Source organism: Streptomyces sp. NBC_00989, from assembly GCF_045162655.1.
Lineage (GTDB): Bacteria > Actinomycetota > Actinomycetes > Streptomycetales > Streptomycetaceae > Streptomyces.
In genome coordinates, this window is record NZ_CP108728.1 from 230,687 (window position 1) to 286,945 (window position 56,259).

Consider the following 56,259-nt stretch of genomic DNA (forward strand, 5'->3'; position numbering starts at 1 on the left):
GTCGACTCCTCCCACGTCCGGGCGTTAAAAGGGGGCAGCACACGGGCCCGTCGCCGGTCGACCGGGGCCGGCCCGGCTCGAAACACCATCTGATCACCGACGGCCACGGCACTCCGCTCGCGGTCCTGCTGACAGGTGGCAACCGCAACGACGTCACCCAGCTGCTTCCCCTGCTCGACGCGATCCCGCCGGTCCGCGGCCGGGTCGGCCGGCCCCGCCGCAAACCTGACTCGCTCTTCGCCGACCGGGGCTACGACCACGACATCTACCGTGACCAGGTCCGCGCCCGCGGCATCGTGCCGGCCATCGCCAGACGTGGCACCCGGCACGGCACCGGACTGGGCACCTACCGCTGGGTGGTGGAGCGGAGTTTTGCGTGGTTGCACGGCTTCCACCGCCTGCGCATCCGCTGGGAACGCAGAGCCGACATCCACGAAGCATTCCTCAAACTCGCCTGCTGTCTCATCACCCACCGACAACTCAAGTCCCTGTGTTGATCCCGGGAGGCAACAGCTGGTGACCGTCGCCTTGACGTCCGAGGCGCGTGCCATGATCCGGCTTCATGAGTAGACCTTCACTGTCACCTGCCTGGCTGGCCTCGTGGATCAGCAGGGTCTCAGGCCCTCTGCAGACCATGACAGCCGAGTTCGAGCGCCGGCACGGGTATCCCCCGGGCACCAATCAGGTCCGGTCGGCCGACCCCGACGATCAGACGGCGGCCCGCACTCTGGCCGAACTGGATCTCGCCTCCGCCGACCTGGTCACCCTCTACGACAGCATCGGCGACATCGCCTGGGCGGACGTCGGCAACGGCTACTTCGTCGACCCAGTACCTGACGTCCTTCTGCGGCTCAAGGAGTACGGCGCTGTTGGCGATGGCACGGGTGAAGAGGCTCGTGGCCTGGTCATCGGCTCGAACGGTGGCGGACTGTATTACGTCACCAGCCCCAGCGGGGTGGTCTACCGGACGCGCACAGCATCACTGGACGAACCCGAACTCGACAGGGTGGCTGATGATCTGCGGCAGTTTCTGGAGCTGCTGGAGCGATCCCTGACACGATTCGTGGCCAACGGCGAGCCGGGATACCTATAGGTACGGTTCCCGGCTCGTCTTTGTGTTAGCCGTTGTAACTCCCTGACTCGACGACGCGGGCTGGAGAGACACCGCGGACGGAACGCCAACGCGCCATGCGGGTCGTCACCTGGCCAGAAGTCAGTGCCTGCGGCACCGGGCCATCTACCCCACCATGGCTGTTGTTCCCGCCCGGCCCGAGTCGTCGTCCTGCCGCCTGTGCGCCTTCGAGTCCGTCTCTCAGGCGGCGGCGGTGATGGTGACCTTGACGTGTTTCATCAGTGGCTGGTCGCTCTGGGTGCTGTAGTCGCCGATCGCGCACAGGACGTTCATCTCCGGCATGTAGCCGGCCGCGCAGCCGCGGGGGATGTCGTAGGGAATGGCCAGGTAGCCGTTGATGTGACGGTGGCTGCCGTCCTTGGCGGTGCTGGTGATGTCGACCGGGTCGAGTTCGGACAGGCTCCGTTCCCGCATGTCGTCCTGGTTCATGAAGACGAGTGTGCGCAGGTTCTTGATGCCCCGGTAGCGGTCGTTGTCGGAGTAGATCGTCGTGTTCCACTGGTCGTGGGAACGCATGGTGCCCAGCGCCAGGGTGCCCGGGGCGGGGACCACGTCGGGCAGAGTGGCGGTGGAGAACTCGGCGCGTCCCGTCGGGGTGAGGAAGACCAGTTCGCGGGCGGGCTGCTTGATGCGGAAACCGAGCGGCAGGCGCACCCGGCGGTTGCAGTCCTCGAAGCCGTCGAGGGCCTGGGCCATGGTGTCGCGGATGCGGTCGTAGTCCTCGATGTACCACTCCCAGGGCGTGTTGCTGTCCGGGAGGGCGGCGCGGGCCAGGCCGGCGATGATGGCGGGCTCGGAGAGCAGGTGCGGCGACGCGGGGCGCTTCATGCCGACGGAGAGGTGCACCATGCTCATCGAGTCCTCGACCGAGGTGCTCTGGATGCCGCCTCGCTGGTGGTCCTTCTCGGTCCGGCCCAGGCACGGCAGGATGAGCGCTCGCCGGCCGTGGACGAGGTGACTGCGGTTCAGCTTGGTGCTCACCTGGACCGTGAGGTCGCACATGCGCAGTGCCTCGTAGGTGTACACGGTGTCAGGTGCGGCGAGGGCGAAGTTGCCGCCCATGCCGACGAACACCTTCACCTCGCCGCGGTGCATCGCCTGGATGGTGGCGACAGTGTCCAGGCCGTGCTCGCGAGGCGGGTCGATCTTGCAGACCTCGGCCAGCCGGTCCAGGAACTCCTCGGTGGGCCGGTGGTCGATGCCGCACGTCCGGTTGCCCTGGACATTGCTGTGCCCTCGCACCGGTGACGGTCCGGCTCCCTCCCGGCCCAGATTCCCGCGCAGGAGAAGGAGGTTGACGATCTCCCGGACGGTGTCGACACCGTGTTCGTGCTGGCTGACGCCCAGGCACCAGCTGACGATGCTGCGGTCGGCGTCGCGGTACACCCGGGCCGCCTTGAGGATGTCGTCCCGACCGACACCGGACTGATGCTCGATCTCCTCCCAGGACGTGGCCTCGCACACCGCCCGGTACTCGTCGAAGTACGCCGTATGCCGGTCGATGAACTCCTGGTCCACGGCCTTGGGATCGGTTCCGGCCCACTCCAGGACCGCCTTGGCCATGCCGCGCAGGAGCGCCATGTCGCCGCCGATGCGGGGCTGAAGGTTCAGAGTGCTGGTGCGGGTCGCCTTGAAGAGGGCCATGTCCGTGAAGTCGTGCGGCACGATGGTGCGGGTGGCAGCTGCTTCGACCAGCGGGTTGACGTGCACGATCTGGGCGCCACGACGGTATGCCTCGGCGAGGGCGGTGAGCATCCTGGGCGCGTTCGAGGCGGCGTTGACGCCCATGATGAACAGGGCGTCGGTAGCTTCCCAGTCCTTCAGGTCGACGGTCCCCTTGCCGGTGCCCAAGGACGCCTGCATGGCGCGACCGCTCGCCTCGTGGCACATGTTCGAGCAGTCGGGCAGGTTGTTCGTGCCCAGTTCACGGGCCATCAACTGGTACAGGAAGGTGGCCTCGTTCCCGAGGCGGCCGGACGTGTAGAACGACGCCTGGTTCGGATCGTCCAGCTCACGCAGAGCGCGGCCGGCCAGCTCGAACGCGTCGTGCCAGCTGATGGGGACGTAGTGGTCCGACTCCGGGTCGTAGGCCATCGGTTCGGTCAGCCGGCCCTGGTCCTCCAGGTCGAAGTCGCTCCAGCCGGACAGCTCGCTCACCGAGTGGACGGCGAAGAACTCGCGGCCGACCCGTTTGCGGGTCATCTCCCAGGTGACGTGCTTGATGCCGTTCTCGCAGATGTCCAGGTGAAGGCCCTTGGTGTCATCCGGCCAGGCGCATCCGGGGCAGTCGAAGCCCTTGTTCTCGTGGTTCATCCGCATGATCGCCCGTGGCCCGTCCACCAGCGCGCCCTCGCTCACCAGCACCCGGGTCACGCTCTTGGCGGCCCCCCAGCCCGCCGCGGGGTGGTGGTAGGGGCTGAATTGCGGTTTCTCCGCGGGAACAGGCCCTACACGGGGTTCCGGCTGTTGCTGGTCGTCATCGGAGGCGTTCAAAGGTCTCACCCCTTCGCGACCCGGGCGTGGGCCGATGGCCGTCACTGTTTTTCAGGCTATGCCGGTGGATCAAGCGATGCATGCGGTGGACCGGCCGTGGCGGCGGACCGCTTCGAGTTCGGGAGGGTGCCTCGGGCGGACTGCCGTGGGAGACGGGTGCCGCGCCGTCCTGTCTCCGCGGCGAGGCCCTGGGGCGGGCTGTTTCGGCAACCGGTTCGGGCCACCGGCCTGTGAAGAGTTCGTCCGTTATGGAACCTGCCTCGTGAAACGATCAGAGGTGGATCCTGTCCTTGATCTTTTCCAACCGCTCGTGGAACTCCTCGCGGTGTTCGGCGTGCTTCTCAGCACGGAGTTTGTCGGCCGCGGCGGCCTGGGCCTCCTTGGCCGCCGCGCCGGCGGCCTCGTACTCGTCCAGGACCTCGTGAGCCGGGCGCCGGACCACCGTGCCGCCTTCCGCGGCGACATCGGTGTCGATGACGCTCTCCCGCACCTCGGTGACATCGGCAATCAAAGCGTTCCGCCCCGGCAGAACGGTCCTGGCCAACTCGCTGATGGCGGCGTCGGTTTCGGATGCCTTGTGCGCATCGATGACACCACCGACCAGGGCGCCCGCGCCCCAGCCCAGCAGGACTCCGAACGGCCCGCCCAGAAGGCCCACGAGCAGGCCGATGAGGCTGCCCTTGGTCACACCCGCCGCCGTCACCTGGCCGGTTCCGTCCATGATCTCAAGGGTGCCGTCCGCCCTCCGTTCGATCACGACGGCGGCGTGGACGTCGACGAGACCATCGGTATCGGCGTTCTTCAGCAGCGCCAGTGCACGGTATGTCTTGTCGTCATCGTCGAACCGAATCGCGATCACGTTCCGGGATTTCTTTTCACTCATGATTTCTCCATGGATTCCGGGGGTGCAGAAACGTGAAATCTGTCGGCCGACTGCACAGAAGCTAGGGCATGCCATCCCTGATTTGTTCATGACGGTGCCAGGTTTGGTCAGTGCGACAACATCCTTTGTGGTGCATGCCAGAGTTGGCGCGACAAGGTGTCAGGAGTGACACCCGGCGATAGCGTGGCCGCATCGTTTCCGTCGGGCGGGGAGCGCGGCTGAAAGGAGCCCGACATGACCGATGAGGAGCTTCAGTTCGCGACAGCCGGTGGCTGCGCCAGGGGATACGCCGACGCCAGCGATGGCAGGTCACCGGTGGTGCAGGCACGAGCCCGAATGCAGGAGCTGGCCGTGCAACTGCGCGACGACGCCGCGTGGTTGGCCGATCCCCGCGCGCAGGCGCTGTTCAGCACAACCGCGAATCTGCTCGTGGAACTGGACCGGGCGTTCGCCGAGGTCGACGCCCGGGCCGCCGAGTCCGCACGGTCCGGCTGAGACCGGACCGCTTGAGTGGGGTGCCGCATTTGTGCTGCATCACTCCCCCCCGTCTCACGTGGAATTGTGATTGTTGCGTACCGGATCGGACATCCCGCAGGAAGTCCATAGGAATCCATGGCCGACCCGCATTCTGCACCAGGAGTTGCTCATGTCGATGTCGTCATTCGGTTTCAGCCCGTCCGATCCCTTCAGCGAATTGTTGAACCGGTTCTTCGGTATGTCGCCCGCGTCATCGCCGCCCGCGGTGCAGCGCGTGCCGATCGGGCGGCTGTTGAGCGAGCCGTCCCAGGAGCTGATCAATCTGGCGGCCCAGCGGGCGCTGGAGGACGGAACGTCGGACCTGGACACGGAGCATTTGCTGTGGGCGGCCACGAAGGTCGACCCCGCACGAACGCTCCTCGCGCAGGCCGGCGTGGATCCCGACGCGCTCGCGTCGCAGCTCGCCGAGATCCTTCCCCACGAGTCCAGCGAGCCGTCCTCGGAGCCGGGCCTCACCCCGGCCGCCAAGCGCACCCTGGCCACCGCGTACGCGCGCTCGCAGCGGGCCGGTGCGTCCTACATCGGCCCGGAGCACATCCTCGGAGCCCTCCTCGACGGCACCGACACCGGCGCTGCACGGCTGATACGCGGCGACGACGTGGACCTGCGCAGGCTGCGCGGTCTCACCGACCGGGCAGCCCAGACAGATGGCGCCCCGGCGGCCGGCAAGGAGCCGTCGACGACGTTGGACGAGTTCGGGCGGGATCTGACGGAGGAGGCGAAGGCCGGCAGGCTCGACCCCGTGGTGGGACGGGCCGAGGAGATCGAGCAGACGGTCGAGATCCTCTCGCGGCGTTCCAAGAACAACCCCGTGCTCATCGGTGAGCCCGGTGTGGGCAAGACCGCGATCGTGGAGGGGCTGGCCCAGCGGATCGTGGCCGGCGAGGTCCCCCACACTCTCAAGGACAAGCGGGTCGTCGCCCTGGACCTGTCGGGCCTGGTCGCCGGCGCGCAGTACCGGGGACAGTTCGAGGAACGGCTGAAGAAGGTCATCGAGGACGTCCAGGCGGCCGGCGGCGACATCATCCTGTTCATCGACGAACTCCACACGGTCGTCGGCGCGGGAGCGACGGGCGAGGGCTCGATGGACGCGGGCAACATGCTCAAACCCGCGCTCGCCCGCGGTGAACTCCACGTGGTCGGCGCGACAACCATCGACGAGTACCGCAAGTACGTCGAGAAGGACGCCGCGCTCGAACGCCGCTTCCAGCCGGTGCTGGTTCCGGAACCGACGGTCGAGGAGACGGTCCAGATCCTTGAGGGGCTGCGCGACGCGTATGAGGCCCACCATCAGGTCCGTTTCGCCGACGGCGCCCTGACGGCCGCGGCGGAACTGTCCGACCGGTACATCAGCGACCGCTTCCTGCCGGACAAGGCGATCGACGTGATGGACCAGGCGGGTGCCCGGGTGCGCCTGCGCAGCGCCGGCCGCTCCACCGAAGTGGTCGGCCGCGAGGACCGCATCGCCAAGTTGCGCCGTGAACGGGACCAGGCCGTCGCCGCGGAGGACTTCGAGAAAGCCGCGCAGCTCAAGCACGAGATCGCCGAGGCGGAGGGCGAACTCGCGGGCATCGAGGAGCGGCGCGAGGGGGTCGTCTCCGTCACCGCCGCCGACATCGCGGATGTGGTCTCCCGCCGCACGGGGATCCCGGTCTCCCAGCTCACCGCCGGCGAGAAGGAGAAACTGCTCAAGCTGGAGGAGGACATGCACGCCCGGATCGTCGGCCAGGACGAGGCGGTGACCGCCGTCTCGCAGGCCGTGCGCCGCAACCGGGCCGGCATGGGCGACCCGAACCGCCCCGTGGGCTCCTTCCTCTTCCTCGGCCCCACCGGCGTGGGCAAGACCGAACTCGCCAAGACCCTCGCCGAGTTGCTGTTCGGCGACGAGAACCGCATGATCCGCTTTGACATGAGCGAGTTCCAGGAGAAGCACACCGTCGCCCGTCTGGTCGGCGCGCCTCCCGGATACGTCGGGTACGAAGAAGCGGGCCAGCTCACCGAGAAGGTCCGCCGCCAGCCCTACAGCGTGGTCCTGTTCGACGAGGTGGAGAAGGCACACCCCGACATCTTCAACACGCTGCTGCAGATCCTCGACGACGGACGCCTCACCGACGCGCAGGGCCGCACCGTCGCCTTCCGGCACTGTGTCGTCATCATGACGTCCAACATCGGAGCCCACCGCATCGTCAACCACGAGGGAGACGTATCGGAGCTCAGGGACGAGCTGATGGACGATCTGCAGGCACGGTTCCTCCCCGAGTTCCTCAACCGCATCGACGACATCATCATCTTCCACAGCCTCACCGAGGACGATCTCGCACAGATCGTGGACCATCTCCTGGACCGGAGCGAGCACCGGGTGCACGCAAAGGGCCTGAAGCTGGAAGTGACGGAGGCCGCGAAGAAGCTCCTGGTCGCCCACGGCTATCAACCCGCTTTCGGTGCCCGCCCGTTGAGGCGCACCATCCAGACGGAACTCGACAACCGCATCGCCGAACTCCTGCTCAGCGGTGACGCCGACCCTGGCGACACCCTCATCGCCGACATCGACCACGACACCCTCCACGTCACGATCGGCAAGGGCACTGCCAACGACAACCCGGCCACGGAGCAGAAGAGCAGGAAGTCGCCCCACGACGACACAGAGACCAGGAAGACAGACGCGAAGAAAGTGTCCTGACAAGACATATTCGTGCCCACACGCTCGGATACTCACTGGAGGAGGCCCCGGATGGCACACCATCACAAGTCGAACCAAGCTGTCGAAGGCGACCCGGACTCCGGACACGGCAGGGGCCTGCCCCGACGGCCTGACGAGGAAGAGCTCGCGGAGCGGACCGTGCAGGACCGACTGAACGCAGGGCTGCGCGGCGGCCCCTCCCCCACTTCCGAAGCCGAGTACGGGCAAGGACAGGTGGAGATCGATGCCGAAGTGGAGGCAGGCCCGGGTGTGTCCGTACACCAGCCACACCATGCGCATGGTTCGGCAGGTGGTTCCACAGGCGGGAGTGGATAATCGGCGCGGCTTGTCACGGGCACCGGCATCACCGTCTTGGCCGCGCTGATGCCGGTGGCGATCGGTGGGCTGATACTCAGCACGGGCCTGTCCCGTGGCATGGACTGACCGACAATCGCCGTGGCGAAGTCCGCGCCGCCATCGGAGAGTTGAGGGCGTGAGGCCACCACCGCGGTCGGCGGCGATGGTGGCCGTCGAAGCGGGAATCGGCGTTTTCGCCGCACGCGTTCTTGCGAGAAGTGCGGCCCAGGCGATCGAGCCACGACCTCCCGGACTGCCTTACGGGCCCCCTCTGTTGCCGGCCGGACGCGACACGGACCGCCGGCGCGGCCGGGCAGGTCGCCAGCAACGCAGTCTGCCAGCGCCGTCGCCGCCACGATCCGCTTGCCTGCGCCACCCCTCGAAGCAGGCTGCCGGGGTGATCTCCAAAACGTGTTGAGCCACGAACTCGCGGATCCGATACGGCACGCCGTCACACACCGCCAGGTGCCCCACACCGCGCTCTCCGTCGAGCCCCCGCCCAAACGTCAGCAGGAGAAGGCCAGAGGCGTGTCGCACGGCATCGGTCACACGGGACCGCACACCACCAGAGCCATCGTCCGCCCAGATACCGGCAGTCCGTGCTCCACCCCGCCGACCGGGTCCGACGAACGCACCAGAGAGGGGGAACGCGCACTCAGCCACTACGGTCGGGCGACTCTCCCAGAGACACCACCACCGCGGTCGCCTGCCCCTCGGGGGCGTCGTAGCTGACCGTGTCCCCGGCACCGCGGCCGAGGAGGGCGCGTCCGAGGGGGCTGTCGGCCGTGACCAGCCTCTGGTCACGCGCCACGGCTGTCTCGCCGATGTGGACGGTCTCCACGGCGCCATCAGTGAACCGCACGGTGACGGTGCTGCCCACGCCGACAAGGCTGGTGGAAGGCGGGCCTGCCGCATCCGCCTCACGCAGCCGTGCAGTGACCTCCGAAATGCGCTCATCGAGGTGCCTGAGCTCGTTGGCACGTTGCAACTCATCGGCTTCGTCGGCTCGGTCGCCGACCACGGAGTCAGAGTCCTGCAGTGTCGCTGCGACCGTCCCGCGTTCACTGTGAAGGTCGGCAAGCTCTTGCCGGAGGGCGTGACGGGCAGTGTTGCTGATCGGCGCTGGTTCGCTGGGCATGCCTGCTCCTCGGGGACGCAGGAAGGCGGAAGCAAAAAGCGGATAATCCGCAGCTTATCAGCACCTTTGGGTGCTGTGTCGGGTCGCTGCGTGCCGTACAGAGGCGTGGGTGGCCCGTTTCCAGGATGGTGTCATTCCAACCGGGCGCCCAGGGCTCGCTCGGGGGCGGGCTCAGTCGCCGGAATCGGGCGGGATCCGAACCCGGGATTGCCGAACGCATCGGTCAGTGTTCCCGGGACCTTCGGGGTGCCGCAACCGACCTCCTCCCGGTTTCAAAACCTCCCATCTGCCCGCCGGTCATGACCTACGAGCGCTGAGGCGAACCGCCTGCTCCGCCGTCGCCAACTCGGCGAGTGCCAGGGGGTCGTTCAGAGACCTGCCCGTCAGCTCGCGTAGCCGGTTCAACCGGTACCGGACGGTGTTGGCGTGGCAGTGCAGGACCCGCGCGGCCCGGTCCGCCGATCCGCCGTGGTGCAGGTACGCGTGAAGAGTGTCCAGAAGCGCGTCGCGGTCTTCCGGCGGCAGATCGAGCACCGCGCCGAGCACCTCCGTCGCCAGCCGCCGCCCCTCGTCCGGGTCGTAGGCGATCAGCGCGGAGAGCGGGCTGGTACTGAACATGCGTACGTCGGTCTTGCCGGCCGGGATCTCGGCGAGAGAGGTCCGGGCCAGATGCAGGGCACGCGGCGTCTCGGTGAGCGACACGTAAGGAGGGCTCATCCCCGTGCGCGCGCCGGCCGCCGCACGCAGGATCGCCAGCACCGTGGTGCTCTGCTCGTCGCGCATCGCCACCACACCGGCCTGCAGGGTGGAAGTGAGCTGCCACGCTGACACAATGCCGCGCTCAGCGAGCCTCCGCTCCACCCCGACCAGGCTCTCCTCTGCCAGGCCGCAGGTCTCCGCGGCCACCACCACCAGCTTTGTGTCCAGTGGCAGACCCAGCAGCTTGCCCACTTCCCACGGGCCGGCGTCACTCAGCAGCTGACCGGTGAACAATGCCTCCACCAACGCTGAGCGCCGCCGTATCTGGACGGCCATCAGCTCCGCAGTCGCCGCCCGGTACGCCTCGGTGAGGAGCAGCGCATGCGCGTCAGCGAGCCGCCACATCAGGCTCGAAGCCTCCAGCAGCGCGTCCATGACGCCCGGCTGGTCGTTGCGGCGGGCGTGCCCCACGAGGGCGTCGAAAAGCATGGAGCAGCCGATGCGGTAGACCTGCAACACCTCAGGCAGCGGCGCCCCCTGATGGGCCCGGCGTCGGCCGGTCTCGGACGGTGCGGCCCGGTCGGGCGTGACCCCAGGATCACCGAGCCCGCTGACCATGAATCCCAGATTGAGCTCGACCGAACGATGCAGGTCATCGCGCGGTACGACATCGCCCTCGCGGTACAGGCCGATGCGTTCGCACACGGTTGCGCACACATCGTCGATCAACTTGGGCAGCTGCAGCCCGACCCACGCCACCAGTTCGGCAAGTGCGGCACCGCACGCCGGGTCCACTCCGTCTGCAGTGATTCGATCAGCCATCAACGCTCCCCGTCCGGCCCTTGACATCGTAGCCGCGGCGCGGAGGGACGCCTCCACGGGCAGAGGAGAGCGGGGGTGGAAGACGGCACCGCGTGGCATCGAGCCGGGCGCGTCGGCGTCGGTGGCAGATCGGCGTCGCCGACGACGGCCGTCTGCCGGGTACCGTCAAGCACTCACGATTCCCACCACGAGGTTGATGGCCGTGGCGAGAATGCTCGTGCCGAAGACGTAGGACATCAGCGAGTGCCGCAGCACGATCGCGCGGATCGTGGAACTTGAGACATCCGTGTCGGACACCTGATAGGTCATGCCGAGGTTGTAGCTGAAGTAGAAGAAGTCCCGGTACGCCGGCGGATCGTCCGAATTGAAGTCGATGCCGCCCGAGGACTCGTAGTACACGAAGGCGTAGCGGGTGGCGTACATCAGGTGCAGCGCGGCCCAGGCAGTGAAGACCCCACACAGGGCGGTCGCGGCGTGGCCCGTGTCGGACCCGCCGCCGTGCACGAGAAGCAGCACGATGGCGACCAGTCCGCACAGAGCCACCGACACCACCACGATTTCCTCGGTGACGGGACGGAAGTCCTCACGTCGCGCATTGCGGTGAGTGGCTGCAGCATCCATCGGCCACAGCACCGCCCATCCCGCCAGCACGAAGAACAGTTCCATCGCGGCGATTCCGGACAGCACACCCAGTGCTGCGTCGGTCGGCGGTCCGACCGCCACGCCGACCACGGCTCCGAGGACCACCGCGCAGGCCAGGCGAGGCACGGCGCCCACGGGCAACCAGGTCCTCATGCACTACCACCGCAATCCCGTTGTCGCCTCAGCCCGGAGCCGTCCAACGCCGCCGAAACGGCGTCGGCCCTGCGAGTGAGCGTCAACCCGACAGGAACACGGGGTATGTACCCAACATGCCGATCCGGCATCGCCTCGTTCTTTCAAAAACCCGGAACGGCCGACGACGATCACTCGCCGACGCGACGTGGGTGCTGAATGCCGTGCGTGTGCATGACAGCCGTGCTGAGGTAGTGCGTGACCGCGACGCCGGGCAGGGTGGACGGCGCCTGCTACACCCAGGTTCAGGGGCGCGGCGCCCCCGTAGCCGCCGAGAGCAGTGGAAACAGCACGCAGGGTCAGTCAGGCGGCCTTGCCGTCACGGTGCATGCCCTCGCAGCGATCGCGTCGTGCACATCAAACCCAACGCGGCACCCAAGCAGGCCATCAACAAGGCCGCTACCGGGGTCACGGCGCCGACATGCCGACAGGCCGGGCCGCCGTGACAGGTAGACAGTGCGCCGGATCGCGTGCCCGGCCTTTGCCGACCCGTACGTGGGTTCGATCAGTCGTCGCAGCGTGTGATCCGGCGAGCGGCGTCGCCACCTTCGTGCGGGTGACGCGTTGGAATGCCGTGGCGCCACAGAAGTGACGGTTCTGCACTTGGGGCTGCCGCCCCGGACCGCGGTGCCACCGCTTGCGGTATCCGATGAGTACGGAAGGTCATGAACGTGTGGAAGTCTGTCGGCAACCCTGTGGCGCCGACCGTGTATGACGGCGGGTCGGACGAAGGTTTGATCGGCCGGGAGCGAGAAGCCGCCATCCTGCGGGAGTTGTTGACGGGGCACCACCTGGTGACGGTGACCGGCCAGCCCGGAATGGGCAAGAGCCGGCTGGCAGTTGAGGCGGCGGCGAGGCCGGACGGGCCGTGGCGCCGCGTGGTCCACGTGCGTTGGCAAGGATCCGGACCCGGAGGTCCCGGGGCACTGACCGCAGCCGTGTGCCAGGCCCTGACCGGCCGACGGCCGCATCGCCGGGAATCGGACTTCGCCGCGGTGCTGCGTCATCTTCCGGCCACAGGCATCCTGCTGTTCCTCGACGACGTCGACCCGGTCCACCGGGAATGCACCGGCCTGGTGCAACGCCTCCTCATGGCCCTGCCGGCGCTGCGGGTGCTGGTGACGTCACGTCGAGTGCTGGGGCTCGGAGAGGAACAGGTACTGATGCTGCCGCCGCTGGCCACAAGGAGCCCGGACACCTCACCCGACAGGGCGCCGGCCGTGGAGCTGTTCCTCCGCCGAGCGCGAGCCGTGACGGACGTGTCTCTCCCCGACAAGGCAGATCTGCCGACGAACGCATCGGAACTGCTGGCCGTGGAGGCGATCTGCCGCTCGTTGGAAGGCGTTCCGCACGCCATCGAATTGGCCGCCGAGCAGGTGGCGCACCAGCCGGTGGGCGAGCTGGCGGACCTGCTGGAGAGTCACCAGTGCTGGCTGTCCAGCGACCAGCCCGTTCTGCGTCGGCACCGCTCACTGCGAGACACCATCGGAGCGAGCTACGCGCTGTTCGAGCGCGAGGCCAGGATCGTGTGGGGCAGGGCCAGCGCCTTCGCCGGAGACTTTGACGAGTCGACGGCCGTGTTCCTGTGCGCCGGCGGAGGCGTGACGCCACACCAGGTGCCCTCCTTGCTGGTCCAGCTGGCGGCCGTGAACGTGCTGGAGGCGGTGCGTGACCCGGGCGGGCCTCGCCAACCCCGCTACCGGATGACCCGGGCCGCACGCGACTTCGGTGCCGAACGGCTGCGGGAAGCCGGCGAGTGGGAGGTGGCCCTGGAACGCCGGGCCGCGCACTGCCGTCAAGTCGCGGCGGTCGCAGAGAACCTGTGGGCCTCGGGCTACCAGGACCGGGCCGTACGCCTCGTCCAGGAGGAGCAGGCCGAACTGACGACCATGCTGCGCCAGGCTCTTTGCCGCCCTGACCAGGCCGAGACCGCCCTGCAGACGGTCGTGAGCCTGTGGTTCTGGTGGGCGGTGTTCGACCACGGCGAGGAAGGGCGCGGCCATCTGCTGCGGCTGCTGCCGCTCTGCCCCGCGGACAGCCATGCGGGGATGCGCGGCAGCTGGCTCGCTGCCTGGCTCGACGCGGGCTGTGATCCTCAGAATGCCCGTGCCCTGCTGGGCCGGGCCTGGCCGACGGCCGTCATGGCAGGCGACGATGCCACCGTCGGCCACATCGCCCACGTCCAAGGGGTGATCGCCCTACGCGAGGGGGATCACCGGGCGGCCGCCGAGCACTTCGAGGCAGCCGCCCGCACCATCCCGGACCATGCCGGCGGCGGTCCCTCACCGGTCGTGAGCCTGGCCGCCCAGGCCATCGCCCAGACAGCCTTCGCTCCAGATACCGCGCACCGCACCGCACGGCGAGCACTGACCCGGCAAAACTTCCGCGACGACACGTGGGCCGCTCTCGAAGCCCGTTACGCCCAGGCGTTCGTCGACCATCATCAGGGCCGCAGCGGCCGGGCACGGCGGCGCGCGCAGCGCGCGCTTTCCGCGCTGGACCCGACCCTTCCCGCGCCGCGATGCCATGAAGCGCTGCGCACACTGATCACCGACACCGAGGCCGGCGCTCCCGGCCGCCTGCCACTGCCCCGAGCGCTGCCCAACACGGCATTGCCTCACCAGGTCCGGGCCGAAAGGGCGGCCAACGCCATTACCGGCTAGTGGAATGCGCCGCCGAAGGTCTGCGGGCGGGTGTGGGCGGACGTCACTTCGGTGATGACCAGAACCGCAGGCCGACGGCACAACAGGACTGACACCCCATCAGAACGAGCGTCAAATGAGCGTCATTTCAGCGTCAAGATATCGCCCGTAACGCCCACACTGCACATAATGCGCACACACAAAACCGCAGGTCAGGACACCTTGGCCACCGGTTCAAGGATCGCAACGCACTCCACATGGTGGGTCCAAGAAAACCGCAGGTCAGAGCGCCTTTGAAGCCGGTTCGAGAATCGCCACACACTCCACATGATGGGTCATCGGAAAGATGTTGGCCTGAGCGGGTCCCGGAAAAGACCAGGTCAGGAGCTATTTCTCGGCTCACGACCCCGCGTGCGGGCGCCCAGAGCGTCAAACGAGCGTCATGACCGACAAGTCTTTCCCTCCCGCTCCGGGCAGGACACGCTGCCGGTACCAGCTCGCCCCGCACGGGTCCGCGCCCTCCCTCCGGACGCTGGCTCGCACATCACGACCCGCACGACGTCACGGCCGCCACAATGACGACACACCCTCCAGTTCGGAGCACCCCGCACCCGCGCCGAGGAACCTCTCGGGCGCGGAAGCCGAAGATCTCGCGCTGTGCCGGGAGAAGTTCCGGCGGCGTCTGCCGGAGTCACTGGAGGAGTTGCACGGCCCGATCCAAGGAGTCGTGGAGTTGCCGCTGCACATGACCTGGTCCGGGATGACCTCGTACGACATAGGCAATCCTCGCCAGCACACCCAGGCAGCCGCGAACCTGGCCCATGTCCGCTCACGAGGCACCCTCTCTGGCCTTTCCGGTGGTGATCATGACCGGGCCGGCCTCGTGAGGCGCGGGTCGAGGCCATACTGCTCGTGGGCGCCGAGGTTCTCGCGCAGGGTGGGGCCTTCGTAGTCGTCGTGGAACAGGCCGCGTTCTTGCAGGATCGGGACGACCTGGTCGACGAAGGCGTCGAAGCCGTCGTGGTAGCTGTCGATGGCGATCGAGAAGCCGTCACAGGCGCCCGCCTCGAACCACTGCTGCATATGGTCGGCCGCGTCGGCGGCGGTGCCGGCGACCACCGGGTGGTAGTCGATGACGCCGTGGGCGAGCACATCGCGCAGACTCCAGCCCTCCCGGGCCACTTCGAGGGCGCGGGCGGATCGCGGGTCTTGCGGGCTGGGTATGGCGTCGGCGAGTTGATCCGCGGTCAGCGGCTCGTCGAGCTGGCCGGGGCCGAGCGGGAGGCCGATCATGGCGCCGAGGTAGCGGACGCGTTGGTTCAGGTCGACGACCTCGTCCAGGAAATGGCGTCGTTTCAGGGCGGCCTGGCGGGAGGGGGCGATGGTCGGCATGAAGCCGGCGAGCATCTTCACCTCGTCCGGGTCGCGTCCGGCGTGCTTGGCGGCGTCCCGCAGGGCCTGGCGCTGGGCCTGGGCGTCCTCGATGGTGTACGGGTTGGCGTAGACGCCGCTGGCGTAACGGCCCGCGAGCTCCAGGCCGTAACTGCCGCCGCCTGCCTGGAAGATGACCGGCTGGCCCTGCTCGGACGGAGGGATGGGCAGCGGACCGCGGGAGGCGGCGTGCTTGCCCTGGAGGTTGACCGGCTGGATCTTGTCCATGTCGGCGAACCGTTTGCCGTCGACGTCGAGAAGCCAGGCGCTCTTCTCCCAGCTGCCCCACAGCGCCTGGACGATCTGGATGACCTCGTGGGCACGCTCGTACTTCTCAGCGCGCGGCGGGATCGGCGCACCGAAGTTCGCCGCGGCGGCGGGGTCGGAGGTGGTCACCGCGTTCCAGCCGGCCCGGCCGTGGCTGATCACGTCCAGTGCCTTGAACTGGCGGGCGAGATTGTAGGGCTCGGTGAACGTGGTGGAGGCGGTGGTGACCAGGCCGATCCGCTCGGTCTCGCGCGCGAGGACGGTCAGGATCAGCAGCGGGTCGATCATGTGGTGCGGGGCATGGTGGTCGAGGTCGACGTCCAGGACCGGGGTGTCCGCGATGAACAGCAGTTGGATCTTGCCGCGCTCGGCGGCCTGCGCGTAACGCACGAACTGGCCCATGTCCGTGTAGCTGTTCAGGTTCGCACCCGGCAGCCGCCAGGCCCCGGGTGCGGCCCCGTATCCGCCGCTGAACTGCATTCCCAGGACCATCTGTCGGCTTGTCACGGTTGCTTCTCCAGACCGGGCGACGGGAAACGGAGACTGTCTCCGATTACTTCATCGACGATACGGAGGCACCATCCGTATTGTCAAAGGCGCTGTGCGGACGCAGGGCGCGGGCCAGCCGAGTGGCGGCCCGCGCCCAGGTGGCCGGTTGGTTCCGGGCGGAGGAACTACGGCCTGTCGAGGACTCCTGAGGTGTCATGCAGGACCACGCTCCGCTGCAGCGGAACCCGCTCCGTGCGGAGCGTGTTCACCGGTGCTGCCGGGTCGGCCATGCCGAAGGAGATGCCGAACAGCAGCTTGAGCTCCGCGGGGACACCCAAGAACTCGCGGACGGTGTCGGCGTAGACGCCGAGTACGGTCTGCGGGATGCCAGCCAGCCCCCTGGCCGCCAGTGAGAGCAGGAAGTTCTGCGCGTACATGCCGATGTCGCCCGCCGTCCGTACCCCGTCTCCGAGCGTCGGCATGAACAGGAAGGCGGCATGGGGAGCGCCGTAGAACTCCAGGTTCTCGCGGACCGCCGCCCTCCTGCCGTCCCGGTCCGAGCGCTCAACGCCTCGGGCCTGGTAGACACTCGCGCCCAGGGCTCGCGACCGCTCGACGTAGATGCCCTCCTCGCCGTAGCCATCGGTGAAATCCTGCGAGGTCCGCCCCTCCTCCTCGGCCCGGAGCAGCTCTTTGCCCAGGGCGTCCCGCGCCGTACCCGAGACGACGTGCACGGTCCATGGCTGGGTGTTGCTGTTCGAGGGGGCCGTCTGTGCGTCTTCCAGCACGCCGCGGATGTCCGAAGGGGACAGGGCGGTGGGCAGGAACTGCCGGGGGGAGCGTCGGGAGCGTGCGATGTCGGTGAAGGGTGATGCGGTGCCGGGCAAGGCGGTTCCTCTCGGTGGCGCGCAGTCACCGCCACGGAGGCCGCGGAACAGCGCCGTACGGCAGGCCGCGCGACGAGGCGGCTGACGCAAGGGTCGGGCGTGGGACGCACCCTTCGCGGGTACCAGCAGGCATGCGGATGCTCGCAGGCAGCGGAGTGCCGAGACCGCAGGTCGCAGCGTGGGGGGACTGCGCGCTCTTCGTGTTCGTCGTGTGTGTTCGTGGGCTGCGGGCGCTGCCGCTTTCGTGCCGTTGCGTGCACGAGAGCCACGTCGGGTGACTCAGCGGTGGGCGGCGCGGTTCATCTCGACGACGTCGTCGACGGTGGGGCTGGCCGGGAGGGCGGCGAAGCGTTCCGGGAGGCTGTCGCGGATGGCCGCGTCCTTGACGCGGTCGGCCGCGGCCAGGGCCGCGGGCAGTTCGTCGAGGGTCAGTTCGGTGCAGTAGGCGGGGCTGTTCGGCTGTTGGCGCCAGGAGTCGGCCAGCGTGCCAGTGTCGTAGGGGTCGAAGCCGGTGTCGTCCACCAGGCTCATGGCCACCTTCCGCGCCTCCTCGGAGTCGCCGGCGACCGGGATGGCGAGGCGGCCGGGCGTTCCGGCCGGAACACCCTTGGTCCGCTGGGTTTCGGCCAGCGCGGCGTTCCACGCCTTGACCACGGGGCGGCCGAGGAGCTCGGCGGTGTACACACTCTCCACCTGGCCGTTGTCCACCGCTGCGATCGGCTCGCTCAGCATGCCGGGGTAGTAGTTCGCGGTGTCGATGACCACCGTCTCGGCAGGCACCGACGCGAACAGGTCCGCCAGCTGGCCCGCTACCCCGAACGGGATCGACAGGACGATGACGTCCCGGCCCTGGACGGCGTCGGCGAGGTCCGCCGCGCGGGCCCCGGATTCCAGCACCTCCGCCCGGACGGCCTCGGGGCCGCGGGCGTCGGCCACCTGGACGTCGTGACCGGCCGTGCTGAGCCTGGCAGCGAGGTTCCCGCCGATGGCACCGGCGCCTATGACAGTAATTTTCATGATTTGTTCCTTCGGAAGTTGTGCCGCCCCTGGGGGCAGCACGATGTGATGGATGGGTGCGGTGCCGCCTGGCGTTGCGGGGGTGGAGCGGGGTGCCTGGCGGTTTACGCCTGGGTGTCCTGCTGGCGGTAGCCGCTCGCGATGAGCGTACGGAGCCGGTTGAGCGGCTCCTCCTCGGTGCCGGTGCCCTTGATCCAGGCAACGGAGCAGGCCGCGAGGAACAGGTCGTGCCCCCGCACTGACGCGCGCACGCGCCCCGCGAGCTGGGCGGCTCGCACGTACTGATCGGTGGCGGAGATGAGGATGTCGCAGGGAATCGTGAGCGGGTTGTCTGGCTCCTGTGCCCGGGCCGCGGCCATGAGCGGGTCGGGCAGCCCGCTGAAGGCGCTGAAGTACTCCTCCATCGCCCGCAGCCACTGCTCCAGCGCCTCGGCCGGGTCACCGAGTTGCTCGATGTCCGCCTGGCGGGCCACGAGTTCCTCGGAGCGCGTCTGCAGCACGGCCGCCAGCAGTGCCTCCCGGGTGGGGAAGTGCCGGTACAGGGTGGCGGGCCCGACGCCCGCCTCCTTGGCCACCGCCTCAAGGGAGGTGCCGACCCCGTGCTGCAGGAAGTGACGCTGCGCGGTCTCCAGGAGGGCCGCGCGGTTGCGCTGGACGTCCGCACGGGGCTTGCGTCCCCGCTGTTCACCGGCGCTCATGCGCCCTCCTGCCTGCCGTGATCCTGCGGCCACATCAAAACGGATGCGGCCTCCGTACTTGGTCGAGAGTAAAACGGAGGCAGCGTCCGGTCAAATGGGCGGTCTGAGCGCGGAGCCCGGACATCGCAGGAAGCCGACATATTTGGCCGTAGAGAGCGGGGCGAAAGCCATGCGGGCTGCACCATTCCGGGGTGCCTTTGTCCGGCCCCCGCGCCGAGCCGGCCCGTCCCACGGTCCAGGACGTCAGGGGGTGAACTGTTGGTGCCCTATGACGGAGAGCAGTTCGAGTTTGCTGTGGCTCTCCGTGCCGGGGCGGGTGGTGAGCACCACCAGGGTCTGGGCGCGGTTCTCGGTGTACAGGAGCTGGGGGTCGACGTCGATGCGGCCGAGTTGGGGATGGAGGAGGGTCTTGCAGTCCCCGTAGCGGGCGACTTCCTGGAGTTCCCACATGCGGACGAACTCGGAGCTGTGTTCCTGGAGTTCGGCGAGGATCCGGGCGGCTCGGGGGGTGTCGCTGCCGGCGGTCAGCGCGGCCCGCAGGCGTGCCGCCTGCGCGCGGCCGTGGCGTTCGTGGTCCTCCTCGGGAAACACCAGACGCTCGGCCGGGTCCATGAACCAGCGGTAATAACCGCTACTGGCCAGACCGGTGTGGCACATCTGGTCGCCGAGCAGCGCGATGGCCAGCGGGTTCATCGCGAGAGTGTCGACCAGGTCGGTCGTTACCAGGGCCGGTGAGTCGTCCAGCCGGTCCAGGACCCGCAGCAGCGTCGGGCTGACATGCTCCGAGCGCAGGAAACGGGCCGGGGCGTTGTGGCCAATGAGGACGAAGAGATGGTCACTTTCGTCCAGGGTCAGCCGCAATGCCCGGGCGAGGGCGGTGGTGATCTGGACGGACGGCTGCGGGGCCCGCTGTTGTTCCAGGCGGGCGTAGTAGTCGGTGGACATGCCGGCGAGCTGGGCGACCTCCTCGCGGCGCAGCCCGCGGGTACGCCTGCGGGACCCCTCGGCCAGGCCGACGTCACGCGGACGCAGCGCCTCACGCCGGTGGCGCAGGAATTCCGCCAGTTCCTTCTTGTCCATGGCCTTATCCTCGCCGGATCCCGCCCGGCTATCCAGAGACCGCCGATCCATGGCTGAGCCCTCCTCTTCTGCTCGCGCGAAGCCGCTCGTACGGCCGACGCGAGGGCGCGTGCAGCGATGTTCGCCGTGTCAGACGGGCGCTCGCGTGCCCCTTGGCGCTCAGGACGGAGCCGGTCGCCTCCCATTCGACGACCGGGGCGAAGCCGAAGACGCTTCCTTACCGTTCCGCGTCTTCGGTGAGGGCGTCCCCGAGGCGGGTCCAGTTCGCCTTCGTCCATGATGTGGCCCAACAGGACCCGCTCGCGTGCTGTTGCTCCGCGTCTTGCCGCAGGTCGGTCAGCTGCCGCTGATCATGGCGAGGACGTCGTCGTAGGAGCCGTTGGCCACCGCGTCGCGGAGGAACCTGGCTCGCTCCACGACAAGCTCCTTCGCGTCGGGCTTCTCGCGCAGCAGGTCGAGGGCCTCGGTGAGGAAGTCGTCCAACGGCATGGATTGCTCGTTGTCCTGCTGGCCCAGCAGGGTCGTGCGCACGGCGGGCGGGACCACCTCGATCACCTGGACTCCGGTGTCGGCACTGGAGAGCTGGATGCGCAGGCTCTCGGAGAAGGAGTGCAGTGCGGCCTTGGTCGCGTTGTAGGTCGGGGTGATCGGCAGCGGTACGAACGCCAGGGCCGAGGTGACGTTCACGACGACCGCGTCGTCCTTGCCCATCAGCTGCGGCAGGAAGGCGTACGTCATCCGGATCGTGCCGAGCAGATTGGTCGCAACGTGATCCTCGGCAACCTGGAGTCCGGCCGGGTCGAGGAGGTTTTCCAGCATCTGAATGCCGGCGTTGTTGACCAGGACGTTCAGCTCGGGGTGGCTCGCCGCCACGGTCTCACGGGCCAGGGCGATCGAGTCGGGGTCCGCGACATCGAGGACGAGCGCGTCGACGCCCGGGTGCTCGGCCGTGATCTCGTCCAGCAGCTCCTTGCGCCTGCCGGCGACGATCACCTTGTTGCCGGCCTCGTGCAGGCGCAGGGCCAGGCCGAGGCCGATGCCCGAGGTACCACCGGTGATCAGGATCGTGTTGCCGGTCATCTTCATGAGGGTCCCGCTCCTTCGGTACGGCGGGCCGGTGAGCGCCCGCAGCCTCGACCGTAGGAGCGCGCGCGGAGGGGCGGGAGAGGAAGGTTTATCCATGGATCGGTGGTCTCTGGCTGAGCCGCAGACGACGCTCCTGCCGGTCAGCGCCTCCAGAGCGGGCGCAGCGAGCCACCGGTAGGAGACGGCCCGGCTGGTAGCAGACCATCCCTGGTCGTGTCCCTCGTCGTGGTGTTGGGGATCAACCGGTGGGCGTGTTCGGGGTGTTGGGTAGCGCGGGAGCGCTTTCGGGGAGTTCGCAGTAGATCTCGCTCATGCTGCCTTCGGGGAGGTAGCGGCGGGGGAAGGCGATCCATTCGTCGTGCTCTACCTTCCTCTCTGGGATCGCCCCAGCCATTCGTAAGGTTGCGGCACCCAGGGAATCGGGTGTGGCTTTCGTCGTGCTGCCGACTGTGGCTCGAGATGCTTGGCCGCCCGGCTCCCCACGACGACTCGGCCGCCGATTGGGAAGTGCGAGAAAGTCGCTGTGTAGAGCAATGCCGGCGAGGTCGTCTGCGGTACGGACAGCACGAGTCTGCACGTCAGGAGCACGATGAGCCGGATATGGGCAGGGATCGACAGCGGCAAGGGCCACCACCACGGCCTGGCCCTGGACGCCGAGGGCAACACCCGATTGTCGCGCCGTGTCGTGAACGATGAACCAGAGCTGCTGCAGCTGATTGGTGACGTCTTGGGCATGGCCGCGGGAGACGAGGTGACCTGGGCGATCGATATAACCGGCGGCGAGCCCGCGCTTCTACTGGCCCTGCTCATTGCGCACGGCCAGAAAGTCCTCTATATACCCGGACGCCTTGTCAACCGCGCCTCCGACGGCTACCGCGGCGAAGGCAAGACCGACGCCCGCGACGCCTACGTCATCGCCGACCAGGCCCGCATGCGGCGCGACCTGCGCCCGATCAACTTCGGCGATGAGGCCACGCTCGAACTCAAACTGCTGACCGGGCGCCGTACGGACCTGGTCGAGGACCGCACCCGGACAGTGAATCGGCTCCGCGGCTCCCTGCTGAGTCTCTTCCCCGCGCTCGAGCGGGACCTGGACATCACCTATGTCGGTCCTCTCAAGCTACTGACCGGGTACCAGACCCCGGCAGCTATCCGACGGACCGGAATTACGCGGCTGGCAAAGTGGCTGGCCAACCGCAAGGTCAAGAACTCAAGGTCTCTCGCGGAGCGGGCCGTTGAGGCCGCCAAGCGCCAGCAGACATCCGTGCCAGCAGAGAAAACCATCGCCCAGCTGGTTCGCACCCTGGCCGAGGAGGTTATTGCCTTCAATGAGCGGATCGGCGAGATCGACGGGCTCATCGAGGAGCGGTTCCGAAGCCACGAACTGGCCGACATTGTCCAGAGCCTCCCCGGAATCGGGGCCGTGCTCGGGGCGGAATTCCTGGCCGCTGTCGGCGGCAACCTGGACGGCTTTGCTTCCCCGGACGCATTGGCCGCCTTCGCCGGGGTTGCTCCCGCGCCACGCGACTCCGGCAAGGTCAGCGGCAACCTGCACCGCCCCAGCCAGTACCACCGCCGACTCCAACGGGTCTTCTATACCTCCGCGTTGGTCAGCATCCGCTGCGACCCGAACTCCCGGCAGTTCTATGACCGCAAGCGCGCGGAGGGCAAGCGCCACGTCCAGGCCGTGCTCGCCCTGGCCCGGCGACGCGTGAACGTCCTGTGGGCCCTGATCCGTGACCGCCGGTGCTATGAGGTCGCACCACCCGCAGTCGCCCCGGCTTGACATCCGCATTGGGAAGCATCTCGAAGAGCACGGCGGCGACCAGCCGGATGAGCGCGTCGTCGTTGGGGAAGACCTGGACGACATCGATCCTGCGCTTGATCTCGAGGTTCACCCGTTCCAGCGGGTTCGTGGACTGGATCTTCTTCCAGTGCCTGGGCGGGAAGTCCGCGAACGCGGTCAGATCCTCCTTCTCCTCCAACAGCATTGCTTTGACCTTGGGGAACTGGGCGCCGAGCATGTCGGCGACGGTGTCCAGCTGAGTGCGCACGAGGCCGGCGGTGGGCTGGGTGAAGATCGTGCGGATCGTCGCGGCGACCATTTCACCGGAATCCCGGTCGATCACGCTGAACGCATTGCGCAGGAAATGAACCCTGCACCGCTGCCAGGCGGCGCCCAGCATCACCTTGCGGACCGCGGCGACCAGCCCGGCGTGCTGGTCGGTGACGACCAGACGGACACCGGACAGGCCGCGTTCACGCAGGGAGCGCAGGAACTCCTTCCAGAACACCTCGCTCTCGCTGTCGCCGACCATCAGGCCCAGGACCTCACGGCCTCCGTCCTCGGTGATGCCGGTGGCGACCACCACGGCCCGCGAGACGATCTGATGGTTCACCCGCGCCTTGCAGTAGGTCGCGTCCAGGTAGACGTAGGGGAAGCGGACATGATCCAGCGGGCGGGTGCGGAACGCAGTCAGCGGCTCGTCCAGCGCCGCGCAGATCCGTGAGACCTCCGACTTCGAGATGCCGCTGTCCCCGCCGAGGGCTTTGACCAGGTCATCCACGCTGCGAGTGGACACGCCGTGCACGTACGCCTCCATGATGACCGCGTAGAGGGCCTGGTCGATCCGGCGCCGTCGCTCCAGCAGCGAGGGAAAGAAGCTGCCGGTGCGGACCTTGGGGATCTCCAGGTCCAGGTCGCCGGCCAGCGTGGTCAACACCTTCTCCCGGTGCCCGTTGCGGACGTTGGTCCGCGTCGGCGTGTGCTCGTTCCACTCCGCGCCGATGTGGGCCGTTGCTTCGGCCTCGATCAGCTCCTGCACCATCCGTTCGGCGATGGCGCGGATGAGCTCGATTCCGTCGGTCGAGCGTAGTGACTCAAGGAGGCGTATCAGTTCAGACTGGGACAGCGCCATCGTGCACTCCTCGTGGTTGAACTGGGCGTTCACCAAGAAGAGTTACGCGATGGCCCGCCCCCTGTTCAGGGAGCGGTACTCACCCGTGGAAGTGCGCCCCGGGCAGACGCCCGCGCGCTCCCGGCCACTGATCCCGTACACCACGACGAGGGACGCCATCTCGCCGTTCGCCAATGCGGCAGCCCAGGGCTATCGGGCCGGAGCCAGCCCGTATCCACACCGACGACTGTCGGCACCCCGGCACGACACATCCGCTCAACGCGCACGACGCTCGCGCGGCGCTACTCGACCCGATGGTGCAGGCCTGCGGCTTCTGCCGCCCGGACACCGAACTCGGCATCGATCTGGACTGAGCTGGACGGGTGCCGGACTGCCCACTGCGGCGCCCTGCCCGCGTTGTGGCAGCTTCGCGCAGACTGCCGTGTTCTCCGCACGAATTGGAGGGCAGGATCGGCACATGAGGATTTTGGTCATGGGCGGAACATGGTTCCTGGGTAAAGCCGTCGTGGAGAGCGCACTGTCGAGAGGGTGGGTGGTTACCACCTTCAACCGCGGCCGGTCGGGGCGCGACGTGCCGGGCATCAAGGTCGTGCATGGTGACCGCACGGTGCGCGAAGACCTGTTGAAGCTGGCTCAGCACGGACCGTGGGATGCCGTGATCGACACGTCCAGTTCGGAACTCTCCCCGCGCGAAGTGGGCTTGGCCGCAGGGTCGTTGCAGGACCGCGCCGGACGCTGGGTGCACATCTCCACTGTCTCCGTTTATGAGGGATGGCCGCACCAACTGCTGACGGAGAAGTCGCCACTGCTGGACTGCCCCGCAGATGCCGACGCTTCATTCGGGTACACCGGCGAGGACGGCAGTCCCACCCAGTACGGATTCCAGAAGGCCGGCGGGGAACGTGCCGTCGCGAAGGCTTTCGACGACTCTGCGGTATTCCTGCGACCAGGCGTGATCCTGGGCCCCGGTGAGTATGTCGGTCGGCTGCCCTGGTGGCTGGAGCGAGCGAAGCGGGGCGGGCGCATCCTTGCCCCTGCGCCCGCCGAACAGCTCATCCAGCCAGTCGACGTGCGCGATGTCGCCCGGTTCGCTCTTGATCAGGCCGTCAGTTCGAGCAGCGGAGGTTTCAACGTCACACACCCCGAGGGCATTTCGTTCAGAGGGTTCCTCAACGAGTGCTTGGCCGTGACGAAAAGTGACGGCACTCCGGTCTGGGCGGATGCCAACGTGCTGGCCGAACAGGGAGTGAAGCAGTGGACAGAGCTGCCTCTATGGCGCACGCATGCCGGGGTGTGGGCAGTTGACTCCCAACGGGCCTCGGAGGCGGGGCTGCGGTGCCGGCCGATAGCCGAGACGGTCAGGGACACGTGGAAGTGGTGGGCTGAGGACGGGCGTCCCGTGGACCACCCGCGGTGGGCGGAGCACGGGATCGCCCCGGAGAAGGAGGCGAGGATTCTCGCCTCCCTCTGATCAGGCTTCGATCGCGAGGAGGCTCACGGGCGGGCCCAGCCGGTAGGGCGGTGAGACGCGGGTGAAGTCCTCGATCCTTTCGCGCAACTCACGTGGTACCTGCGCCCCGTGGTAGCGCGGCTGGGCCAAGTGGCGGCCGATGCGGGCGGCCCGCAAGACGATGCCGGTGTTGCGCTTTTCGACAGGTACCTCCCAGACGGACGCGAGGGCTTCTGCCGCTCCATCGACGTCGTCGGCTTGCAGCCGAGCCTGAGCGAGATCGGCTGCCGCGCCCGCGCGGACGTGCGCGGACTGATCATCGGGCGCCTTCTGGACGAGCAGCGTCAAGGCACGCTGTGCATACGCCTCCGCTTGCGCTGTGTCGCCCACCAGCAGAGCCGTGGTGCTGTTGGACATGGCCAGGCGCTCAGCGGAGAAACCGAACTCGCCTCCCACAACGTCGTGTAGCTCGTCGTGGCGGTTCCGATTTCCGTCCTCGGACAACCGCATGGCTTGCTGTGCGGAGGACACATCGCCGAGGTGGGCGAAAGCCCGAGCCTGGATGGCGTGCAGGCGGTGCTGTGCGATGTCGCCCAGGCCGCCGTACGACAAGGCACGGTTGGCTTTCGTGACGGCTTCCGCCTTGTTGCCAGTGTGGTAGGCGATGTAAGCCAGGGTGCCGTCAGCGAAGGCCTGTAGGGGTGCGAATCGTGAGCTTTCGCCATACAGGGCCGCGGTTCGGGCGAAGCTGCGGGCGCTGGGGAAGTAGCCGAGGTCGAAGGCGGCAACCGCCAGCAGTGCGGTTGTCTGGCCGTTGAGGATCAGCAAGTCCTGTTGCTGGACAGGGATCTGAGTCCTGTCTCGGTGGTCCTCGATCTTCAGGCGGAGACTATCGACTTCGTCGAACGCTGTGACCGCCGGCAGTCGGTGGTAGGTCTGGGCCAGGTTGATCACCTGGTCACGTAGTTCGTCAATGGTGTTGTCGGAGATGGACGACGCAGCGGTCGCGTCGGCCCCGTCATGTGCTTCACGTGCGGTCATTCGAACTCGCTCTTCAAGGTCAAACGCGGGTGCCTGGGGATCGACCTCCAGCGGTGGCCCGAACAACTGCTCCACGGTGTAGCCCAGCCACATGGCTTCGAGGATCTGGCAGCTCTCGGGGCTAGGCAGTGTGACGAGCTTGCCGCCTGTCCAGCGTCGGAACTGTGTCTCGCCAAGGGTTGGGTTGCTGGGGTCCGGACCGAAGAGACGAATACCTGTCTCGGTGAACTTCTTCTCAAACTGGCGGTAGGGAAGCCTGTCCCGATCGCACAGCCACTTCAGCAGTGTCCTCGGCGTGTCGCCCATACCGCCCCCCAGTCTCCGGCGCCACTGGTCCCTCAGCGCGCCTTCGGGTCGATCCCTTCTTGAAGAAGAGAAATCCGCAACGCCATGTCATGGCAAGAGTCCCCGAACTCAAGCCACTTCAAAGCTACGCCGAGGCCATGTTCGTCGCTCATAGGTGGCCCAGAGGACACCTTGCAGGCCATGGCGGGGCCACGCGCGATGAGAGGAGCCTGATCGGCATCCCCGCTGAGAGCGTTTGACCAGGCACGAGAGCGTGCAATCAGGGAGTTTCCCCATGAAGCCGGAGATGCAGCGCATCGCATCGTTCCCCATGAAGATGCGGGAGACGATGCGGCCAATTCCCCCCACAACGGCTTGTCATGTCGAAAGCGTAGCGATACGTCCGGTGTTTACGGCTCGCGGGCGGACGGAGGGTTCCATATGACGTCGGCTGCGACCATCGCGCGAACGCGCCCCAGAACCCTCCCCCCTCTCCGCGAGTACCCCGGATTCAACATGTCCTTCAAGCGAGACGAGGGCTCCACAGCTGGCGGTATCGCCGATGCAGACCGAGCCGTGCCGCATCGCGCGCGGGTCATCGTCCGGGCCGGGTTGCGGTATTGGGGCTGGCCGGGGTTGATCGAGTCTGCCGATGTACTCGTTACCGAGCTGGTCACGAACGCGCTTGAGCATGGGCTCGGTGATGTCGGGTTGCTTGTGTATCTCACCGACACGCACCTTCTGATCGAAGTGCGGGACGGCTCTCACGAAATCCCCGTACTGCGCGAGGCGGCTTCCGACGACGAGGACGGCCGCGGACTCTTCCTTGTTCGCGCCGTCGCCGACGACTGGGGCGTCAGCTCTGACGGCATGACGACCTGGTGCTCCCTCCCTCTTGTGAGAAGGAACGACGACATGGAACACGGTGGTGTCGCTGTGATCCCCGATCTCGGGTGCGCAGAGACCAGTTGGATCCAGAAAGTGGAGTTCCGGGCGGACCGCCACGTCGTCGGCAACGCCTACCGCTACACCCGCCTGTACCTGAACGCGTACCTGGCCCTGGACCACGGCTTCGTAGACATCGAGGATCTGGCCATGATCGGGCGGGTGCTGATGGCCAACGCCGTCGCGCACACCTGCGTGCCCGAGCACGCCGTGATCACCATGCGGTGGGCGCTGCTCCAGAGCGGTGAACTCGTCTTCCAGGTGCACGACGGCCGCCCCGAATTCCCGGACTTCGACAAGGCTGTGAGTTGGGAACCGACCGTGGGCGAGCGACCCCGTGGCCTGTGGACCGCGCGTCGGCTCGGAGCGGAGATCTCCTACGCCCCCACGGACGACGGAAAGATCGTCCAGGCCCTGATCAAGCCCCACGCACTGCACGCCTGATCCCCGCCGAACACCGCCCCCCCCCGTTATCTTCTTGGCGGTCCTGCAAGAGGGCCGCTGGCCTCCGGGCCCGGCATGACTGTTCCCCCCTGTCGAACAGATGACCTGGGGGGTGGTGTCACCGGGCCCGGGAGGTGCCGTCGGAGACGCTGATCAGAGGCCCGGCCACCACCCGGTCCGGCGCAATGCCGGACAGCTCGCGGGCGACAGGTCTGCATAACGTGGATGCGCGCGTACGACACCACCGCCGAGGCCGGCCCGTTCGACTCCCCTGGAAGGCGCGATGTTCGACACCGAAGACGTGGGCGTGTTCCTCGGCCTGGACGTCGGCAAGAGTGCTCACCACGGCCACGGACTCACCCCGACCGGGAAGAAGGTCCTCGACAAGCAGCTGCCCAACAGCGAGCCGCAACTGCGGGCCGTCTTCGACAAGCTGACCGCGAAGTTCGGCACCGTGCTGGTGATCGTGGACCAGCCCGCCTCCATCGGCGCCCTCCCGCTCGCGGTCGCCCGGGACGCAGGCTGCAAGGTCGCCTACCTGCCCGGACTCGCGATGCGGCGGATCGCCGACCTGTATCCGGGCGAGGCGAAGACCGACGCCAAGGACGCCGCAGTGATCGCCGACGCGGCCCGGACGATGCCGCACACCCTCCGCTCGCTGGAACTGACCGACGAGATCACCGCCGAACTGACCGTCCTGACCGGCTTCGACCAGGACCTCGCGGCCGAGGCCACCCGCACCTCCAACCGGATCCGCGGCCTGCTCACCCAGTTCCACCCCAGCCTGGAGCGCGTCCTCGGGCCCCGCCTGGACCACCCGGCCGTGACCTGGCTGCTGGAACGCCACGGATCTCCGGCCGCCCTGCGAAAAGCCGGACGCCGCAAGCTGGTCGAGGTGATCCGGCCCAAGGCCCCGCGCATGGCCACCCGGTTGATCGACGACGTCTTCGACGCGCTCGACGAGCAGACCGTCGTCGTCCCCGGGACCGGCACCCTCGACGTCGTGATCCCGTCCCTGGCCCGCTCCCTCGCGGCCGTCCATGAACAGCGCCGGGCCCTGGAAACCCAGATCAAAGCCCTGCTGGAGGACCACCCTCTTTCCAAGGTCCTGACCTCGATGCCGGGGGTCGCGGTCAGGACCGCCGCAGTACTGCTGGTCACCGTCGGCGACGGCACCAGCTTCCCCACCGCCGCCCACCTCGCCTCCTACGCCGGCCTCGCCCCGACCACCAAGTCATCGGGAACCTCCATCCACGGCGAACACGCCCCCAGAGGCGGCAACCGGCAACTCAAACGCGCGATGTTCCTCTCCGCGTTCGCCGCCCTGCATGACCCCGCCTCCCGCACCTACTACGACCGCTGCCGAGCCCGCGGAAAGACACACACGCAGGCACTTCTCCGCCTCGCCCGACAGCGGATCAGCGTGCTCTTCGCGATGCTCCGCGACGGCACTTTCTACGAACCCCGCCACCCTCATACGACGGCTACATGAACCAGCCCACAGGCAGGTTGATTCAGATCAACACCTTGTGCCGTCTGTCCACGCCGAGATATCTGCGGCACCCCGACGGACAGCTTCTTCCGGGTCCAGGGCGAGCTTTCCGCAGGCCGCTGCGACGTCCGGTCCCGCAAGCGCGTCATATATACCGGTCTGCAGCCAGTCGGCCTGGTTGTCGTCAGCCTCTGCAACCGCGAAAGCGATGAGCCTTATGGCGCCCACCGTCCCCACCCGGGCCAGGGCCTCTGCCGTCTGTCGAGCCACCGCCGTGTCCTCGACGTCGAGAAGCAGCCCCACCAGCGCTTCGGCAGCCTCAGGGACATCAGTGAAGGAAGCAAGGCCACGCCCGGCACGAACACGTTGCGTCCACGAAAGAGACGACGCCTCAGCCAAGGCCGCCTCCAACCCACCCATCATCTCTGGCACGACCAGACAGTCTCATGCCCCACGGAGAAGATCGAACCCCGGGCCGATGCTGCCCACACCCTTGACGAAGAACATAGAGGCACCCCCCCCCGACTGGCCGCCGGGGTGCCGCGCGCCTTGCCTCCCCTGTCGAGGCCCGCATCCCGGCGGTCACCTCCCGTCTACCCACGCCCTTTTGGGGTCTTGAACACATCCTTTCCCGCGTTCGCGCCTTGCTCCAAGCAGGAATCGCTGCCGTACTTCCACCTCCAACCCTGAGGCCGTTATGTCCGATTCGGCACTGACCGGTGTCGCCCCCAGCGCCTACCGAGATGATCTTGTGGCGCCCCCCAATGGCATGACTCTGATCGTCAGCCCTATAGGTGCCGATTCCGACCTGCGGGCCGCGTTGGAAGACCTGAGGATGGGACGCCACTTGGCCGCCCGCGACCTACTCATCCGAACAGGGTTGAACTGGTCGCTGCTCGCGAATCGTTGCCAACTGCTCTTGTCCGACCCAGACGCACGCGGCGTCATCAAGACGTGGCGGGACGAAGAACCACACAATCGGCAGGCGTCCGTGCTGTGGGGACGCGCCCTCACCCAAGGGGCGTTACAGCTCCATCGTGAGGGCAAGGCCTCGGATGTGGTGGGCCGTGCTGCGGGGATGGCCGACAAGGGATGGAAGTGGGCAGAAGCCCTCTGGCCAGAGTCTCCCGAGCCGTGGAATGGCCGGCTTCAGTTGACCCGGCTCCCGTACGACCCGCGGCCCCTCGACCCCTATCGGAGACATCGCAAAGAGCCGTGGGACCGGCTGGACGATTTCGAGATGCACTTGTCCGGGCCGTGGCCCCTCTGGACTGAGGCGAACCATCGTGACCCCGGCAACAGGGATGCACACCACCGCATGCGGGAGTACTTCCTGACCCATAGCGGAGCTGGTCCTGCCTTCCAGTACTCGCAGTGGATCGTCTCGGGCAGTCGCCCGCATCCCGAGCTGCTGCTGTTGCCGCTGTACGCGCTCATGGACGTGTACAGGGAACGGCATGGCAAGGGCCAGAGGGGCGCTCTCGGGTTCTGGCAGACGGACCAGGTGCGCCACTTTGCGATGCGGGCGTTCCACGAGTGGTTCTCCCCGATTCCCAGTGCCGATTACCCGTGGCTGTCGAACTGGGACCTGAACCATCTGGCGCACGCCCTGGTGGCCTGCGGCGAGACCGGCGCGGCGAAGCGGGTGTTCAACGCGCTGGGCCCCTATGCAACGCCTCAGCCGTGGAAGGACATCAACGACAGCCTCGGCCGGTCCCGGGACTGGACGGGCGAGTTCCTCCGCATCCGCGCCGCCGTCCTGAGATAAGGGACGCCCGGTGAACGCCCGCGGCCCACCACCCGCCCTGCGCGCATGCCCCTGTTCCGGTCTTGCCCTCACCCCTCCTCCCCGAAAGTGGACTACTGGTGTCTCACAGGAATGCCGCCACAATGACGCCGCCGGACGACGACGACGTCCTGGAAGCCCTCGGAATCAAGCCCGAACTGTCCCGCAAGATGGGCACGTTCGGGAATTACGCGATCAGCCTCACAATCATCTGCGTTCTAGCTGGCGGCATGTCCCTGTTCGGGTACGGCCTCGGCCATGGCGGGCCCGTCGTCATGCTCGGAAGCTGGGTCGTGATCGGCGGGCTGACGCTGCTGGTCGGCATGTCGCTGGCCGACGTGGTCTCCGCCTACCCGACCTCCGGCGGACCGTACTTCATGGCCGAGAAGCTGGGCGGCAAGCGCTGGGCCTGGTTCGCCGGCTGGCTGAACCTACTCGGCCTGCTCGGTGGCACCGCAGGCGTCGACTACGGAGCCGCCCAGTTCATCGGCGCCCTCGCGCAACTCCAGTGGGGCATCGCCCCCACCTCGACGAGCCACCGCACCCGGGCCAGATCCCCGGCGAGCGCGTGCTCCCCGTCCGCCGGGAACCAGTTCCCGCCCTCGTACTGCGCCAGGAGCACGAGGGCGTCCCGTTCAACGGCATCGGTCAGCGCGGTGGTGGTCACACGCCTTCAACGACCCGCAGCACCCTATGTGACGGCGCCCCGGTGTGACAGAGCACGACTGTTTGCGAGTGATCGCAAGGAGCGAGCTGGTCACCAGCTCCAGGGAGCGCGACGGTTCGCGACCATCTGGTGACAGGCAGCGTGACCACCGAGCTGCTGAAGCACAGGTCGGCAGTTGAGCCGGTGACATCTATCTCGACCAGTCACATTTGTCCTGTCTCTGTGATGTCCGGGCAGTCTCAGTCGTCTCCGGGCAAGTGAGGATCCTTCGCAGGAGCAGCAAGCCGTGGTTCCTCAAGGAACTGGGAGACACCGGTCTACGCATCGAGGACGCCATAGCGGCAGCGCTTGCCTGCGGGTCTTCAGAGAGCTCGGGAGATCCAGCCGGGGAGCTGGATCTCCCAAAGCGCAAGGTGGCCTCCACCTACCTCAAGTACGGTGACTCGGCATGATCGAATCCGAGATTGAGATCAGCGAGGATCTGGTCCGCGACCTGCTTCGGGAACAGCATCCAGACCTGGCCGAGCTGCCCATCCGCGAAGTGGCGGGCGGCTGGGGCAACCAAATGTGGCGCCTCGGTGACGAGTTGGCCGTCCGGATGCAGCGGATGGACACGAGCCCCGATCTGCAGCTCAAGGAGCGCCGGTGGCTGCCGACTCTCGCAGCGCGCCTGCCGCTGCCGATTCCTGTCCCCCTACGGGACGGTGCACCATCCGAGCGCTTCCCCAAGATCTGGACCGTCATGACATGGGTCGACGGCACGCCGCTGGACCACGGCTCGATCACTCGCGGCGACCACGCGGCCGAGACGCTGTCGGACTTCCTCAGGGCGCTGCACGTGGAAGCGCCCACCGACGCACCTACCGCTTCGGACTTCGGCGCTCACCCCAAGAACTGCACGGACGGCTTCGAGCACTTCTTCCAGGACGTTGCCCCTGCCGACCTCGCCGACGAGATCCGTGACGTCTGGGGTCAAGCGGTGGCGGCCCCGGGGTGGGAGGGCCCACCGGTGTGGGTGCACGGCGACCTGCATCCCGCGAACGTCGTCGTCGCAGACGGGACACTGACGGGTGTCGTCGACTTCGGCGCGCTGGTCGCCGGCGACCCGGCATGGGACCTCGCGGCTGCCTGGCTGCTACTCCCCGCGGGCGGCGCCGCACGGTTTTTCAACAGCTACGCACAGGCGGACGAAGCAGCGGTGCGACGGGCGCACGGACTGGCCGCGATGAGGAGCCTGTTCCTGATGGCGATGGGCCAGGCCGGGGATCGCGGCCTGCCTGGCGGCAAGCCGAACTGGGGGCCCGCAGGCCGGTCCGCACTTGATCGTGTCCTGAAGGGCCTTTGACGTCGGCATGGATCGACTGGTCCCCCCTGGCAGCCATGCACTCGCTGACAGGAATCGATGCAGCCCGGCCATTGGGACCGCGGTCTGAGAATCTCGGCGACGATCCGGGCTGTCTCGAAGTCGAGCAAGTTACGGATGCCGCCACATCGCCGTCGTGCCGTCCGGATTGCTCGCCCGCGCGATCTGCGCGGTCAGAGACGGGACTTGCTCACCGGAACGGGGACGGAGGGACAACGAGCACCTCGACAATCACAAGGACCTTTGGAACAGCCCCGAACATGCCCGTTGATCACGCTGCCGTACCGGGAAACTCCAAGATCCCCGACAGAGTCAAGCTCAGGCCGGTGCGCCTGAGCAGTCCAGGTCGCACCGGCCGAGGCTGTCAGGGCACGTCGGCCAGGCGCCGCGCCCAGAAGGAGCGGTCGGTCCAGCGGGCCTCTTGGGCGTGGATGACACGGTGGCCGCGCAGATATGCGCTCCGTGCGGCCGCGACCTGGTCCGCGTAGGCGCCGAGGGACGAGTCCGCGCCGTCAGGAACGCCACTCAGGCGGGCGTCCACGGCCAGGCCCGCGCTCAGCCCGGTGTAGAGGGCGGTCAGCACGCCCTGGGAGGAGAGCGGGTCGAAGGCGACCGCCGCGTCACCGGCGGCGGTCCAGCCGTCTCCGTACACCCGGTCCAGGTGCGCCGTGTGCGCGGCGGCCCGGCGGGGCGCGGTGGGTGACGTGGGCGGGGGCCCGTACCGGTGGACCCATCGGGACACGTGGCGGGTAGCCGACATCCGTCGGTGGAAGTGGCGTGCGGTGTGGGTGGCGGCCGGCAGGTCGGTGTCGGTGAAGTAGGCGACCAGGCGCCCGCCGGAGGGCTGCGGGGCGGTGTACCACCAGCCGTCCTCGTCGGACTCGACGAGGGAGCGGCGGTCGGTGTCCAGCGGGTCCGCTTCCAGGGGCACGTACAGGGCTGTGAGCCGGTCCCGGACCCGCCGCCGGGCCCCGCACCGGACCGCTATCGCGGCGGCGCGGCCGGTGGCGTCGATCACCCAGCGGCAGCGCACCGTACGCTCGCCACCGGACGCGGACCCGGAACCGGCCTCGGACCCGGACCCCGGCCCGGTATCGGACCCGCTCCCGCCCCCGGACCCGCCCCCGCCCCGCGACCCGCTACCGGCAGGGCCCGTGCCGCCGCGCAGGACCAAGGTCCAGCCGCTGTCCGGCGTCCGCACCGTTTCGCGTACGGCCGTGCCCTCGGCGACCTCCGCCCCCGCCGCGCGGGAGGCGTCGCGCAGTCGCTGGTCGAACAGCCTTCGGTCGAGGTGCCAGCCATGGCCGTGCGGGTCGTTGATGAAGTCGACGGTGTGCAGGTCGGCCGAACCCCACGCCGAAAGACTGCCGTAGCAGGGCAGGTGTCCGGAGTCGAGAACGCGGTCGGCTATGCCGAGGTCGCCGAGCAGGACCCGCCCGGCGGGTACGAGCGTCTCGCCGACCTTGGGCGGCCCGGTGCCGGCGTCCGCCAGCAGGACCGTACGGCCCGCCCGGGCAAGCATGAGCGCGGCGGCGCAGCCGGCCGGGCCGCCGCCCGCCACCACGACGTCGTAGGTGTCCGCGCCGAGAGCGAGGGCGGCGCTCACCGCGCGTCGCGGAAGGGGTCGAGTTTCTCGAGGTATCCGGCGGTGATCTCCTCCTCGCGGTAGCCGGTCGCCCTGGCCGCTTCGCCGACCGCCCGTGCCGCCGACTCGGCCTCGACGGCTTCGGGGGCGAGCATTCCCTCGGGCGAGCGGCCTGCCGCCGCGGCCAACACGTGCGGACCCACCTCGGGCACCTGCACGTTGACGAGGTTCGCCCTGTCCGGTGCCTGAGCGAGCGGTTGTGCCGGGCGCGACTCCACCAGTATCCGTTCGGGGAACTTCCCGTCGCCCACGGTGTAGTCGCGCACCTCGACGACGCCGAGTTTGAACCAGTCCTTGATCATCTGGGTGCGCTGCTCGTTCATGGTGCCGGTGAGTCCGCGCAGCCAGGTCGCCCGCCGCTCGAACGCCTCCTCCCGGGCGCTGTCGTCGCTCCCGGCCGACGGCGTGTTGACCTTCTCGAAGTCCTCCAGCTTGAGCACATGGTTGGGTACCTGGGCAGGCCAGAAGGTCGGCAGGTACGGGCTGTACCGAGGCCCCAGGTTGGCCAGCACCTCGTAGCCGGAGCGGCAGCTCGCGGTATCCGCCTGCCAGGGGGCGGCCATCCAGCGGGTGAGGTCCCCGGGGCCCTGTGCCTGGAGGGGGCCAGTGGCGGAGACCGCCTCGTCCGGAAGCAGGGTGGGCCCGTAGTCGGGTTCCGCGGTGGCGGGGGCGCGGTGCCGGATGCGGAAGGGGGCGCTGAACATGCTCGCGTGCCTGATCGGCCAGGTGACCTCGATCCCCGGGTGGAACGCGTCGGCGGCGCAGCCCTCCAGGGCCGCCCGGTCCAGCAGCCCCGGCTGCTCGGCGGCCGGGGCCGCGTCGACCGTGGGGCGCGGCTGCCGCAGGGGTCCGGCCACGAATGCCCCGTCCGCCCAACGCTGCAGCATCCAGTCCTGGGTCGGCGACAGCGCCAGGTGCTGAAGCACGGACTTGGGCTTGCTGGCCATGGCGTCGCCGTACAGCCAAGGCCACGGCAGCGGGGACTTTCCGTCGCGGTTGTAGTCGCGCAAGGAGGCGTACACCTGGCGGCGCAGTTCGCGGGTTCGGTTGGACGGATCGGCGAGCCTCTTGCGCATCGTCGGGGAGAGGAAGAAGTTGGGGCCGTTCCAGCCGAACTGGGTCGCGAAACCGTGGTTGACCCACTGCAGATCGCAGAACCTGCGGAATATCGGCTCGATGTGGTCGGCGAACGAGATCTGCTGCGGGCGGGTCAGCGAACCGGCCTGGACGAAGACGTCGAATAGCAGGTCGTAGAGGGTACGGACGGACTTCACGCCGGGGGCGTAGTGCGGGGGTCCCACCACGACCCAGGCCGGGACGGCGGTCAGATCGTGGCCGTCGATTGTGACCTTCGCTGTCACCGGGCCGTCGGACACGTCGTCGTACCAGGTGTCGTTGTTGGTGACCCCGATGATCGGCTGGTTCTTGTAGGAGGCGGAGTTTCCCCGGCCGCCGAGCACCACCAGGCGGCCGTCGGAACGGGTGGAGATCTCGCCGAGGTACACCGCCTTGTCCATGACCTTGCCGGTGTCGAACTTCTGCGTCTCGGTCTTCGAGCCGTGAACGGTGCGGGTGCCGGGATCGTTGACCAGCTTCTTCCTGTCGGTGCCCACGACGGCGGCGTTGCGTCGGCCGTATTGCTCTGCCGTGAGCGTCTTGCCCTCGGGGATGTCCAGCGCCAGATGGAACTGATACCAGGCGGCCTTCTTGTTGGCCAGATGCACCGTCCACTGAATCTCGGTGACACCCTCGCTGCCCGGCTTCAGTTCCCGTACGACCTCCCCGGCGGCGTTGTAGCCGTACACACGGAATCGTGCGGCCTGCCTCCGTATCGCCCCGGAAGCGTCCTTGTAGGAGCCGGCGTCCGCTGGTTTCTGGTCCGGTGATTCCGGGCCGATGAAGGGTGCCTCTGCGCTGTTGCCGACCCGGGCGACACCGATGGCGGGGTGGATCTTCACCTGCACGATGTGACTGTCCATCAAAGAACCCTCCGTTGTGGATTCAACCGGTCGAAGGTATGTCGTCGCACATGAAGAGGGCGCAGGCCGAGCTCGCGTTCCGAGGGTGGGGTTCGGGTCAGGGTCCTACCCGGCGCCAGTCCGTCACAGGGCCGGGGTCCGTGTGGTCCGCAGGCAAGAACTGCTTCTCCAGATTGCTGGGCGCGGCAGGACGTTCTGGCTCCTCCTGCTCGCTGAGGAGGAGTTTGAAGACCGACTTCTCCCTGGTCTCGTTCAGCGGATTCCGGGTGCCGAGCACCGGTGAGTGCTGGTCTGCCATACGCGTGTCGTTGACGACGGCCAGGCGCGCGAGGTCCCGGAAATTCAGCGGCAGCACGTTGCCGCGGCCGCTCTGGAGAATTCTCTGGCCGTCGATCCCCAGTACGGTCAGCAGGTAGCGGGAGATGTTCTTCTTCGACTTGGCGTTGTGCTTGAACTTGAGAGCCTCGTCCGCCGGCTCCGACGGCACCTCTCGGAGATCGTGGTTGAACACCTCGATGGTGTCGCCGCCGATGGCACGGGACAGGGTGAGACTGCGGCCGTCGCTCACTCGTAGGCCCAGGAGGATGCGGGTGTAGCCGTCATCCTCCGGAATCGCGGCTCTTTGTGCTTGGACGGGCGCGTCCGGTCGGCGGCCCGGCACGCCAGCCCGTACGCGGCCCGCTCCCCCGGCTCGTGCCCGTGCCCTTCCACGTAGCCGACGGTCGTGGCCGCTCGGACGCGCCGATTCAACACCACTTGCAGCACTGGATCGTGGTGCGCGAACCGGTACCGTGGCACGAGACCCCAGACGCAGGTGCGGACGGCCCGGTGGTGCCCCTTCGCGATGGCGCGGCGGAGGACATCCGCACCTTCGACGGCGCCATCGCCCCCGCCCGAGCCCAAGGCCTGCCCAGCGACCTGGAACTGGTCCGAACCGACGCAGCACGTGGAACACGGCTGGACCACACACTCCTCAGCAGCTGGCAACAGCGCGTCGTGGGGGCGCCGCACTCTTCACTTTCCAGGCCTTGGCCGCAGGGCGTTCCAGGCGGCGCTGTCGTGGAAGTACGTGTCGTAGAGTTCCTGGACCCCGAGCAGGCTTTCCGGCGGGACCCTGCCGTGGGCGATGCGTTCCAGGTGGCGGAAGTATTCGAAACGTTCCACGCCGGGGGTGATGACGATGAGGATGTCGGCGTTGAGGCCGGGGGCGGCGGCGAAGGCGTGGGCTGTTCCGGGTGGTACAACGACCAGGTCGCCGGTCTGTGCGGTGACGATCTGGTCGCCGGACAGCAGTTGGGCCGTGCCGTCGAGTATGTAGAACAGTTCGGCGGCGTTGGCGTGGTGGTGGGGTCTGGCACCGTCGGCTCCGTCGGTGAGGGTGACCCGCTGGGTGGACAGGGCGCCGCCCGTGGAACTGCTGTCGGCCAGCAGGCGGATCGTGGTGGGAGCCTGGCCGATGACCTCGGATTCGCCGCCGCGTACGACAACTGATTCGGCGAAGTCGACGATGAGTGACATGGTGCTGCTCCGTGGGTTTGAGATGGGGGGCCAGGCGGCGAGCCGCGGGACCGTGTTGATCAGGACGACGGCTGGAGTGGCGAAGCGGGATGCCGAACGCCACGGTCTTCGTCTCGCCGTCACGTAGTCCGATTGGGCGTCGACCAGTGGGAAGTCCGTGGACGGCGGTTGCGGGAGCGGGCTGCACCAGGAGCCGAACGCTGACGGAGAAGATCAGCAGCTCCAGGCCGATGGCCGGACCACGGCGAAGAGGCAGACGTCAGCCTTTCTCGTCTCCGACAGCACCAGGTTCCAGATCAACGGCTTCAGCGCGGTGAGCAGGGCCTGGGCGCTGGCAAGGACGAGGTCAAGTGATGATCACTGGCCGCCACGGTCACGACCTGACAGCTGGCCGCAGGCCGGCGGAGGTGGTCAGGAGGCCTGCGTGTAGATCTGGAGGATCACTCCGGTGGAGAAGGTCTGGGCCGATACCAGTCGCAGTTCGACGGTGTCGAGGTCGTCGAACCACCGGGCGCCCTTGCCGAGCACGATCGGGTGGACGAACAGTTGCAACTGGTCGAGCAGTCCGGCGGTGAGCAGTGATCGCACGAGGGTGAGGCTGCCAGTCACGGCGATGTCCTTGCCCTCGGAGTTCTTGAGCGCCTGGAGCCCGCCGAGCACGTCGCCGCTGATGATCTCGGTGTTGTTCCAGGTTGCCTCGGTCAGGGTGTTGGTGACGACGTACTTCTTCTGGTTGTTCATGAAGCCGGCGAACTCATCCTCGCTGGAGGGCCAGTACGCCGCGAACTGCTGGTACTGGACGCGGCCGAGCAGCATTGCGTCGGACTCGGCCATGGCCGCGCCGACGGCGTTGCCCATCTCGTCGTTGAAGTAGGGGAAGTGCCAGGTGTCGGGCGCCTCGGCCACGCCGTCGAGGGACACGAACAGACTCGCGATGATCTTGCGCATGAGGACCTCCAGGTGTTCGGAACACGCGTAGTTCGATGCCTAGATAGTAAGGCGTCAAACTATCTCTCGTCAAATAGTATGATGGCGGCATGCGTGAGAACGATGAGGTCGACACGGTGATCGAGCAGTGGCGACGGGAGCGGTCCGACCTGGACTTGTGGCCGGTCGAGGTCCTGGCGCGGGTGACGCGGTTCGCCGCGATCATGAACCGTTCCTTCGACGAGGTTTTCGCCCGCCACGGCCTGCGAAACGGAGAGTTCGACGTGCTGGCCGCGATCCGCCGGTCCGGGCCGCCCTACGTGGTGATCCCGTCGGTGCTGTCCGAGCAACTGATGCTGTCCCGGGCCGGGATGACCAACCGCCTCGACCGGCTCGACCGGGCAGGCCTGATCGACCGGCAGCTGGACCCCGAGGACCGGCGCAGCTTCCTGGTGACACTCACCGACAAGGGCATGGCAACCCTCGACGCGGCCATGAGTGACCACGCCGCCAACGAGGCCGCGCTGCTGTCCGGGCTGTCCCAACGGCAGCAGCACCAGCTGGACGACGCGATGTACACCCTGCTGCAGGCGGCCAAGAACCGCGACATCTGAACGCGCTGAGCGCCAGCACGTCTCCGTTGCTCAGCCAGTACACCAGGGCAACGGCGTCGTGGAAGGCTCTGCCGTCAGCACCGACCCGTCGAAGCGGCGGCCCCGCTCGGGCTGTGGTGGACGCGGCCGGGTGCAGGCTGGTCTCCGTTCCCGAATGAGGCTACCTGCTCCGGCCTCTCCCCTCAGGAGAGACAGCACGCAGATGCTGACCGAGCGGAGTGCGCACGGGCAGCCGGAGACCCTCGCTGTCCGGGGCCACCGGCATCGCACCCCAGGCCCACACGCCACTGGGGTGCGATGCCCCCGGGAGCCTGAGCTGCGGCATCACACTGGAGTCCGGGTGAGCCGAGCTGTTCCAGAAAGTCCTCAGGGTGAGTCGGGAGGCTTGGTGACCGCCAACCCCGCTGTGTCCCTCGTGCCGTGAGCTGACACACGGCTGACCGTGACCACCCCCGTGCCGATCACTGCGCCTGCCGGACGAGCAGACGATCGGCCGTGTACGCCTCCACCAGCGAACCCAGCCCGATGACAGCCAGTCGATGTAACGGTGGCCCTGGACGCGCTCACCGAGCCAGGCGCCACGGCGTGCGCCGAGTACAACGCCACCGAGACCCTCCTGCCGGTCACCGTGGTCGACACCGAGTTCCGCACCGCCGACCAGCCCGCGCCGGCCCGGCCTGCCTCAGTCTCTGCACGCTCCGTCCCGGCGAAGCCGCTGCCGCAGCAGGACCACCATGACGAGTGCGACAAGTCGGTGTACGACGGCGGCACCTGCACCTGCGACCTCATCGAGCAGTACGGACCGCCCTGCGAACGGGACGACTACTGAGACAACTTCTGACCGCTCCCCGCGCCGCCGGACCCCGGGCCTGTCGAGGCCCAGGGTCTCATGCTGTCGGCTCCTGGCCGACCGAGGCAATGTGCTGGTTCCCGCCGTTGTCATCGAGTGGCTCGCGGGCTTCGTCGACGAAGACGGTCAGGCTCTCCGCAAGAGATTCAACGCCGCCGCGGCACAGCTCGATCAACTCTGGGCGGGAGGTCGCCTGCAATTCCGGTGGAGCTCCCGGTAGCGACGCGAGTGCCATCAGCACATCCCGGCAGTCCGTGGCAGCCTCGATCACGCCTTCCGTTGTGTCCGCGACTTTGACGAAGCCTTCGACCGCCACCCGGGCACGGCAGCGGGGAGGTGTGGGGGCCTTCCGGCACGGGCCCCTGCCCCCGCCGCCGTGGTCGTCCGGCGGCAGGGGCAGGGTACGGCGCGGGGGTCAGCCGGTGGCCAGGGGCACCAGGGTGCCGCGGGCGAGGATGTGGCTGTTGATGGAGGCTCCCAGCAGTGCCGGGCCGGCGGTGGGCGGGAGCTGGACCTTGTCGGTGTCCAGGGCGTAGACGGTGATGAAGTACCGGTGAGTCTGCCCGGCGGGCGGGGCCGCGCCGGCGAAGCCAGCGAAGCCAGCGTCGTTCGGGGCCTGGACGGTTCCGGCCGGCAGCCCTGCGCCGCCCGGGGCGCCCGCGCCGCTCTTCAGTGTGGTGATGGAGGCGGGCAGGTTGTAGGCGGCCCAGTGCCAGAAGCCGGAGCCGGTGCCCGCGTCCGGGTCGTACATGCTCACCACGAAGCTCTTGGTGCCCTTGGGGAAGCCCTTCCAGGACAGCTGCGGGGAAATGTTCCCCGAGGTCTGCGCCTTGCCGAGCTGCTTGCCTGTGGTCACGTCGGTGCTCTTGAGGCTGAAGGAGGGGACCTTCGGCAGCTTGGCGTACGGGGTGTCGGCAACCGCGCGGGAGACCTTCGGCGTCGCCGCCGGGTAGTGCGGCCCGCTGTGGGCGGGGGTGGCGGACGCGCCCTGGCTCAGGACGGTGACGGTCACGGCTGCGGTGGCCAGCGCGGCGGCGGTCAGGGCCGCCAGGCGTCCGCGGCGGTTGATCAGATGCTTCATGGGGATGCCTTCGTGTCGGGGACAGATGGAGGCCGGTGTCAGGCCTCGCCGCCCCAGGGGGTGATGAGGGCGCGAGCCAGGGTGCGACCGAGGACCGCCTTGGTCAGCTGCTGCAGCAGCCCGCCCTCGCCGGTCAGCTGCAGCCCCTTGCTCCGGGCCTGCTCGACGAGCTGATCGATCAGTTTCTGCTCGACCGCCGCAGTCTCCAGCAACGGTTCCGCCTGGTCATCGGTGGCCACGAACTCGGTCACGGTGTCAGTCACTTGATGTCTCTTCCATGATCATCAATTACACCGGTGAGCGTGCAGACCCGTTCGACGGTGCAGCTTGGCCGATGGCTCTGACCGTGAATGCTGAATTCTGACAGCAGTCCGGATGGTGTGCGGATGGCTTAACGGGCGAGTTCGCGGCTGCGAACGAGGCGGTAGGACTCGGCGCCGGTCTCGGGGATGTTGCCGCCGAAGGTGAGCCGGTCGACGATGGCGGCGCAGAGTCTGGGATGCCGCACCCTGAGACTGCTGAGCCTTCGGGGTGCGGCACAATGCCTGGCCTGGCAGGTCAGGCCCCCGGGTGCAGACCGGGCCAACCGGGTGTCGGGTCACCCTTGACCTCCCCGAAGTACAGGGCGAAGGTCTGCTTGAGCCGCTCGACTTCGGCACGGTCTTCCATGAAGCGGGGGAAGCCGTCCACGTTGGCGTTGGGGTACTCCCAGACGGGATGGAGGCCGGTGGGTGCGGCGATGTCCGTACGCACCGACCAGCTGTTGGAAGTCTGGCGTTCGGTGGAGATCTGCCAGTTCAGGAAGAGCTTGGCCGCTGTCGGGTTGGCGGCCTGCTTGAAGATCGCGAGTCGTTGGCCCCAGGCCATGAAGGGGTGCCCGTCGGGCAGGCCCATACGGATCCCGGTGGTGGCTGTCGCACTGCCTGCGGTACCGAGACCGACGACTGCCGTCTTGTTGTTGATCGCGGTGCTGGGCGAGAACGAACCACGAGCGAACTGCGGCTGCTGGGCGGCGAGGGCCGCCATCCAGTCCCAGCCGTACTTCTGCGCGTAGAGGGCGTAGAGGTAGAGGACCGCATCGTCGTCGTGCGGGTAGGAGGAGGCGACCTTGCCCTTCCAGCGCGGGTCGATCAGGTCCAGCGGAGACCTAGGCGCGTTCGCGCCGGCCGCCGCGATGTCGTAGACGTAGCTGAAGGCGATGACCTGCGCGGAGATCCAGGCGCCGTCAGGGTCCCGGAACTTCTTGTACAGCTTGCCGAAGCCGGCGGGCTTGTAGTGCAGCAGCCGGCCCTCGCGCTTCCAGCGGGTGAAGTCCTGCAGCGTCTGCAGCTGGACAACGTCGGGGACGAGGGTGTCGGTCGCGAACTGGTTGTCGATCCGGACATCGTGGTACTTGCTGTAGTCCACGATCAGCTGGAGGTCTATCTCCGGGAACCGTGTGCGGAAGGCGGTGCGCGCGCCCGCACCGCTGCCCGAGTTGGCGAGGTCGCCGCCCGCGTAGACCACGAGCTTGCCGCCCTCGGCGAGGGCGTCCTGGTACAGCTCGTCGAGGGTCCTGGTCTCCTCGGAGCCGCTGCCGGTCGCGGACTTGATGGAAGCGGCCGAGGCGGGGGATGCGGTGGTGCCGAGTGTGCCGAGGCTGAGAGCAGCCCCCGCTCCGGTGGCGAGAAGACGTCGTCGGCTGGGCAAGCTGGTCACGGGATTTCGCTTTCTGCCTGGGGGAAGGGTGATCTCGGTTCAGGCGCGTTCCGCGGCCCGTGCGACCGCCTCGGCGAGCATCGGCGCGACATCGTCGGGGTGGGACAGGTGCGGGGAACGACTGGCGTTGCGATGGTCAGTCGTTCATCGCGTCGCGGACGAGCGCGGTGTCGACGAACTGCTCAAAGCGGACGATGAGTCCGCCGCGGACGACGAAGTGGTGGGCGACGCGGACGGCGATCGGCTTCCCTGTCGCCTTGTTGGTCGCGGTGTAGCGGGCGAGGACGACGACGTTCTCGCCGTCGACGACGTAGGTGTCGTCATGGGCGGTCCAGCCCGTCCAGTCCTGGCCCAGCTTCTCCATCACGTTGGACGTGACGCCGTCGGGCGTGCGGTAGGTGCCGGCGAGGGGGAAGCCGGCCATCTCCGTCCACTCCACGTCGGGAGCGAGGGTGGCCCGAAGCGCCTCCAGGTCACCTGCCGCGGACGCGAGGTACTGGCGGCGCACGACATCGGCGGGGGCGGTGGAGGTGGTGAACTCGGTCATGGTCAGCCCCACTTCATCTCGCCCTTGGCGACCTTCGCGCCGATCTGGGCGGCGATCAGCATGCCGTTGTCGGGGTAGCGCTTGACCAGAGCCTCGGTCAGCGTGGCGCCGTCGGCCGCCTGGGCGAGCTCCTCCTCGAAGGCGAGGAGGTACTCGCGGGTCGCGGTGATCGCGGACGTGTCCGCCGCCGTACCGGGCAGACGGTGCCCCGGCACGACCAACTCCGGCTGCAGCGCGGCCATTTCGTCCAGCAGGTCGATCCACGCGGCACGGTCGCCCGGGGTGGGGGTGTCGGCGACCCAGACGTGCTCCTGCTGGAAGAGCAGGACGCCGCCGAGGAGGGCACGGTGCTCGGCCTGCCACAGGTAGTGGCGGTCGGGCAGCGCGGCCGGGCCGCCCTTGAGCTCGAAGCGGTGGCCCTCCAGGGTGAGGTCACCGGTCAGCGCGGTCAGGTCGACCAGGCGGGTGGGCAGGTTCGGGCCGAGCGCGGCCCACGCCTTGAGCTTGCCCTCGTAGGAGTCCTGGATGTGCTCGATGACGAGCGGGGTGGCGACGAACGCCGCATCCGGGAAGGCGTCGGCGATCACCTCGGCGCCGAAGTAGAAGTCGGGGTCGGCATGGCTGACGAAGACGGTGGTCAGCTTCTTGCCGGAGTCGAGGATCTCGGCGGCGAGTCGGTGGCCGTCGGCGCGGGTGAAGGCGGCGTCGACCAGCAGGGCCTCGTTCTCGCCGGTGACGAGGGTGGCCGTCTTGTTCTTACTGCCGGCCGGGAAGTCGAGGTCGAGGACCTTGAAGGAAAGAGTGCTCATGGCTGCTTCCTGACGTGAGGTGCTGGTTGGGGGAAACCGACGCTCCGCCCTGTGGCGGTGCGTCCTGGAAAGACGGGTGCGGCGCCCGATCGGACGTCAGCCCCGGCCGCTGCCGACGCGGCGGGCGACACCACGTGCTTGCGCTTGAGACGGGCTCCTCATGAGCGGGTGTACACCGAATGTGTCTGCCGACTCAGACAATATATCTGCTGGTGCAGACTCTGCAAGGGCAGAGTCTTCCGGCGCCCAACTTCTGGCATCCTGGTGAGGTGAATGAGCAACTGCTGAATGACGAGGACGTGACCCTCTTCGGTCTGTTCGTGGAGGCCCACGCCTGCATCAAGCCACTGGTGAACCGCGATATGGGCATTCCCGACAGCTGGTTCGAGGTGCTGCTGCGACTGGGCCGCACACCCGGTCACCGGATGCGCATGACCGACCTGGCCGATGCCGTGTCCTTCAGCTCGGGCGGCTTCACCCGGCTCGCCGACCGCATCGAGAGGGAAGGGCTGATCCGCCGAGAGCCCGACCGCCGCGACCGGCGGGCGGCACTCGCCGTACTGACCGAGCAGGGCGGCGAAGCTCTCAACAAGGCGTTGACCGCCCATGTCTCCCACCTGCGCAGTCATGTCACGTCCGTGCTCTCAGCCGAAGATCGCTGCCACTTTGCACGCATCCTGCGCACACTCCGCGACGCCAACCAGTGAGCTCGGGCCGTAGACCCAGGCGATAGCTGCGAGCTCCGGACGATGGTCGGCGGTAACGGTCCTCGCACTCGGCCACCGACAGCTGGACGAGGCACCCTGCACGAGACAGCCCTCCACGTTCGGCGCGAGCGACGGGCTCTGAGGCCCGCGCCGGCCCGGAACCAGGGCTGCCGGAGAGCGATGACATTCGCTTCCGACTTGGCCGCGAACGGCTGCAGCAAGTCCGTGGTCACCGCCGCGGCAACGTCCTCGACCCGGGCCAGGGCAATGGACCGCGGTGGGTCTTCTCCCGCAGGTGGCGGGCTTGACGACCTACGGACCGACCCGGCGACTGGCTCGTGCGACGTCCGCCGACTCTGACGCCGATCTCGTGGAGGCGAAGGGCACCCCCGACACCCGGCGGTCCTTCTGCCACTTCGACGCGGCCCGCCTCGCGGACCTTGAAGTTGATGTGCTCGTCCTGTGATGAGGAGAGGCGGGCGAGCAATTCGTCGGTGACAGGGAAGCCGTCAGCAGCTCCACCATGAGCTGCGCGAGCAGGGCTTCACCGGAGACGTCCAGTGCGTCCGCCCGCTACTTCCGCCCGTTCAAGAAGCCCCACAGCCCCCGGCCCAAGTACCCGCCAGCGGCCCCTCCTGAGCCCCGGCCGGCACCGAAGCCCCGCCATGTCGTCCGCTCGATCATGACGAACCCAGGACACCTCTCCGAGACTGATGCGACCGAACTCAAGGAGATCCGGACCGCCTGCCCTGAACTCGACGCCGCTGCAAGACACGCCCGCGACTTCGCCGACATGATGCGTGACCTCCGCGGCGACCTGCTGCCCTGCTGGATGGACCGCGTGCTCGCGGACGACTTGCCCGCCTTGCATACCCTGGTCAACGGCCTGCGCCGCGACCACGACGCTGTCACCGCCGCGCTGTCCACCTCGTGGAGCTCAGGCCAGGTCGAAGGTCACGTGACACGCGTCAAGCTCCTCAAACGCATGGGGTTCGGCCGGGCCAGCCTCGACCTCCTCCGCAGACGCGTACTCCACAGTCCGTGATCTCGCCGACGTCACACGCCCTACTTTCGGCCGTGTCGCAGATCTTGTACGTCAGGTCCGATAAGGGTGAAGAGCGAGTGACGGCGGCCTCCGTAAGCTCCCCGGTGGCGGCCATCTACGGCGCATTTTGTGGCCTCGGGAATCCCCGCGTACGGCCAGATATTTCTCCCCGCTCGCCCCGAGTAGTCCCGCTCGGCGACGCTGGAGCGGGTGAAGAACAGCAGGGAGATCATGGAGATCCTTGAGGCATACGACCTCACAGGCAGTTACCGTGCGGCGGCCGAGCTGGCCGGGTGCGACCACCACACGGTGGCCCGTTATGTGAAGATGCGGGCGGCCGGTCAGCATCCTGACCAGCGCCGTCACCGGGCTCGCGCGATCGACGATTATCTGCCGAAGATCGAGGAGCTGGTGGTCCGCTCGCAAGGCCGTATCCGCGCGGACGTGGTCCACAAGAGGATCGCCGCGATGGGTTTCACCGGTGGGGAACGCACCACCCGCCGCACGGTGGCCGAGGCGAAAGCCCAGTTCAGGGCCGGTCTGCGCAGGGTCTACCGGCCGTGGGTGACCGAGCCGGGGCTCTGGATTCAGTACGACTTCGGCGACGGGCCGGTGATCAAGGGCCGCAAGACCACGCTGTTCTGCGCATGGGTGGCCTGGTCCCGTTTCCGCGTCGTCATCCCGATCTGGGACAAGACGTTGCCGACGATCACCGCATGTCTGGACGCCACCTTCCGCAGGATCGGCGGGGTCCCGGCCTATGTCCTTACGGACAACGAGAAGACGGTCACCATCGACCACGTCGCCGGGATCGCGGTCCGCAACCCGGAGATCGTCGAGGTCGCGAGGCACTACGGCACGACGATTCGTACGTGTCTGCCGGCGGACCCGGAAACCAAGGGCGGATCCGAGTCCACGGTGAAGATCGCGAAGGCCGATCTGGTGCCCCGGGACGTCAATCTGCGCGAACAATACAAGACGTTCGGCGAGCTGGAAGCCGCCTGCCGGCAGTTCTGCGAGGAGGTCAACTCCCGCACGCACAAGGCGACTCGACGCAAGCCGGTCGAGCGGCTCGCGGAGGAACAACAGCGTCTGCATCCGTTGCCGAGGCGGCCGTTCACCGCCGCCTTCGGCACCACCCGCCGGGTGACCTGGGAGTCGACGATCTCGGTCGACGCGGTCCGCTACTCAGTCCCGCACGAGCTGATCGACACCCGGGTCTGGGCCCGTTTCCACGGCGACGAGCTGATCGTCACCGCCGTCGACGAGACCGGCTCGGCCCACGAGGTCGCCCGCCACCCGCGCGGCGAGCCCGGCTCGCCGGTCCTGGAGGATGCCCACTACCCGCCGCGCGAAGACAAGGAAAGGGACCGCACTCCGAGGGCGACCTCCGCAGAGGAAGCTGCGTTCCTCCAGCTCGGCCCAGGTGCTGCGAGCTGGCTGGTCGAGGCCGGGGCTGCCGGGGTTCGCCGGATCAAGGCGAAGATGGCCGAGGCCGTCGCGCTCTCAAAGCTCTACTCCATAGCGGAAGTTGACCGGGCGCTCGGCACCGCCGCGGTCACCTCCCGCTTCGCGGACAAGGACCTTTTGTCGATCCTCGACTACCAGGCCGTTCACGGCCTGGCCGAGCCGGTCCGCCGCAGTGAGGCCCACTCGCTGCAGCCCGGCACCTCTGCCTGGTCCGCCCTCGGCGCCCCCGCCCCGAGCACTCCTGATCTTTCCGAGCACGACGAAAGCGACCACGTCTGATGGCCACCCCGATCCGCACCGTTCTCGGCACGAACGGCGACCCGCTCTCCGAGGCCATCGAGCTCACCAGACGGCTCAAACTGCCGCACATCCGCCGCTCGTTGACCGACATCATCCCCACCGCGAAGGCCCAACGCTGGGATCCCGCCGAGGTCGTCCGCGTCCTGCTGGCGGAGGAAGCCGCCGGCCGCGACCGGGCCAACCTGCACACTCGCCGCAAGCGGGCCGGGTTCCCCACCGGCAAGACCTTCGGGGACTGGCACGAGACCAAGTCGTCCATACCGCGGGCCACTCAGGACGCCCTCAAGAGCCTGGAATGGGTCGGCCGACGGGAGAATTTTTGTATTTGTGGACCGTCGGGGACGGGAAAGTCGCACTTCACCGAGGCCCTCGGGCAGACCGCGGTCGAGGCCGGCCTGACCGTCGCCTGGTTCACCATCGAGGACCTGGGGATGCTGGTCCGCCGGCACCGCGCGGACGACTCCATCGCCCGGGCCCTCGCGAAGATCGTCCGCTCGGACCTGATAATCGTCGACGACATCGGCCTGCTGCCCGTCTCCGAGGACGCCGCCGAGGGCTTCTACCGCCTGGTCGATGCCGCATATGAACGGCGCTCGATCGCGGTTTCGAGCAACCTCCATCCGTCCGGATTCGACGAGATCATGCCCAAGACCCTGGCCACCGCGACCGTCGACCGACTCCTCCACCACGCCCACGTCACGGTCACTCAGGGTGATTCGTTCCGGTTCACCGAGGCCACCACCGGAAAGGGAGTGAAGCCCTTCAGCTGATCCACGTGAATCGAAGGCGGGGAGAATATCTGGCCGCAAGCGGGGCGATCATGTCGTCCACCTGCGGGGATGCCTCACGGCCGCCAGCGGGGACGATCAAGAGGCCGTTGACAAGCGAGGCTGTGTGTTTCGACGCTGATCTCTACCCAAGCGCCGTCAATGGTGCCGGGGATCGCCGATGCGAGATCGAACAGGACCGGCCAGTTGCCCATCTGAAGATAGGCCCCGTCCTCGTCGAGATGGAGCTGCCCCCTCATAACCACATGGTCCCCCTCCTGCCGGAGTCCAGGCTCGGCAAGAGATGCTGACTGCGTGTTCTGCCCCCAGAGGATGTCGACGTCGACGGTCCATTCGACGAGGTGATTGCCGTCGGCTTCCTGCGGATCACCACGCCAGAGCACCACGGCGGCTCCAATGGGTGTGTGAACCCGAACTGTCATCGGCCGCGGCGGGATCTGCGGCATCTTCTCCGTGCGGACGAACATCGCCACATCATCCATGACCCCACCCAAGCAGCCGAGCGTGGTCGCGCGTCACAAGATCTTCGCCAGAGCCGAATTACTTGACCGCTGACACGCGCGGTGTGGGGCTGTTGAGATGCCGGGTATTTAGACCGTGTCCTACATGGTGATCATTCGTTGGACTGGTCATGGGGCGGGGTACGTGGAGTTGGATTGTTCCGGATGGTCTGTGGGAGATCGCGAAGCCGCTGATCCCGCCGTCGAGAGTGCGGCCGCAGGGCGACGGAACGCAGGACACGCCTGATGAGACGCTGTTCGCCGCCATCATCTACGTCCTGGTCAGCGGTTGTGCCTGGCGCCAACTGCCGCCCTGCTTCGGGATATCGAAGTCGACCGCCCACCGCAGATTCCTGATCTGGTCGAGAGCCGGCGTCTGGGGCCGCCTGCACGAAGCCGTGCTGCACCGCCTCGACGACGCCGGACTCATCGACGTCACCCGCGTCGTCCTCGACACCGCCCACGTCAGGGCTAAAAAAGGGGCGCACACACAGGCCCGAGCCCCGTGGACCGGGGCAAGCCGGGCTCCAAGATGCACGTCCTGTCGGACGCGAACGGACTACCCCTCCTCGTCGGTGTCTCAGCCAGCAACACCCACGACAGCGAAGGGCTGAAGCCCATGGTCGCCGGTCACCAAACGAGACACGACCCTCACCGAGGCCGGTACTTCAAGCCCCAGCGCCTGCACGCAGACAAAGCCTACGACCATGCCAGCCTGCGGAAATGGCTGCGCGGCAAGCGCATCGGAGTCAGGATCGCGCGCAAAGGCATCGAGTCCAGTGAACGGTTGGGACGCCGAAGGTGGGTGATCGAGCGCACGATGTCGTGGCTGTCCGGCTACCGCAGACCCAACCCCCGCTACGAGCGCAATCCCCGCAACTACCTGGCCTTCCTCGGACTCGCCGCCGCCCTCTGCTGCTACAAACGCCTCGTCCGCCTCACCACGTAGGACACGGTCTTAAGCAGTGGGGCTTCCGTGAGTACCGCCTCGGTCAGGTTGGCTCCCGTCAGCCTCGCCCCGGTCAGATCGGCCCTCGTGAGCGTCGCCTTGAACAGGTTGGCCTTCGTAAGAGTCGTCCCGTACAGGTCGGTCTCCGTGAGTGCCGCCTCGGTCAGGTCGGCCTCGGTCAGCGTCGCTCCGGTCAGGTCGGCCTTCCTGAGCGTCGCCTCAGTCAGATCGGCCTTCGTGAGGGTCGCCAGGGTGAGGTCTGTAGGGACTCATCGTCCATGTCTTACGGCGCTCTTGTGAGCTGCGGCTTCACGCGGTGCCTCACGGAGTGTCAGCAGAGAGCCGTCTCATCACGATGTCACTTCCTCGGAGATCCGCCATCTCGAAGGTTGACCGCGACCGACAGAGGGTGCCGCACCATGGCACGGCACCCTCTCGGTTCGAGCGGATCAGAGTTGCTGTCCCACCCAACAGTTGTTGCCTACGAAGCCCTCCTCATCCCTCGCTGTGGCATTTGAGCTGTGCGTCGATCTGCGCGGCGGTTCTGGCACCGTCTCGGGTCCAGTACTGCCCGTCGGGTATATGGGCTGCTTTGACCTTGCTGATGTTGAACACGTCCCCGGTGCCGTCCTCAACTCCGGCGAAGGTGACGGAGACGTCGAGGTTGTTCGGCAAGGTCTTGGGCTGTGTTCCTGGACTCGCCTTCAGGAAATCGTCCACCTTCCACAAGGTGACCGCACCGTGCCTTCCTTCTGGGGTCTTGGGGCCACTTGCCCGCCAGAGCAGCTTTTCGGAGTCGCTGTTGTATACCTCGACCGTTCCCACCTTGTCCGTTGGGCAGGTCGGCATCTTGACCGAGATGCGGGAGTCGTCGATCCGCATCCCGGTCAAGATGGTCGTGGTCGGGTCGGACATGCTGTAGACGCCGTACACCCAGGTACCCACGGCCGTCAGGACGGCGAGTCCGCAAATCGACCCGCCCACCGCCAGTGGCCAGATGGCTTGCCTTTGGGGTTGGTTCAGTGGATGCATTCGTAGTAATGCCCGTCTCTGTATCCGGCACGGCGTTCCCACTTGTTGTGGCACGCGTTTACGCCTGCTCTGAGGTACATGTAGCCGAAGTGCCACCCGTACCTCATCCACTGCTTCTTGTGGCGCTTCTCGTGCCGCATTCTGTCCGCTGTGACACTGCTGCTGTACGAGGTGAAGTAGGTAGTGCCGAGGGTGGTTCCGGCTCGCAGATGGAGTCCTCTGCCGCCGGAGCAGACGCGCATACCGTAGCGGTACCGGCAGCGGTAGCCGAGGTAGCGGGACCCGACGTACGCGAGGCCGAAGCCGACGATGCGTGCCTGCTGGCGGTTTCTCCACCTGAGGTAGCCGCCGTAGGCGCGGCTTCCGTAGTGCCAGGCGAGCTTCGCGAAGGGGTTGACGTGGAAGCCCCAGAACCTGCCGTCGAGGTCGTAGCGGTTGATCGGGTCGCCGCCGCAGTACTCGTAGGCGTTGGCCGAGCCGCCAGGTACGGGGTCGATGGACAGAAAGCGTCCGGTGGTGGGGTCGTAGAGGCGCACGCCCATGAGGGTGGCGCCGGTGACTGTCTCGCTGGAGCGTTGTTTTCCGCCGAGCCAGCCGTAGCGGGTGGCGGTGGTGTCGCCCTGTGGGTTGCCGTACTCGTCGTAGGCGAGTGCGGTCAGGGTCTGGCTGGTGTCCAGGGGGAGTTCCACGGTGACGTCGCCGTGGATGTCGGCGAGCTGCAGGACGGTGTCGCCGGTGGCGCTGGTGACGGCGCCGAGGTCTCCGCCGATGCCCTGGACGTTGCGGCTGATCGTCGTGCTGGTCTCCTGGATCCAGTCGGGGCTGTCGCCGTCGGCGCCGTAGTGGTCGGTCTTGGATCCGGTCTGGGTCCAGGTGCCACTGTTGTTGGTTTCGGTGGTCCAGGCAGCGAGGCGGCCAGCCGCGTCCAGGGTCCAGGTCTGCCGGCTGGTGCCGGAGGTCTGCTGGCGGACGAGGTCGTTGGCGTAGTAGCCGATCGTCGCGCCGGACGCCTGGGTCGTGGTGCGCCCGAGAGCGTCGTAGACCGTGCCGGAGCTCTCGAGCCGGTCGGCGCTGTCGTAGGTGTACGACGTCGTCGTCGCACCCGTAGACGTGCAAGCCGCGCCGACGTCGCTGGTGGCGACGGCGAGGGCGGTGCGGTTGGAGTTGCTGTCGAAGGTGTAGTCGCGGCGGGTGCAGGCGCCGTCCGGATCGGTGTCGTCAGCCCCGGTGAGGCGTCCGGCCGCATCGTAGGTGTAGGCGCGGCTGCGGCTTTGTCCAGCGGTGTCGGCGTCCGCGACGACCTGGCCCTGGACGCTCTGGTCGACGTTGTCGGAGGCGACGACGGCGCCATCGCTGTCCTGGGTGTAGACCCGGGACGTCTCCGTGCCCACCTCGTCCTGGGTGACGGTCAGGGTGTAGCCGCCGGGCAGTGACTCGGTGGCGAGGTCGCCGTCCGCGTCGTAGGTGCCGACGACCGAGTCGGTGCGGGAAGTCTCCACACCGCGCGGGTCCTTGGTCGTGTCGTAGCGGAGGTCCGCCAGGCCCGTCAGGTGGTTGCTTAGGGCCGGTGGTGGTCGGGGCTGGAGTGTGTTGCCTCCGGTACATAGGTCGGGGGAAGCGGCGAGGCCGAACAGGGAAACGGTTTGATCTGCGGCTAGGCCGTGGATCAAAGGAAGAGGCCCCTTGGTGGATGGCGAATTCGAGGGGGCTCGCGCGCTGTACAGGGACGTCGACAGCCTTCTGATCCGTAGCTCTGCAGAGATCGGTCAACGGAGGTCATACAGGCGGTCGTTCGGCTCCTGAGGGTTGCTGTGGGGCATGGTCGGTTGCTGTGGTTCCTGTACTTCTCTGCTGTACAGCGGGATGTCCCCATCAGGATCGGGTGTTGACCTCGCCTGCGACAATTCACCCATGAATGACGTCTCTGAGCCGCAGACCTTCGCTTCGCCGCTCAAGCCCGTCGACCTGCCCACCATCGCGCCTGAACGTGAGTCCTTGGCAGGGTGGCTCGATTACCATCGCGCCGAGCTGCTGAGGAAGCTCGCCGGGTTGACCGAGGAACAGGCTGCCCAGCGTGTCGTTCCGTCCCTCACCACCCTGCACGGATTGGTGCGACACCTCACCAAGGTCGAGTTCATCTGGTTTGTTGCCGTCATCGGCCAGAGCGAGGAACCCGCGCCTTTCGGTTGGCCGAAGCGCAAGGACGGTGACTTCCTGTTGGACGACGGCGCGACCCTGGCCGAGGACGTCGCGCGCTATGTGGCCGCCTGCGAGCGCAGCCGCGAGATCTTCGCCGGGGTTTCACTGGACGATGTTTGCACGCACCATCGATTTGGGGATCTCGACGTGCGGTGCATCGTGATGCACGTGATCAGGGAATACGCCCAACACAGCGGCCACGCGGACGTCATCCGCGAACTCATCGACGGCAGTACGCAGAGCTGAGCCCCCTCACGCCTCCGGGCGCGGCCTATGGCGCCGTCCGGACCGCTCTTCACTGATCCGTCCCGAGCGTGGGCACGCGGTCGGTGGAGTCTCAACGGGCGTGGCAAGACCTGTCTTCTTGCCCTGGGTGTTGTCGGGGATTTTGGTGACCTGCGTTTTCGCTGCTCAGGGGCGGTGGGATCGTGCGCCTGGTGGTCGTCCTTGGCCAACGTTGAGCGACCTCGGACGACCCAGGGACGGCCCAGCTGTGGGTCACATGAACGGCATCAGCCGGCGGAGGCCGCCCGCCATTGCGCGGTGATGCATCCCTCTTCCATGTCCCACCACTCCTTGGCGACGCCGTGGTTGAGCAGCCGTTGCACCTTGGCGAGATCGGCTGTGGGCGGGACGTCCAGGGCGACCATGCCGAACTTCTCTATGCCCTCGCCGCAGACTCCGAGTTCGCGAAACGCGTTGATCACGCTCTGCCGTGCAGCTGCTGAACCGTCGTCGCGGAGCACGATGAGGCGGATTGTGCAGTTATCCGAACGCCGAACCACCTCACCGGCCCATCGCACGCCCTCCTCGTCAGGGTCGGTGGCCACGACGTCTCCGCAGGCGATGCCTCGGACGAACCAGGGGATGTTGTCGAGCCGTGCGGTGCCGTCGCCTTGGTCGACCGCCCACAGGCTCTCCACGGATGCCGGGGGCCAGTCGTTTTCGATCTCGAGCCGGAAGTGCACCTTCACGTACGGGCCCTCGGGGTTCGTCATGGTTCCCAGGATGCAGAACCCTGCCGCGCCGGCCGTAGGTGGGTGACGGATGACGTCTGCTCAGAGCTGGACACGGGTTGGTTCTTGCCTCAGCCGACGGCAGTCAGCCACGACGGCGAGGAGGCCGACCGATCACGCGCGCGTATGTCTCGCTGCGCCCCCACCGGCCTGCGCCACGTTGCCGGTGTCGTCGACCAGACCAAGTCAGGACGGTTGACCCGCAACGACGGTGCCTGCCCTCATCAGGTCGGGAAGCTGCGGGCGTTCGGGGCCGGTTCGGACGCTGACCTGGGCGAACGGTTCGGGTGCGGCCTCGTCGGGCTCGGCTGCGCTTGTGGTGCGGTCGTTCCGCTACTCGGTTCCCCGGTTTGACTTGTAGCGCTCGGGAAAGTCGGGGTGCTCCTGGTAGGGCAGGGCAAGATCGAGTAGGTCGTCGCAGGGCCAGAGGTCACCGTCGAACTGGCAGTCGCCACGGTCGTCCCAAGGTCGCTCGGGATCACCTTCGGCCGGACTGAGCCCGTGCCGGTTCAGGACGCGTTGCTTGGCCTCGACTTCGCGCAGCACGCGGGCAGGGTCGTGCAGGGCCACGTGCCGCGCGATCTCAGTGTGGAAGCTGGTGAGATCACCTCGGCCGAAGTCGACTGCGTCTCCATGCGCGATCCAGTCCGCAGAGAATCCGGCCCCGTCGCAGCGCCGGGCCAGGTCGGCGTCCTCGTCCAGGCGCGCCCTGAGGAACGCCACCAGGTCGTTGGTCATGGCGGCATCCTCAACCATGGTGCCTGCGCCGGCACTTGCTTTACGCCCGTCCCTCATCTCCCAGGGCTTCGGCGTTCTTGCGCATGTCCGCTTTGAGAACATGCGAGGTCCAGAAGGACAAGGGCGGCCTGCGGGGCGCCCTTGTCCTTCTGGACCTCGCATGTTTGAGGGCCGAGGCGAGCCGTACGCGTCCCCTCGACGCCCCAGAGCCCGATCAGTGCTCGCAGATCGTCTCGTGTTGAATCTGCCGTACTGGTGTCCGACTGACAGAAGGTGGTTTCGAT

The 56,259-nt window shown here is 67.7% G+C and carries 52 protein-coding genes and 4 pseudogenes (2 of these 56 only partly in view); 23 read left to right on the plus strand and 33 right to left on the minus strand.

Annotated elements, in window-relative coordinates; all coding sequences use genetic code 11:
* Both OG714_RS01100 and OG714_RS01105 read left to right on the plus strand, forming a co-directional pair.
* Positions 1-497 (plus strand): annotated as a pseudogene (locus tag OG714_RS01100) (IS5 family transposase) (it extends 317 nt beyond the left edge of the window).
* Positions 498-634: 137 nt separating this feature from the next.
* Positions 635-1,093 (plus strand): SMI1/KNR4 family protein, encoded by a 459-nt coding sequence (locus OG714_RS01105; RefSeq protein ID WP_406117855.1) that lies wholly within the window; start codon positions 635-637, stop codon positions 1,091-1,093.
* Positions 1,094-1,312: 219 nt separating this feature from the next.
* Here the strand turns inward: OG714_RS01105 and OG714_RS01110 are convergent, their stop codons facing one another.
* Positions 1,313-3,625, minus strand: coding sequence for an FdhF/YdeP family oxidoreductase (locus OG714_RS01110; RefSeq protein ID WP_406117856.1), 2,313 nt, complete (start codon positions 3,623-3,625; stop codon positions 1,313-1,315).
* A 271-nt stretch (positions 3,626-3,896) separates the two neighbouring features.
* Complete coding sequence (locus OG714_RS01115; RefSeq protein ID WP_406117857.1) at positions 3,897-4,508, minus strand: DUF1269 domain-containing protein; 612 nt, start codon at positions 4,506-4,508, stop codon at positions 3,897-3,899.
* A gap of 234 nt (positions 4,509-4,742) precedes the next feature.
* Between OG714_RS01115 and OG714_RS01120 the strand changes: the two genes are divergently transcribed.
* Together OG714_RS01120 and OG714_RS01125 are read left to right on the plus strand one after the other, a co-directional pair.
* Positions 4,743-5,003 carry a hypothetical protein gene (locus OG714_RS01120; RefSeq protein ID WP_406117859.1) on the plus strand — a complete coding sequence of 87 codons (261 nt, stop codon included), beginning with the start codon at positions 4,743-4,745 and terminating at the stop codon, positions 5,001-5,003.
* A gap of 151 nt (positions 5,004-5,154) precedes the next feature.
* Complete coding sequence (locus tag OG714_RS01125; RefSeq protein WP_406117860.1) at positions 5,155-7,725, plus strand: ATP-dependent Clp protease ATP-binding subunit; 2,571 nt, start codon at positions 5,155-5,157, stop codon at positions 7,723-7,725.
* 1,012 nt (positions 7,726-8,737) lie between these two features.
* Here OG714_RS01125 and OG714_RS01130 read toward each other — a convergent pair.
* The 3 genes from OG714_RS01130 to OG714_RS01140 all read right to left on the minus strand — a co-directional run bounded on the left by OG714_RS01130 (position 8,738) and on the right by OG714_RS01140 (position 11,536).
* Entirely contained in the window at positions 8,738-9,220 is a 483-nt protein-coding gene (locus OG714_RS01130; RefSeq protein ID WP_406117861.1) for a GreA/GreB family elongation factor, read from the minus strand.
* 297 nt (positions 9,221-9,517) lie between these two features.
* Complete coding sequence (locus OG714_RS01135) at positions 9,518-10,714, minus strand: PucR family transcriptional regulator (protein ID WP_406117862.1); 1,197 nt, start codon at positions 10,712-10,714, stop codon at positions 9,518-9,520.
* Between the two features lie 192 nt (positions 10,715-10,906).
* Positions 10,907-11,536, minus strand: a complete 630-nt coding sequence (locus OG714_RS01140; protein WP_406117864.1) for a DUF1345 domain-containing protein — start codon at positions 11,534-11,536, stop codon at positions 10,907-10,909.
* A gap of 704 nt (positions 11,537-12,240) precedes the next feature.
* Between OG714_RS01140 and OG714_RS01145 the strand changes: the two genes are divergently transcribed.
* Positions 12,241-14,238 carry an ATP-binding protein gene (locus OG714_RS01145; protein ID WP_406117865.1) on the plus strand — a complete coding sequence of 666 codons (1,998 nt, stop codon included), beginning with the start codon at positions 12,241-12,243 and terminating at the stop codon, positions 14,236-14,238.
* 843 nt (positions 14,239-15,081) lie between these two features.
* Here the strand turns inward: OG714_RS01145 and OG714_RS01150 are convergent.
* From OG714_RS01150 to OG714_RS01175, 6 genes are all read right to left on the minus strand, one after another.
* A complete protein-coding gene (locus tag OG714_RS01150) occupies positions 15,082-16,422 on the minus strand; it encodes an NtaA/DmoA family FMN-dependent monooxygenase (RefSeq protein WP_406117866.1) in 1,341 nt (446 codons plus the stop codon).
* Positions 16,423-16,589: 167 nt separating this feature from the next.
* The gene (locus OG714_RS01155; RefSeq protein ID WP_406117867.1) at positions 16,590-17,291 is read right to left on the minus strand and encodes a nitroreductase; all 702 of its coding nucleotides are present in this window, start codon (positions 17,289-17,291) and stop codon (positions 16,590-16,592) included.
* Positions 17,292-17,570: 279 nt separating this feature from the next.
* A complete protein-coding gene (locus OG714_RS01160; RefSeq protein ID WP_406117869.1) occupies positions 17,571-18,308 on the minus strand; it encodes an NADPH-dependent F420 reductase in 738 nt (245 codons plus the stop codon).
* A 104-nt stretch (positions 18,309-18,412) separates the two neighbouring features.
* The gene (locus OG714_RS01165) at positions 18,413-19,006 is read right to left on the minus strand and encodes a TetR/AcrR family transcriptional regulator (RefSeq protein WP_406117871.1); all 594 of its coding nucleotides are present in this window, start codon (positions 19,004-19,006) and stop codon (positions 18,413-18,415) included.
* 243 nt (positions 19,007-19,249) lie between these two features.
* The gene (locus OG714_RS01170; RefSeq protein WP_406117873.1) at positions 19,250-20,086 is read right to left on the minus strand and encodes a helix-turn-helix transcriptional regulator; all 837 of its coding nucleotides are present in this window, start codon (positions 20,084-20,086) and stop codon (positions 19,250-19,252) included.
* A 336-nt stretch (positions 20,087-20,422) separates the two neighbouring features.
* Positions 20,423-21,172, minus strand: a complete 750-nt coding sequence (locus OG714_RS01175) for an SDR family oxidoreductase (RefSeq protein WP_406117874.1) — start codon at positions 21,170-21,172, stop codon at positions 20,423-20,425.
* A 589-nt stretch (positions 21,173-21,761) separates the two neighbouring features.
* Between OG714_RS01175 and OG714_RS01180 the strand changes: the two genes are divergently transcribed.
* On the plus strand, positions 21,762-22,958 hold the full coding sequence (locus tag OG714_RS01180) for an IS110 family transposase (RefSeq protein WP_406117875.1): 1,197 nt from the start codon (positions 21,762-21,764) through the stop codon (positions 22,956-22,958).
* Between the two features lie 19 nt (positions 22,959-22,977).
* Here OG714_RS01180 and OG714_RS01185 read toward each other — a convergent pair.
* Positions 22,978-24,090, minus strand: a pseudogene (locus OG714_RS01185) (IS256 family transposase); the annotation flags it as partial.
* Between the two features lie 173 nt (positions 24,091-24,263).
* On the opposite strand from OG714_RS01185, the gene OG714_RS01190 reads away from it, so the two are divergent.
* Together OG714_RS01190 and OG714_RS01195 are read left to right on the plus strand one after the other, a co-directional pair.
* Positions 24,264-24,443, plus strand: a complete 180-nt coding sequence (locus tag OG714_RS01190; protein WP_406117876.1) for a DUF6233 domain-containing protein — start codon at positions 24,264-24,266, stop codon at positions 24,441-24,443.
* A 104-nt stretch (positions 24,444-24,547) separates the two neighbouring features.
* A complete protein-coding gene (locus tag OG714_RS01195) occupies positions 24,548-25,561 on the plus strand; it encodes an NAD-dependent epimerase/dehydratase family protein (protein WP_406117877.1) in 1,014 nt (337 codons plus the stop codon).
* On the opposite strand, the gene OG714_RS01200 is transcribed toward OG714_RS01195, so the two are convergent.
* Positions 25,562-26,887, minus strand: coding sequence for a DNA-binding protein (locus OG714_RS01200; protein ID WP_406117879.1), 1,326 nt, complete (start codon positions 26,885-26,887; stop codon positions 25,562-25,564).
* 495 nt (positions 26,888-27,382) lie between these two features.
* Here OG714_RS01200 and OG714_RS01205 point away from each other — a divergent pair, with 495 nt between their 5' ends.
* Both OG714_RS01205 and OG714_RS01210 read left to right on the plus strand, forming a co-directional pair.
* Positions 27,383-28,255 carry an ATP-binding protein gene (locus tag OG714_RS01205; protein WP_406117880.1) on the plus strand — a complete coding sequence of 291 codons (873 nt, stop codon included), beginning with the start codon at positions 27,383-27,385 and terminating at the stop codon, positions 28,253-28,255.
* A gap of 283 nt (positions 28,256-28,538) precedes the next feature.
* Positions 28,539-29,747, plus strand: coding sequence for an IS110 family transposase (locus OG714_RS01210; RefSeq protein ID WP_406117882.1), 1,209 nt, complete (start codon positions 28,539-28,541; stop codon positions 29,745-29,747).
* A gap of 27 nt (positions 29,748-29,774) precedes the next feature.
* On the opposite strand, the gene OG714_RS01215 is transcribed toward OG714_RS01210, so the two are convergent.
* A complete protein-coding gene (locus OG714_RS01215; RefSeq protein ID WP_406131684.1) occupies positions 29,775-30,170 on the minus strand; it encodes a hypothetical protein in 396 nt (131 codons plus the stop codon).
* Between the two features lie 346 nt (positions 30,171-30,516).
* On the opposite strand from OG714_RS01215, the gene OG714_RS01220 reads away from it, so the two are divergent.
* The 3 genes from OG714_RS01220 to OG714_RS01230 all read left to right on the plus strand — a co-directional run bounded on the left by OG714_RS01220 (position 30,517) and on the right by OG714_RS01230 (position 33,545).
* Positions 30,517-31,515: a hypothetical protein gene (locus tag OG714_RS01220; protein WP_406117884.1), complete on the plus strand. Its 999-nt coding sequence runs from the start codon at positions 30,517-30,519 to the stop codon at positions 31,513-31,515.
* A gap of 122 nt (positions 31,516-31,637) precedes the next feature.
* On the plus strand, positions 31,638-32,333 hold the full coding sequence (locus OG714_RS01225; protein WP_406117886.1) for an amino acid permease: 696 nt from the start codon (positions 31,638-31,640) through the stop codon (positions 32,331-32,333).
* Positions 32,334-32,648: 315 nt separating this feature from the next.
* Positions 32,649-33,545 (plus strand): aminoglycoside phosphotransferase family protein, encoded by an 897-nt coding sequence (locus OG714_RS01230; protein WP_406117887.1) that lies wholly within the window; start codon positions 32,649-32,651, stop codon positions 33,543-33,545.
* A gap of 382 nt (positions 33,546-33,927) precedes the next feature.
* Here OG714_RS01230 and OG714_RS01235 read toward each other — a convergent pair whose 3' ends face one another.
* The 5 genes from OG714_RS01235 to OG714_RS01255 all read right to left on the minus strand — a co-directional run bounded on the left by OG714_RS01235 (position 33,928) and on the right by OG714_RS01255 (position 39,653).
* Positions 33,928-35,169, minus strand: a complete 1,242-nt coding sequence (locus OG714_RS01235; RefSeq protein WP_406117888.1) for an NAD(P)/FAD-dependent oxidoreductase — start codon at positions 35,167-35,169, stop codon at positions 33,928-33,930.
* Positions 35,166-37,187, minus strand: coding sequence for a LodA/GoxA family CTQ-dependent oxidase (locus OG714_RS01240; RefSeq protein WP_406117889.1), 2,022 nt, complete (start codon positions 37,185-37,187; stop codon positions 35,166-35,168). Before OG714_RS01240 ends, OG714_RS01235 begins: the two co-directional genes overlap by 4 nt.
* A 97-nt stretch (positions 37,188-37,284) precedes the next feature.
* Complete coding sequence (locus OG714_RS01245) at positions 37,285-37,755, minus strand: hypothetical protein (protein WP_406117891.1); 471 nt, start codon at positions 37,753-37,755, stop codon at positions 37,285-37,287.
* A 446-nt stretch (positions 37,756-38,201) separates the two neighbouring features.
* Positions 38,202-38,705 (minus strand): cupin domain-containing protein, encoded by a 504-nt coding sequence (locus OG714_RS01250; RefSeq protein WP_406117893.1) that lies wholly within the window; start codon positions 38,703-38,705, stop codon positions 38,202-38,204.
* A gap of 411 nt (positions 38,706-39,116) precedes the next feature.
* A complete protein-coding gene (locus OG714_RS01255) occupies positions 39,117-39,653 on the minus strand; it encodes a dihydrofolate reductase family protein (protein ID WP_406117895.1) in 537 nt (178 codons plus the stop codon).
* 89 nt (positions 39,654-39,742) lie between these two features.
* On the opposite strand from OG714_RS01255, the gene OG714_RS01260 reads away from it, so the two are divergent.
* Together OG714_RS01260 and OG714_RS01265 are read left to right on the plus strand one after the other, a co-directional pair.
* Complete coding sequence (locus OG714_RS01260; RefSeq protein WP_406117896.1) at positions 39,743-40,246, plus strand: MarR family winged helix-turn-helix transcriptional regulator; 504 nt, start codon at positions 39,743-39,745, stop codon at positions 40,244-40,246.
* A gap of 547 nt (positions 40,247-40,793) precedes the next feature.
* A complete protein-coding gene (locus tag OG714_RS01265) occupies positions 40,794-41,075 on the plus strand; it encodes a hypothetical protein (protein WP_406117897.1) in 282 nt (93 codons plus the stop codon).
* Positions 41,076-41,133: 58 nt separating this feature from the next.
* On the opposite strand, the gene OG714_RS01270 is transcribed toward OG714_RS01265, so the two are convergent.
* The 7 genes and pseudogenes from OG714_RS01270 to OG714_RS01300 form a co-directional block, all read right to left on the minus strand.
* Positions 41,134-41,412: a hypothetical protein gene (locus tag OG714_RS01270; RefSeq protein ID WP_406117899.1), complete on the minus strand. Its 279-nt coding sequence runs from the start codon at positions 41,410-41,412 to the stop codon at positions 41,134-41,136.
* Positions 41,413-41,511: 99 nt separating this feature from the next.
* On the minus strand, positions 41,512-42,177 hold the full coding sequence (locus tag OG714_RS01275) for a YbhB/YbcL family Raf kinase inhibitor-like protein (protein WP_406117900.1): 666 nt from the start codon (positions 42,175-42,177) through the stop codon (positions 41,512-41,514).
* A gap of 38 nt (positions 42,178-42,215) precedes the next feature.
* A complete protein-coding gene (locus OG714_RS01280) occupies positions 42,216-42,440 on the minus strand; it encodes a transposase (RefSeq protein ID WP_406117901.1) in 225 nt (74 codons plus the stop codon).
* 128 nt (positions 42,441-42,568) lie between these two features.
* Positions 42,569-42,676 (minus strand): annotated as a pseudogene (locus OG714_RS01285) (AAA family ATPase); the annotation flags it as partial.
* Between the two features lie 59 nt (positions 42,677-42,735).
* Positions 42,736-43,875 (minus strand): ABC transporter substrate-binding protein, encoded by a 1,140-nt coding sequence (locus tag OG714_RS01290; RefSeq protein WP_406117902.1) that lies wholly within the window; start codon positions 43,873-43,875, stop codon positions 42,736-42,738.
* Between the two features lie 136 nt (positions 43,876-44,011).
* Positions 44,012-44,422, minus strand: coding sequence for a nuclear transport factor 2 family protein (locus OG714_RS01295; protein WP_406117904.1), 411 nt, complete (start codon positions 44,420-44,422; stop codon positions 44,012-44,014).
* Positions 44,423-44,424: 2 nt separating this feature from the next.
* Positions 44,425-45,231: an MBL fold metallo-hydrolase gene (locus OG714_RS01300; protein ID WP_406117905.1), complete on the minus strand. Its 807-nt coding sequence runs from the start codon at positions 45,229-45,231 to the stop codon at positions 44,425-44,427.
* Between the two features lie 269 nt (positions 45,232-45,500).
* Between OG714_RS01300 and OG714_RS01305 the strand changes: the two genes are divergently transcribed.
* The 5 genes from OG714_RS01305 (at position 45,501) to istB (ending at position 49,523) form a co-directional block, all read left to right on the plus strand.
* Positions 45,501-45,938 (plus strand): MarR family winged helix-turn-helix transcriptional regulator, encoded by a 438-nt coding sequence (locus OG714_RS01305; protein WP_406117906.1) that lies wholly within the window; start codon positions 45,501-45,503, stop codon positions 45,936-45,938.
* A 304-nt stretch (positions 45,939-46,242) separates the two neighbouring features.
* A complete protein-coding gene (locus OG714_RS01310) occupies positions 46,243-46,404 on the plus strand; it encodes a hypothetical protein (RefSeq protein ID WP_406117907.1) in 162 nt (53 codons plus the stop codon).
* Between the two features lie 216 nt (positions 46,405-46,620).
* A complete protein-coding gene (locus tag OG714_RS01315) occupies positions 46,621-46,983 on the plus strand; it encodes a transposase (protein WP_406117908.1) in 363 nt (120 codons plus the stop codon).
* Between the two features lie 210 nt (positions 46,984-47,193).
* A complete protein-coding gene (gene istA / locus OG714_RS01320; protein WP_406117846.1) occupies positions 47,194-48,732 on the plus strand; it encodes an IS21 family transposase in 1,539 nt (512 codons plus the stop codon).
* Positions 48,732-49,523: an IS21-like element helper ATPase IstB gene (istB, locus tag OG714_RS01325; protein ID WP_329556472.1), complete on the plus strand. Its 792-nt coding sequence runs from the start codon at positions 48,732-48,734 to the stop codon at positions 49,521-49,523. The genes istA and istB overlap by 1 nt, the downstream gene beginning before the upstream one ends.
* 74 nt (positions 49,524-49,597) lie before the next feature.
* On the opposite strand, the gene OG714_RS01330 is transcribed toward istB, so the two are convergent.
* A complete protein-coding gene (locus tag OG714_RS01330) occupies positions 49,598-50,023 on the minus strand; it encodes a hypothetical protein (protein WP_406117909.1) in 426 nt (141 codons plus the stop codon).
* A 149-nt stretch (positions 50,024-50,172) separates the two neighbouring features.
* Between OG714_RS01330 and OG714_RS01335 the strand changes: the two genes are divergently transcribed.
* Positions 50,173-50,990 (plus strand): IS5 family transposase gene (locus OG714_RS01335; protein ID WP_406117910.1). Its coding sequence is split into 2 segments (ribosomal slippage): positions 50,173-50,527 and positions 50,527-50,990, totalling 819 coding nucleotides; the frame shifts between segments, so codons are not numbered across the junction.
* On the opposite strand, the gene OG714_RS01340 is transcribed toward OG714_RS01335, so the two are convergent.
* From OG714_RS01340 to OG714_RS01355, 4 genes and pseudogenes are all read right to left on the minus strand, one after another.
* Positions 50,960-51,127 (minus strand): pentapeptide repeat-containing protein, encoded by a 168-nt coding sequence (locus tag OG714_RS01340; RefSeq protein WP_406131685.1) that lies wholly within the window; start codon positions 51,125-51,127, stop codon positions 50,960-50,962. The two genes, OG714_RS01335 and OG714_RS01340, sit on opposite strands and share 31 nt — an antisense overlap.
* Positions 51,107-51,244: pseudogene (locus OG714_RS01345) on the minus strand (pentapeptide repeat-containing protein); the annotation flags it as partial. The gene OG714_RS01340 and the pseudogene OG714_RS01345, both read right to left, overlap by 21 nt.
* Positions 51,245-51,485: 241 nt before the next feature.
* Positions 51,486-51,905, minus strand: a complete 420-nt coding sequence (locus OG714_RS01350) for a hypothetical protein (RefSeq protein WP_406117912.1) — start codon at positions 51,903-51,905, stop codon at positions 51,486-51,488.
* Between the two features lie 104 nt (positions 51,906-52,009).
* Entirely contained in the window at positions 52,010-53,521 is a 1,512-nt protein-coding gene (locus tag OG714_RS01355; protein WP_406117913.1) for an RHS repeat-associated core domain-containing protein, read from the minus strand.
* Between the two features lie 412 nt (positions 53,522-53,933).
* On the opposite strand from OG714_RS01355, the gene OG714_RS01360 reads away from it, so the two are divergent.
* Positions 53,934-54,467: a DinB family protein gene (locus OG714_RS01360; protein WP_406117915.1), complete on the plus strand. Its 534-nt coding sequence runs from the start codon at positions 53,934-53,936 to the stop codon at positions 54,465-54,467.
* Positions 54,468-54,733: 266 nt separating this feature from the next.
* Here the strand turns inward: OG714_RS01360 and OG714_RS01365 are convergent, their stop codons facing one another.
* Positions 54,734-55,219: a DUF4265 domain-containing protein gene (locus OG714_RS01365; RefSeq protein WP_406117916.1), complete on the minus strand. Its 486-nt coding sequence runs from the start codon at positions 55,217-55,219 to the stop codon at positions 54,734-54,736.
* 351 nt (positions 55,220-55,570) lie between these two features.
* Positions 55,571-55,975, minus strand: coding sequence for a DUF6221 family protein (locus OG714_RS01370; RefSeq protein WP_406117918.1), 405 nt, complete (start codon positions 55,973-55,975; stop codon positions 55,571-55,573).
* 282 nt (positions 55,976-56,257) lie between these two features.
* Between OG714_RS01370 and OG714_RS01375 the strand changes: the two genes are divergently transcribed.
* Positions 56,258-56,259, plus strand: partial view of a cysteine hydrolase family protein gene (locus OG714_RS01375; RefSeq protein WP_406117919.1) — a 2-nt sliver only. Its footprint extends 553 nt past the window's final position; only 2 of the gene's 555 nt are visible here; only part of the start codon is in view: it crosses the right edge, with 2 bases visible at positions 56,258-56,259; its stop codon lies beyond the right edge, outside the window.

Coding starts and splice junctions, on each gene's coding strand:
- OG714_RS01370 (WP_406117918.1), bottom strand. CDS start 55,975: ATGACCAACGACCTGGTGGCGTTCCTCAGGGCGCGCCTGGACGAGGAC.
- OG714_RS01350 (WP_406117912.1), bottom strand. CDS start 51,905: ATGTCCGACCCGACCACGACCATCTTGACCGGGATGCGGATCGACGAC.
- OG714_RS01215 (WP_406131684.1), bottom strand. CDS start 30,170: ATGATGGGTGGGTTGGAGGCGGCCTTGGCTGAGGCGTCGTCTCTTTCG.
- OG714_RS01165 (WP_406117871.1), bottom strand. CDS start 19,006: ATGAGCGCCGGTGAACAGCGGGGACGCAAGCCCCGTGCGGACGTCCAG.
- OG714_RS01250 (WP_406117893.1), bottom strand. CDS start 38,705: ATGTCACTCATCGTCGACTTCGCCGAATCAGTTGTCGTACGCGGCGGC.
- OG714_RS01115 (WP_406117857.1), bottom strand. CDS start 4,508: ATGAGTGAAAAGAAATCCCGGAACGTGATCGCGATTCGGTTCGACGAT.
- OG714_RS01210 (WP_406117882.1), top strand. CDS start 28,539: ATGTTCGACACCGAAGACGTGGGCGTGTTCCTCGGCCTGGACGTCGGC.
- OG714_RS01180 (WP_406117875.1), top strand. CDS start 21,762: ATGAGCCGGATATGGGCAGGGATCGACAGCGGCAAGGGCCACCACCAC.
- OG714_RS01190 (WP_406117876.1), top strand. CDS start 24,264: ATGCGGCAGCCCAGGGCTATCGGGCCGGAGCCAGCCCGTATCCACACC.
- OG714_RS01315 (WP_406117908.1), top strand. CDS start 46,621: ATGACGAACCCAGGACACCTCTCCGAGACTGATGCGACCGAACTCAAG.
- OG714_RS01225 (WP_406117886.1), top strand. CDS start 31,638: ATGACGCCGCCGGACGACGACGACGTCCTGGAAGCCCTCGGAATCAAG.
- OG714_RS01230 (WP_406117887.1), top strand. CDS start 32,649: ATGATCGAATCCGAGATTGAGATCAGCGAGGATCTGGTCCGCGACCTG.
- OG714_RS01330 (WP_406117909.1), bottom strand. CDS start 50,023: ATGGATGATGTGGCGATGTTCGTCCGCACGGAGAAGATGCCGCAGATC.
- OG714_RS01240 (WP_406117889.1), bottom strand. CDS start 37,187: ATGGACAGTCACATCGTGCAGGTGAAGATCCACCCCGCCATCGGTGTC.
- istB (WP_329556472.1), top strand. CDS start 48,732: ATGGCCACCCCGATCCGCACCGTTCTCGGCACGAACGGCGACCCGCTC.
- OG714_RS01145 (WP_406117865.1), top strand. CDS start 12,241: ATGAACGTGTGGAAGTCTGTCGGCAACCCTGTGGCGCCGACCGTGTAT.
- OG714_RS01275 (WP_406117900.1), bottom strand. CDS start 42,177: ATGAAGCATCTGATCAACCGCCGCGGACGCCTGGCGGCCCTGACCGCC.
- OG714_RS01360 (WP_406117915.1), top strand. CDS start 53,934: ATGAATGACGTCTCTGAGCCGCAGACCTTCGCTTCGCCGCTCAAGCCC.
- OG714_RS01220 (WP_406117884.1), top strand. CDS start 30,517: ATGACTCTGATCGTCAGCCCTATAGGTGCCGATTCCGACCTGCGGGCC.
- OG714_RS01200 (WP_406117879.1), bottom strand. CDS start 26,887: ATGGGCGACACGCCGAGGACACTGCTGAAGTGGCTGTGCGATCGGGAC.
- OG714_RS01140 (WP_406117864.1), bottom strand. CDS start 11,536: ATGAGGACCTGGTTGCCCGTGGGCGCCGTGCCTCGCCTGGCCTGCGCG.
- OG714_RS01205 (WP_406117880.1), top strand. CDS start 27,383: ATGTCCTTCAAGCGAGACGAGGGCTCCACAGCTGGCGGTATCGCCGAT.
- OG714_RS01130 (WP_406117861.1), bottom strand. CDS start 9,220: ATGCCCAGCGAACCAGCGCCGATCAGCAACACTGCCCGTCACGCCCTC.
- OG714_RS01120 (WP_406117859.1), top strand. CDS start 4,743: ATGACCGATGAGGAGCTTCAGTTCGCGACAGCCGGTGGCTGCGCCAGG.
- OG714_RS01300 (WP_406117905.1), bottom strand. CDS start 45,231: ATGAGCACTCTTTCCTTCAAGGTCCTCGACCTCGACTTCCCGGCCGGC.
- OG714_RS01195 (WP_406117877.1), top strand. CDS start 24,548: ATGAGGATTTTGGTCATGGGCGGAACATGGTTCCTGGGTAAAGCCGTC.
- OG714_RS01295 (WP_406117904.1), bottom strand. CDS start 44,422: ATGACCGAGTTCACCACCTCCACCGCCCCCGCCGATGTCGTGCGCCGC.
- OG714_RS01365 (WP_406117916.1), bottom strand. CDS start 55,219: ATGACGAACCCCGAGGGCCCGTACGTGAAGGTGCACTTCCGGCTCGAG.
- OG714_RS01255 (WP_406117895.1), bottom strand. CDS start 39,653: ATGCGCAAGATCATCGCGAGTCTGTTCGTGTCCCTCGACGGCGTGGCC.
- OG714_RS01125 (WP_406117860.1), top strand. CDS start 5,155: ATGTCGATGTCGTCATTCGGTTTCAGCCCGTCCGATCCCTTCAGCGAA.
- OG714_RS01170 (WP_406117873.1), bottom strand. CDS start 20,086: ATGGACAAGAAGGAACTGGCGGAATTCCTGCGCCACCGGCGTGAGGCG.
- OG714_RS01160 (WP_406117869.1), bottom strand. CDS start 18,308: ATGAAAATTACTGTCATAGGCGCCGGTGCCATCGGCGGGAACCTCGCT.
- OG714_RS01175 (WP_406117874.1), bottom strand. CDS start 21,172: ATGAAGATGACCGGCAACACGATCCTGATCACCGGTGGTACCTCGGGC.
- OG714_RS01260 (WP_406117896.1), top strand. CDS start 39,743: ATGCGTGAGAACGATGAGGTCGACACGGTGATCGAGCAGTGGCGACGG.
- OG714_RS01105 (WP_406117855.1), top strand. CDS start 635: ATGACAGCCGAGTTCGAGCGCCGGCACGGGTATCCCCCGGGCACCAAT.